We start from the raw sequence: 57,671 nt of genomic DNA, 5'->3' as shown, positions 1-57,671 counted from the left end.
GGACCGCTGGTTATCCAGCGATATGACCTCATAGCCCTGCTGCTGCAGCGTTTGAATGAGCTTAGTTCCCAGCTTGCCGCTGCCGCCTGTTACTGCGATCGTCTTCATCTTAAGAAATACCTCCATTTGAATGTCATTATGGGCGTACTAATGTCCCGTCAGCCTTGCGATCAAGGTGATAAGGATTGTGATAAGCGGATCGATTCCAATTTTCTCCAACCAACAGCTGTGCTTTCAGTTCATCAAGCTCGATGCCTAGGCCCGGCTTATTAGAGGGATACAGATAGCCGCCCTTTCGAACGATATGCCCTTCAAAGGCATCAAGCTCCTCCGGACGGAAGTGATTCACCTCTTGTATGCCAAAATTCCATATCGCCATATCCAAATGGACCGCCGCCGCCTGGTTTACGGGATCATTTTCCCCGCCCTCCTGCCATGCGGTGCGCACCCCAAAGGCTTCGCAAAGCGCCGCTATTTTGCGGCATGCACTTATTCCGCCTGCCTTGGAAACGCGAACACGAATGAAATCAATCAGCCGCTCCTTAACAAGCTCTGTCCACTCCTGCGGATTAACGAACAGCTCACCAACGGCTTGCGGCGTAGCGCTTTGCTGGCGCAGCTGGCGATACCAGCCAATCTGCTCCGGCGCAAGCGCATCCTCCAAGAAAAACAGCCCATAAGGCTCGACGCGCTTTGCAAGCTGGATCGCATGGATGGGCGAGAGATGCTCATGCACATCATGCGTGAACTGTATGCCCATGCCAAAGGCTACCCGCAGCTTCTCGAACATATCCGGAATAGCGTTCAAATACGCATGCTCGTCGAACACAGGCCCCTTCGTCCACGCCTGCTCAGGGAGGTTGGCTTTGTCGCTATTAATGAAGCCGCCTCCGCCGTAGCCCCCCATTTGTACACGAATGACGGTATAGCCCTCCTCTATAAACCGCTGCACATCCTCCTTCAGCTCACCAATATCCGCCCCGCCAGCATGTCCATAACAAGGCACGGCCGCACGGCTAGCTCCGCCAAGCAGCTGATAGATAGGCAAGCCTGCCTCCTTGCCCTTGATGTCCCATAAAGCCATGTCGATCCCGCCGATTGCCGTATGCAAAATAGCCCCATTTCTCCAATAGCCGCTCATATACATCGTCTGCCAGAGATCTTCTATATTCGCAGCATCCTTGCCAATCAGCAGCGGCGCCAGTAATTGCTCGATCACTTGAACAACGGCCTCAGGATTATAAATATCTGAAGCGGAGCCGAGTCCATACAGACCATCTTGGTCTGTTAGTACCTTTACGATCGTCCATGTCCCGTTTTTACGTGTGCGTATACATTTGATACCAGTAATTTTTGCCATGCTCTCACCATCCCTTAAGTTGTATCACGAATAGTGTAATCTTAATTCGGGCTATTCTATATGAGCCATCCTTAGCTTTTCTATCCTAGAATTAGCCTCTTTCCCCTTCAGAGGCTTTAACTCGTGCAGCAGCTCGCTATGGCAAGGACAGCTTATGCAGAAAAAAGAAGGGACTGCTTCCGGCCGCGTAACTCCGCTGCTGGAAACAATCCCTTCAAGATGCCAAGCCTTACTCTATTGGTTGCGTAATTGAGACAGCTAGGCTAATTACCTTTCAGCTAACTGACCCCAAACAAATTTCTTGAATTCGTCCACATCACTAAACATTTGCTCCGGCTCAATTTGATAATGCTTATCCTGCACCACAGCCATCCACTGTGCTGCAAAGGTGCGTAAGCCCGCTTCGTCCCCTGCCTGCATATCATCATTGCTGTCACCAACATAGATCGTATGCTCACGCGGCCAGCCCAGCTCGTTCAAAATCTGATCTATGCCTTCTGCCGATGGCTTGCGCTTCTTCACATCGTCGCCGGTTACGATTTTATCGAAGCTAATTTCCCAGCCCAGCTTGTTCAGTGAAATATCCAGTGTCCGCCTTGATTTCCCCGTAAACAAAGCCATTCCAACGCCTGCTTGCCGCAGCGAGCCCAGCAGGTCAGCAATTGCAGCATTTCGTTCAACGAGCTCCTCATGATGCTGCTCGTAATCGAACAAAAACTCGTTTACAGCTATTTCAACACTTTCGCGATTGACCAAATGCTGCTCAATAATTTGGGGCTCTGTCGGTCCTGCCATCGCATAGAGATCCTCTATCGACACCTTGCGATTATCATGCTTCTGAAATACAGCTGCACATGCAAGGTACATCACCGGCCATGTATCCGCTAGCGTTCCATCAAAATCAAAAATAATATGCTTTATTTCTCTCATTAGTATCTCTCCTCCTTTGCGGTATATACCCTCTATTATATAAGTCAAAAAGGCGATCCCGCTAGGGGAACGCCTTTTTATAGACTTTTGTCTCTTTGAAGCAGCTTCGCTTCTACAAGCGCAATGATTCATCTTGTATTATTTTTGCGTAGCAAGGAATTCATCGATTTGTCTTTGTGTTTCAGAAATGATAACATCGAGACCGTTTTTCTTCTGTACTTCGATATAATCTGCTACAGCTTTCTCAACGTCTTTCACGACGCCGAATTCAATTGGTCTGTTCAACTCATCGTTTGCAGTATCACGTTTTGCGATTTCATTTTTCATATTATCTTCTGCGATAAACAAGCCATCAATTGGAGAGTTTACGTTATTAGGCTTGCTGGCAAATTCAGCTTCCTGCACCCAGAAATCAGGTCCGTAAGTCATCGTCGGACGCATGAATTGCGGCTTCCAGAATGCCCATTGGCCGCCCCACTCCATGTAATTGCTCGTCGTCGTTTCCATGCCTTCTGGATATTCAGCCGTTTCACCGTTCAGTACATATGTTTTGCCTTCGATACCATATTGAACAAGATCATATAACGTTTTGTCTGTTTCGATCATATCCAGCAAGCGAAGGACACGTTCAGGGTTTTTCGAATTGCGGTTAATAGCTACAACGTTGGCAAGCGCGGTACGGTTAATAAATCTTTTGTCTGGATAAAGCTCCGCCGATTCCATCTTGAACTGAGGATCAGAGAAACCAGGATCTGCGCTTACCCACTCATGAGAAGTTACAGTAAACAGCTTTTTGCCGTTTCTCCACTCCGCTGCTTCATCTGATTTATCAATCATCGCATCTCTGTTAATCAGATTATCGTCATACCAAACCTTTGCCAGCTTGGCAGCTTCCAGATAGAAAGGCTGCTGCTCAACCGCTTGCACCGTAATTTTATCATCAGCCAAATAGAAACCAAGGCCATGGAAGTTAAGATCTACCCATTCATCACGAATCATAATGAGGGAAACGGGTGGTGTCCGGGAAATTCGTTCGTTTGGAAACGCTTTTTTCAGCTCCCGAAGCAAGCGATCAACGTCCTCAATCGTTTTGATTGAGCCAGCTGGAATATCAAGACCCGCTTTTTCAACTAGGTCGGAGCGCCAGCCAGTAAATTTACGCTCATTCATTTTCATCGTCCAAGGAAGGCCCACGATGTTGCCGTTTATTGTTGCAGCAGCTAGCGTGCCTTGCTCTTCATATTTCTTGTAAAGATTAGGCGCATATTCCGGCAGCAAATCATTTAGTGCCATATAAGAGCCTTTGGCAGCCATCTGCTTGTAGGATAGCCAGTCGCCGTCGAAGTTCATGTCCCAGCTATCGCCAGAAGCGGCCATTACGAGCATTTTTTCTTTGAAATCGCCGAACGGTATAAAGTTGATATCAAATTTTACGTTAAGTCCTTTTGCTTTTACATATTCGCTAACCTTAGACCATACTTCATCCGTAGCCGCTTTTTTGTCTCCGCCAAAATAAAACTTAAGTGTAACCTCGTCCTCCAGCTTTTCTCCTGATCCACCGGAAGGTGCATTGGTTGCTTTGCCATTGCTTGGCGTGTTTCCGTTGTTTGAGCTGCAAGCAGCTAGAATAACGCCGAAGAGCATAATGACAGCGATCAATAACGGCAATTTTGCCTTTCTTTTTTGCATGTGAACCTCTCCCCTAATTATGTGATTTATATACTACACGGCCGAAGCCGAGATAGTCATCCCTTTACTGCGCCAACCATTAAGCCTTTAACGAAAAACCGCTGAACGAATGGATACAAAAATATGATCGGGCCTATTGTAACGACCGTCAGTGCCATCTTTATCGATTCGGAAGGAATTTGTGCTGATATGCGCTGCATGGCAGACGCATTGCTGGAGCTCTTCAGAAATTCAACATTCGATATCAGTGTTCGCAGCAGCAATTGCAGCGGCTGCAGCTCCTGCTTGTCAACGAACATTAGCCCCAAGAACCAATCGTTCCAGTAGCTTAGTGCTACGAACAAGCCTACAGTAGCTAGTACGGGTACAGAGAGCGGTACAATCAGGCGATAAAAGATTTTAAAGTCGCCAGCACCGTCTATTTTAGCCGATTCATTCATATCCTCGGGAATAGAGAGCATGAAATTTCGAATGAGAAACATGTTGAACGCATTGGCGAGCATCGGCAAAATAAGTGCCCACAACGTGTCCTTCAAATCCAAGTATCTCACGCAAATGATATACCAAGGCACTAAACCGCCATTGAACAGCATCGTGATGATGACATAAATAGATAGTATGTTCCTATACTTAAACGATCTTCTCGCCATAACGTATGCGCCCATGCTCGTTACGAATAAAGAAAGAATCGTTCCTACTACTGTTACCAAGATGCTAACGCCATAAGCGTCAAATATACGGCTAGAGCCAAGAAACAGAATACGATAGGAATCGAAGGTGATGCTCTTTGGCCACAACGTATACCCATAATCCATGATGTCCTTCTCCGTACTAAGCGAGCCCGATATAACCATAATGAACGGAAACAAGCAGGCTAGGCTGAACAAGGATATCCCTATAATAATAATAAACTGCGAAATTGAGAATTTTTTGGCAACCATAATGCTGCTCCTCCTTGATGTGAAATGACGTTTAGAAAATAGCTGAGTCCCTGTCTATTTTGCGTGCCGCATAATTGCTTCCGATAATAAGAATGAATGCAACAATCGACTGCATGAAGCCCGCTGCAGATGCCATGCCGATATCTCCCGACTTGCGCAAGCTGCGATAAACAAAGGTATCAATAACGTCTGTTGTAGGAAACAAGAGAGAGGCATCGCCAACCATTGCATAAAACATGCCGAAATCCGCATTCATGATTCGCCCTACTGCCAGCAAGGTGAGGATAATAATCGTTGGCTGGAGCATCGGTAGGCTGATGTAGCGTATTTGCTGCCATCTCGTAGCTCCGTCTATAGAAGCTGCCTCATAATACGAATTATCAATTGACGTTAATGCCGCCAAATAAATAATGGTCCCATAACCGGTTACTTTCCACCGAATCGCAATCGTGAGGATAAATGGCCACAACCCAGCTTCACTGTAAAAATCAATCGGTTGGAGACCTATCGTTTCCAAAACTCGATTAATAGCGCCGCTCTCGAAATTCATGAGATTGTAAGCGAAAACCCCTACGACAATCCATGAAATAAAAAATGGCAGGAAGGTCAGCGATTGCGTCACCCGTTTGAAATATTTGTTTCTAATCTCATTGAGCAGCAATGCAAAGCCTACTTCAAATAATAGCCCTACCACAATAAATAACGCATTTAACAGTATCGTGTTTCTCATCGCCCGGAAGGCTGTCGACGAGGAGAATAAATACTCAAAGTTATCCAGCAGCGGATCCATCCAATCGCTTCCGAAAATTCCTTTAGCAAAGTCAAAGTCTTTAAAAGCGATGACAAGTCCTGCTAGCGGCAGGTAGTTAAAGAGAAATAGGAGCGTCGCCACGGGCAGGAACATGAGCAGTAAAGTGCGATTTCTAAGTAACTCCCGAATGACTCCATTTGATTTCATATCGATTTCCCTTTCCCAAATGTGATACTTTTATTCTAATAGAGTACCACCGGGCTTACTATGAGCCATTCTTATACTTTGTTGTTTCGTATTATCCTCCATTTGCAAATCGGCCACTCGCCTATCAAAAAAAAGCCGTCCCATTGCCGGACGGCTTTCCTACTATTTCATTTTACGCTTCCATTGCTTGCGCAATTCCAACGTTTTTTTGTTCCATGCTTCCGTCTCCGGAATGATTCGATTAATGTCAGCTCCTTGAAAAACAATATCATTAACGACATTAAACCAATTATATTCTGAGAAGGCTGGTATCGTTGCTCCCGGCAGCACGAGCACATTGTCCTTTGTCATTTTTACCGCTTCTATATTTTTTCCTTCCCATAGCTGAACCTGATCTATATAAGCCGACAACTCAGGGTCAATGACCGACGCGCTGGCCCCCTTCTCAATTTTCCATTTCTGCGCTTCCATCTCAAACTGAAAGCTGATCCATTTGTAGGCTTCCTCTTTATGCTTGGAGCCGCTTAACAAGGCAAGCGGTCCATAGATATGAAAAGAATATTGATTAGTCTCGCCTCTAGGAAACGGAAGAATGTCCCATTCGAACGTTGCTTCTTCCTGCAGCTTAGGGAGCAGCCAGTCTCCACCGACCTCGAAGGCGGTTTTACCATTGAGGAATTGTTTTACTACATCGCCTCCCTCGGCCGATTGTACCCAAGAAAGCATGGAGCCATCCACGGAGACGAATTCGGATAGCCAGCGCACATCCTCCATCACTTCTGCCGAGCTGAGCATGCTTTGTGTCAAACTATCATTTAAGTAAGCCAGATTTGACACATGCCCGTCAGAAGCAGCCTTCAATGGAAGCAGGCGCATAACAAATTCTCCGCTCGTTGTCAGGCCATACTCTCCTGCTGCAGGGTCCGTTGCCTGCTTGGCAATAGCACGAAAATCGTCGAAGCTCCAATCATTCTGAGGCATCTCCAACTCATGCTTGGCTAGCAAATCCTTATTGACAACAATCCACATCGGAACATCAACAAAGGGTACAGCAAGTCTGCGGCCATTGAAGGCCATCGTGTCAAAGAAGCCATCCGGCAGCACCTTCTCTTGGAAAGAAGCATCTGCATCCATATAAGGCTTCAAATTTTCCAGCAGCCCATTCTTCTCGTAACGCAGAAGATCACCAGCGACCCATGTCAGATCTGCTGGTGTTCCTGCAGCCTCCAGCTCCAATATTTTAGCGAATATAGCATCATCTCCACCCTCTTTAATAAGAATGGGCTCAATCGTAATCCATGGATACTTCTTATTGAATTTGTCATACAATTCCTGATAGGTATCATCTCTCCAGGTCAGCAGCTTAAGCGATACCGGTCGTTGATTAGAAATCTGCTCCTCATTCGCAAAGCGTTCTCTCTTTTCTCCGTTCCTGTCGCCCCACTTATTAAACGAGCAAGCGTTAAGGGCGGGAATACACATCAGAAGCATACTTATAACAAATATGTTCGTACATTTGCTCTTCAAGATAACGCCTCCCTTGATACCTGCGCTTCACCCATCACCATTCGAATCCAACTGCTGGCCTTCCTTCAAAATAGGATGCCTTATCGTAATCTTTGTCCCTCGTTCAGCACTTGTGTCGATATCCAGCTTATAGCCCTCGCCAAAATAGAGCTTGAGCCGATCGTTCACATTTCGCAGTCCTACACCTCTGCGGGTGTAGGAAAACGTCTCGCTAGGCTCTTCCTCCTGCTCCAGCTGCTTCAATACTGCTTCAGGTATGCCCTTTCCATTATCTGCAAGCACAATAACGATATCGTCCGTCTCTTTCTTTGCAGTAATCATAATCTTGCCTTTATCGAAGTCGCTGCGCACGCTGTGCTGAATGGCGTTTTCCACAAGCGGCTGCAGCAAAAGCCGGATAAACGGCAAATCGAGCACCTCTTCATCGCAGGAATACAAAATACGAACGGGCTGACCCATTCTGGCTTGTTCAATTAATACATACGCTTTGACTTGCTCGAGCTCGCGACGCAGCGTTGTAATTTCCTTTCCTTGGTTCAAACTCAGCCTAAGCAGATTGCCAAGCGCGGACACCATCTCGCTTATATCGCTGCGACCATGGTTTTCCGCCTTCCATCTAATCGATTCCAACGTATTATATAGAAAATGCGGGTTAATCTGGTGGCTTAGCACTTGAAACTCAAGTGCTTTCTTGTTGCGTTCCGAGCGTCCCGCTTCCTGTATGAGACCTTCAATGCGCTGTACCATGCTGCTGACGCCTCTATACAACCAGCCAACCTCATCCTTTCTGGATGACCACGGCAGCAAATAATGCAGGTTTTCAACTTCTATTCTTCTCATCAAGCGCACCAAATGTGCGATAGGCTGCGTGTAATTAACTGTAATATAAAAGACGACGCTTATGCAGCATACTAGATAAACGATTAGAAAAATAACAAGCATCCGATTAATCTCATCAATAGTGCCCGTAAGCTCGCTAAGAGGAGTTAAACTAACAATTGTCCATGGATAATTGATCATCTTAAGATAAGTAGCTAAATAAGTTACTCCATCAATCATAATCGACTTGGAGCCTTCATCGCCGCTATCCATATAAGAAATAAAGCTGGATGAAGGAAATTCCTTGCCTGTCCACTCATTCACAGATGAATCGTAATGCACAATGCCCTTCTCGTTAACAAGCAGCAGCTTTTGTTCCTTAAGCTGATCAGAGGGCGAAAAATATCTTTTCAAAAAATCCTCTGACAAATCAGTAGCAATGATGCCGCGCAGCTTCTGATCATAAAGCCCCGAGAAGCGTTTGACATACGAGAGAAGCGGCTTTCCGTATTTTCCCGGCTGCGGCATAGTCAAATACCACGTTGGGCTGACCGTTGCTTTGGAACGCTGGAACCAGTACTCGTCGCCAATGCGTACCGACTCGTCAATCGTTCTCATATATGACGGATACAGTGTAGGCTTAATCGGATAAACCTTCACTCGGAAGGCATCGATAGCTGGTGCAGCCTGATATATAACAGTCAGCAAATTAACGGTAAAAGCTGCCTCTTCCACAGGATCTATCGGCTCTTTCTCAAGCAAATCCTGAAGCGCTTTGTTGCCAATAACTGAATTGATTTCATCATTTAATTTATTTAAATAAATTTCGAAGTTTTTTCTCGCCTGCAGCAGGTAGCTCATGGACATTTTTGTATTAGTAACTGTGATGCCCTCTATCGTTTTAATATGGGAATAATAGGCAAATATCAAAAAAGGAACAATTATAATCATAAAAAAAATGAGAATCATCCGATTCCGGAAGGATGAAGCCAATCGAAAAGATACTTTATTCATCTGGTTGAATCTTCCCTTCCCTCATGCAGCTTTCTTGAAAACGCAATCTTTTCTCGATTCTATACTTCTTTCTGTCAAACTTGCAACAAGCATTTTCAGCAAATCCCGTCAGCTCCTCACGTTTTTTGAAATTTTTCCTCAATGCGATAATAATTCCCCTTAAAGTTTGTCTTTCCCTCATTGTGTCGTTTTTGCCGATTCATTACACTTGTTTCGTAATACTTAAACCTTATCATTGAAAAGAGGGACAACGATGACAACATCGAAAAGGGTGGTGCATGTCATCTCTCACACCCATTGGGATAGAGAGTGGTATATGCCTTACGAAGCCCATCATGTGAAGCTGATAGAGACGATGGACACGCTGCTCGATACGTTCGAGGCCGATCCTGATTTCCGCAGCTTTTATCTCGATGGACAAACGATTATTTTAGACGATTATTTGCAGGTCTACCCGGAGAAGCGCGATCAAATCCAAAAGCTTTGCGATGAAGGCAAGCTTTCTCTCGGACCTTGGTATATTTTGCAGGATGAATTTCTTACAAGCAGCGAAGCGAACGTTAGAAATTTGCAGATCGGTCACCGGGATGCAAAAAAGTTCGGCCCCATCTCGAAGCTAGGTTACTTCCCAGATTCATTTGGCAATATGGGGCAAGCTGCTCAGCTTCTTAGACAAGCTGGCATCGACACCGCTGTATTCGGAAGAGGCGTGAAGGCAACGGGCTTCAACAATCGTGTTGAGGACTCGTCCAGCCTTGAATCCCCTTACTCTGAGCTCATTTGGGAGTCACCTGACGGCTCCCGCGTTTTAGGCATCCTATTCGCCAATTGGTACAACAACGGTATGGAGGTTCCCGTAGATCCCGAGAGCGCCAAGTCTTACTGGGAGCACCGCCTTGCACGCGCTGAACAATATGCCTCCACCTCACAGCTGCTCCTTATGAACGGCTGTGATCATCAGCCGATTCAGACGAATTTATCTGAGGCCCTTCGTGTAGCTCGGGAGCTCTTTCCAGACTACAGCTTTGTTCACTCGAACTTTGATGACTACGTTAAGGCAGTTCAAGCTGAACAGTCCGCCAAGCTCAGCTTAACGGTAGGAGAGCTTCGCGGTCAGCAAACAGATGGCTGGTACTCGCTAGTCAATACGGCTTCCGCCCGCGTCTATATTAAACAGCTGAACCAACAAAATCAGACGCTGCTGGAGAAGGTTGCCGAGCCAATTGCTGCGATCGCACATCAGCTTGGCAAGCCATATCCGCATGGTCTCCTGCAATATGCATGGAAAACATTAATGCAAAATCATCCGCATGACAGCATCTGCGGCTGCAGCGTCGATGAGGTTTACCATGAGATGCAATCTCGCTTCGCAAAAAGTATGGAAGTGGGCAAAGCTTTAATAGCCGATAGTACAGCTTTCATTAGCTCTAAAATCAAAACTAGCGGCTTCGCAGCATTCAGTGAATCAGCAGCGCCTTTCGTCGTCTTTAATACGAGCGGCTATGAAGGCTCATCGGTAATCACAACCGATATTGAATGGTCGCATCGCTTCTTCAATCAAAGCGAGGACCCTGTAGAAATAACTGAGATCGTAGCAAAGCGGACTCATGCGAGCGGCTATCTGCTGAGTGCAAATGGAGTTCGCATCGACTGCACCGTTCAGGACTTAGGCGTACGCTTCGGCTATGAGCTCCCTAAGGATAAGTTCCGTCAGCCTTATATGGCGCGTGCTTTGCGCCTTACCTTCGAGACCGGAGCCTTGCCTTCTATGGGCTACAGCACCTTCGCCTGGATTCCAAGCCAAGAAAATGACAATCAGTCAAGCCATAACGAAAATTCCTTAATGTCCGGTGATCTGACAATGGAAAACCGTCATCTCAAATTGACGCTGCAAGAGGATGGAAGCATGGTCCTATTTGATAAGAACAGCGGCCAGCTATTCACTGATCTCGGTCACTATGAGAACGTCGGCGATATTGGCAATGAATATATTTTCAAACAGCCCGAGGGTGACTTGCCGATTTCAACGAAAGGCAGCAGGCCAGAGATTCGGATTGTTGAAAATACCTCTTACCGCGCAGCCTTTGAAATTGTACACCGGCTGATGATTCCAGCTAGCGCAGATGACTTGCTCGCCGAAGAAATAAATACGATGCTTGAGTTCCGGCAGCGAAAAGCTGGCAGAGCAGAGTCCCTTGCTCCGCTGGTCATTGTGACACGGGTCAGCCTTGAGCGCGAGGGTAAAGGCGTACACGTCCATGCACGTATTGAAAACCAGTCCACAGATCATAGACTGCGCGTATTGCTGCCTACTGATGTTGCTGCAGCAACCCACTTTGCCGACTCCATCTTCGAGGTTGCCGAGCGCCAAAACACACCTTCGAATGAATGGAAAAACCCGAGCAATTGTCAGCATATGCAGGCTTTCATCGACGTGCATGCCGAGCACAGAGGCTTAACTGTCGCAGGCAAAGGCTTAAACGAGTACGAAGTGCTGCTTGACGGAAGAAACTCAATAGCAGTTACTCTATTACGCTCAGTAGGCGAGCTCGGCGACTGGGGGGTATTCCACACGCCAGAAGCACAGTGTCTAGGCACGAATGAAGCCGAATGGATGATTATTCCATACAGCGGTACGAAGGATCGCTTCGACGCTTACCGCCAAGCCTATCGCTTCCCGATCCCGTTTACGACTGTCGGCACCAGCTTGCATGATGGAGAGCTCACGCCTTCAAATGATTTTTTGCAATGGAAAGGCAAGCAGCTTGCCTTCTCCAGTCTTAAAGTTAATGAGGAGCGCGGAGACTGTATGGCACGTTGGTACAATTTGTCCGAAGCAGAGACCAGTCTTGCCATTCATCCGAATACGGCTTCACATCCTTATGTAAGCAATATAATGGAGGATCATAGCTCCGAGCATGTCGAAAACACCGTTCACGTCGAAGGCTATAAAATTGTAACGATCGGTTTAACTACTTAATCTAAATCAACAAACCAATAACGAATAACACAAAGAGGCAGCATCCTAAGGTATTCTATGATTACCTTGGAATCTGCCTCTTCCTGCATCGTGCTGGATGATCTGGTTGTTTGCGCGAATAAGCAGCTTACTCCTCTGCAATACCTCGTTGCCTGCGGTATTCCTTAGGCGTGCAGCCCACTTGTTTTTTGAATAGCTTGGAGAAATGCACAGGGTCCTTGTATCCTACCTGAAACGATATTTGATACACCTTGTATTTAATATCACCCAGCATTTCCTTTGCTTTCATAATACGTATTTCTGTTAAATATTCCAAAAAGGTTTTGCGCTTCTCTTTCTTGAACAGCTTGCTTAGCCATACCGGTGTCACATGTACAGCCATCGCTACACTTTGAAGCGTCAAGCTCTCCGCGTAATCCCGCTGCAATATTTTCTCCGCTTCAAATACAATTTGGCTGGGCGTTGCAGACAGCTTACGGAAATCAGCGGCAATCGCATGAAGAAAAATCTCAGTCTGCTCGCGAAGCGACTGCAGTGTATCATATTGCTCTAGCTGCTCCCACACGGCAATCGGATTGCTGCCCCAATTTTTATTCGGAATGCCGGCAGCGGCGGATCTGCGGAATACTTCAAACAGCCATTCAAAAATCTTTTGCTGAATGTCACGCAGCTGACTTAAGCGCCAGCCTTGAACCATCTCCACGAACCGATCCATCGCAGCTGTTATCTCCTCATCCGATCCATATTTGACGAGATCGAGTACCTCCTCCGGCTCTCCAAGCGACAATTCAGTACTATCCCCTTCATAAAAGTGACCCTGCTCTGTAAATAAGCGATTTCCGCCATAAACGGCCTTCTGCTCCAGCACATTGATCGCTTCTGCGAACATCTCATTCAAATTTTCATAGGTACAAGGTGTCGATCTCATTCCCGCACTGGCCTTCACCTTTACAAAATCATTTATTCTCTGTATGCACAGCTGTGCCATGCCGCTGCAAAGCTCCGCCTGATCGGTCTGACCACAGCTCAAAATGACTACCCAGCGGTTGCTGCTGTCCATGCAAAGCGCGTAAGGATAAGGATATTCCTCCTCCAGCGTCTGATTCACAACATTGCCAATGCCAAACAGCACCAGATCCCTTTCTCTAATGTTCCGATTCTCAATCGCCTTCAGGTCATCAGCTTCAACCACCACTAACACCATATGCTGATCAGCTATCCATTCCAAATTCAACGTCTGAAGACGGTGGCGCCTTCTCGCTTCACGGTAGGGATCATATTCCTGCTCAACCATTTCGCGAAGCAGCTCCTCGCGCATTTTCGGTATCGCAAATCTTACTTGATTAATAAGCTGCTGTTCATTATGCTCGTCCATTCTTTTTTTGTGAATATGGTCTACTGTTTTACGAACGATTTGATTCAGCTCTTCCAAATTAATCGGCTTCAAAATATAATCCAATACGCCAATTTGCATAGCCTGCTTGACCAATTCAAAATCATCATAGCCGCTAACCACGATAGACTCTGGCTTGTAATCCTCTACAGCAAGCAAAGAACGCAAAAATTCGAGCCCTGACATTCGATTCATTTTAATATCCGTTACAATAAGGTCCGGTCGTTGATCAAGCGCAATCTTTAAGGCCGTATCTCCGTCATCAGCTACCAGCACCTCGTTAATTCCATAGGTGTCCCAAGGAAAGCGGTTACGCAAACCTTCTCGGATTTCAAATTCATCATCCACTATTAGTGCACGCAGCATCCTCTCACCTCACCCCTCTTGCCTATTATGCCATTAGCTTTGTTTCAATCATTTGCTTACCTTCATAGTACCTGACTGAATTTTGGATTGCACGGGGGCAAAAGCAAACTTTATGGTTCTATTATAAATTAAGGTGAACGGCTATCGCCGTCCTTATGGTAGGGGCGCGTTTCATTCCGGAGAAATATAGAGAAAGCCTTCACCATTAGCAATGCTAATGTGTGAAGGCCATTTGCTACAGTAAATTCAAGATCGGTTCGTATACCCCGTATAATAAAAGGTAGAAGGCTGCGCCGAGTGCAGCACCGATGTAGGCTCCATTCAACCGAATGCGCTGTAGATCGGTCTCGACCTTGCTTTCTATGAAATGCACCAGCTTCTGCTCGGTAAAGCTCTCGAGCGTCTTTCGGACGATGACTCCAATGATCGCATGCTCTGTCTCGATCATTTTGCGAACAAATTTCTGGGCATACTGCTCCAGCCAGCCCTTCGTTTCCTCATTGCTTTTGAACCATTCCCAATAAGACATGACAAATTGATTGATGAGCTGCTTAATATCCGCTTTATTCACGGAATGCTGACCTTGCACAGCAAGCTCCAAGCCTGTATCCTTCGTTAATAGCTGCTTTAAGCTGCCCATTAATGCTTCTATGGAAGGCAGCAATGATATTTTCTCAACCATCTCATCACGCCACTCATTCACGGTCGCAATGACGTCCTCGCGATATTCCAAATGATCAGCAAGCTGATACACCATGTCCTCCAGCAGTACACGAAGCTCATGCTTAGGGTTTCGCAAATCGTTAATCAACGATTGCAAATCGTGAAACAACGCTTCTGCTGCATCGTCAAGATTAAGTGAATTCGTTGATTCCGCAATTTCTACGGCCACCTTTTTGAGCCACTTGGAGAAAACACTCCCCTCACTGACGAACTTCTCTTTTTCTTTCCCCAGCAAATCCCGAATGACGACCTTCATCTGCTCATCCGAGGCGCGAACAGCCGCAAATTCGACTACCATGTCAAGCCAGCTTTGAAAGCTGCCCTTATCCATCACCCATCTAAGCCCCTTGCCAGCGTAAGGAGAGAAGTTCACCTTGCCAAGTCCTCTGCGAGCCTGTTCATCTAAAGTAACCGATAGTCCTTTAATATCCAGCTTGGCGAGCAGACCCGAAATCAACGTCCAGCCTTGCTCTGCAAGCATGCCGCCGGGACGACGATCAACCCAGGAAATCGCTACTTCTACAAGGGAAATCCGCTTCACCTTTTCCTTTAACAAATCCTGGCTGAGCAGCTGCTGCTCCACCATGCTAGCAACACCTTCGATCAGCTTATCCCGATTTTTCGGAACAATCGCGGTATGTGGAATCCATTTCCAGCCGAACGGATGTCGAAACAGCACCGTTACAGCAAATAAATCAGCGAGTGCGCCTACCAGCCCCGCCTCAGTCGTGTAGAGCAGCATTCTGGTCCACCATTGGTCCGGAAAAACATAGACGCAGCAGGCGGCGACAACGAACAAAACAGCTAACAATATTAAGCTGCGGTTTGCTTTTTTTCTCATTGCCATTTATGCTTGCCCCCCGATCCAGAAGGTCGCCAGATGCAGTACAACTCCGATAAGCGCTCCAACTCCGATACCGTTTATTCGAATATACTGCAGGTCACGTCCTGCTTTCTCTTTCACCAGCTCAGTAAGCTCCTCCACAGAGAAGCTGGTAAGCTTCTCTGATACCATATTGCCTATATAGGAATGCTTTTGCTCCAGCCATTTCAGCAACGTCGTTTTCACATATTGATCCAGCTTAGAGAGCAGCTCTGCATTATCCGCCAGATAGCTTATGCCCTCATGCACCTTTTCTTGGATCCACGGATAGCGCGCAAGCTTTCCTTCAGCATTTGCTGCCGCAGCGCGACGCAATGACTCCAGCCCTCGCTGTATATAAACGTCCAGCCTGATATCCGTCTTTACAGCTGTCAAAAGACTAGTCTTGCCTGCCTCAATTCGGGAACGCAGCTGCTCGTCAGTATGCAGTCTGACAACAAATTCCGTAATAAAAGCTTTGAGCTCCTTTCGCTGCGGATGCTCCTTGGAATGAAATTTTTGCAAATAGGATACGATCCATGTCTGCAATCTGCCGCTAATATTCGCGGACTCTAGACCCGCTGTAAAATCGATTAATTTCCGTCTGAATTTATCCCCCTCATAGGAACGTATCGCAGAATTCACGATTTGTTCAACGACGGTGCCAAATGGCGCAGACTTCACAATTTTAATAAGCTCAGGAATAATAAATTCGATGACTCTGTCATCGTAGCCATTCTTAATGGTCCAATCTCCAACATCTGCTGCAATATCTGCAACGGGAATGGAATCGGCGTGCTCCAGCAAAAAGGTTTGTACGGTTGCAGCAAGCTCCTGCAAATCAATCGTCGTAATCACATCATCCGCCAGCTGCTGCAAAATGTCGTTTACACCGGCTTCGCCGCCATGCTGCTTTAAATAAGCAACTAGAACATCGGCGATATTATATTCATCCAGTCGTTCTTTAATGTTCGGGATGGTCAGCAATTCATTTTGCACCATTTGGACAAGCTCGCCAATCAAGCGCTCCCGATTGCGGGCTATGATGTTCGTTCCCATCCAAACGGGCCATTTGATCTGCAAAGGATTGCCGAACAAAGCGCTTACCGCGAAGGAATCCGCTAGTCCGCCTATTGTCGCTGCACTAAAAAGGGAGAAAAAAAGCCCTCCGACAAAATTCTCGTGAAAAGGAAAGGCAATAAATATTCCAATAGCTGAGAACAGCAGCGCTAAATCCGCTTTTTTCTTGATGCTGAACTTATTCATACTCATGCTCCATTCCTGATGATCATTACTATGCAATTATCCCATAAATAGGGGGTGTGAAACAATGGAGAGGAGTAATTACGGTACAGATAAGAGAAATGGATGCATTTGATTGGAGGAAATGTTATGCAGGCCGATAGAACAAGGGGTTTAATGTCGTTGTTAATATATGTAATTTATGGGATAATGGTCAGTATTCTACCTTAAGAGTGTAAGCGTTGATAATAGAGGATGGAGTGAATATCATGGGAATGATCAAAAGCTTTGCACTTGTAGTCGTGAACTTATTCGGTGATTTATGGCTAGGAATGGGCAGAAAGCCGGAATTTTATGATACACATACGAATACGAAAACAAGAGCAGGTTATGTCTTCTTTGTTGCATTTGCTGCTCTTTTAGCCATAGGGGCGGTTACGCTGCTGTTTTTGAGAATGTATTAAAAAGAAGATAAATACCACCTCTTTACAAAGAGGTCGATTTATATTGTTCTCCTAAGCATTGCTTCGCTATGTAGAAAATCTGCCCCATATGCTCAGAGTAATGAGCCGCACACTGATGCAGCATATCCAAATTTGTTCTTTCGTGATTCCTCACCTGCTGCTTCTGTTCCATCATTTCGTCGGTCATATGTCTAATCGTATCTAGGACAAGCTGCATTCCTGATTCTATAATCATCTGCAGCTCCAGCTTACTCCTATACGTTTGATTAAGCTCAGCCTCACGATTCCGCTGTACCTCCTGATGCAAAATCCCGCTCGCGATTCTTTGCTGAATATTGCCTTCTATATGTTTAATAAGTGTAGAGATGCTGTGACTTGCTTCATTCGGTCTCCAGTTCAGCTGTTCATCATCAAGCTGATCCACCGCTTTAAGTATCCTTCTTCGTATTTCCTCGAACTTATGCAGCAGCCACTCTTTATTAAAGCTTTCATTCATTCTGTAAACTTCCTCCCCCGTATCGATTTAGATTAATTAGAACTAACCCAATACCAATTTTCTCTCATTTTCTTTATTTCATGATAATCCCCATTAAAATAATCATTCGTTGGTTTTTGATCCGTGGGTGAATAAATAAAGCCTGCAAAATGATCAAGGACACCACGATAGGTGAAGAAGAACACTCTATTGTCTGTTGCTTCTATCATTATACCCCCTCCGCCTTTGGAGAGGTGCTGATATTCGTCAGGCAATTGGATCAATGATTCATTATAAGTAACATTTGGATTTATTTTTCCAGATTCAATTAACCGAATGACTTTCTCTCTTTCTTCTAAATGTTTGGAGAAGTCAACCTGTATAACGACTTGATTAAATGGAAAAAAGAAATAAAGCAGCAAGGCAGCAATATGAATGGCGAATGGCTTCCAAGTTTTATTTATGATACGGATAACAAGTGACATTATCATCGTAGCAACAAAAATAACGAATACAACTAGCCAAACCAAGGGCATAAGGAAAGGTGTTACCCAATCAACTAAAGTCCATTGGAAGCAGGCAAGAAATATCAAAAGCAAGCTGCTCATAAGCGGCAGCAGTAAGAAAATCAATGATGATGCTTCACTTTTTCTAACCATAACATGTCTACTTCCCATTCCTATGACTTCTACACTGCACTTTTTGCAATCAAACCTGCTGATGATTACGTTCAATCCGCGCAGAGTGTAGTTATTACAATAGATTCACGCCGTTTGAGCTAAAATAGACCGAAAAGGCTCGAATCTACTGTATCTTGTGCAGCGTAGCCCAGTAATCCCGGCATTTTCACACAATCTATTGTACAAAGTACACTACTTTTTGCTTCCTAGGGATAGAAGGGGCATTATAAATGGCTTTTGCGAGAAGGACTAAGCAGCAATAATCCCATAAGCATACCAATCCATTGAGCAAGGATGGCACTTCATCTTCCATTGACAGCGCAATCGCTCCTCCTTCATATCAACTCGTTTTGGCGATTTTTTTCCCACCTTTTCACAATAGTAGACGCGTTATACATCATAATGGTTTCGTAAGCTGATATGCTTAGCCAAATTTTATTGATCTTTTTTATATGTAATGGGATACTATATAGCGGTAAACAGCGACAATTGCCTGTCTTTAAACAGACTTATGAGTGCTGAAAACGAAAGGAACGACTCCGAACGATGATATCCTTTTTACTAACGTTAAAGCGATTGTTAAGCGGCTTGTGGAAAGCCTTCAAGATGAAAAACTTCCAAGCTATTTTTGTATTAGTATTAGTGATATTGCTGTCCGGCACCATCTTCTATGTCAAGCAGGAAGGGCTGTCCATTATCGATGCTCTGTACTTTTGCGTTACTACCTTAAGTACGGTGGGGCACCCAACCTTTGAACCCCAGACATCGCTTGGAAAAGTATTTACGATGCTCTACATTATCGTCGGCACAGGGCTGTTTCTCGCTATGATTGGGCATATCGCCTACGCACTGATCAAATCGCCAGACAACGATGACAAGAAGTAGACTAATCGGACTCCAAAAATAGAGATGCAATCATACGAGCATGATTGCATCCCTATCTTGAACGACATTATTCTCTAGCAATAAGCACATACTCGCTTCCAGCTGTCACAGACCATACGATCAACCCGTCTATACATTGAACGTCCTGAACTTCAAGTCCATCCTTCAACACATGCAGCGCACAGCTCGTTTGCACCACACAACGATTCGCTGCGCTTACACGAATTCGAGCTTCAACAAGCTTGCCATTTGCCCAGCTCATATCAACCTCATAGCCGCCTCTAGCACGCAGGCCTGTAATTTCTCCCTCAGGCCAAGCAGCAGGCAGCGCTGGCAGCAAATGAATACTTCCCGCATGACACTGCAGCAGCATTTCCGTGATCCCAGCGGCTCCGCCGAAGTTGCCGTCAATTTGGAACGGCGGATGATTATCGAACAAATTGGGCAGTGTGGAATGACTTAGCAATGCCTGTACATTCTCATATGCCTTCTCGCCGTCTTCAAGCCTTGCCCAAAAGTTAATAATCCAAGCTCGGCTCCACCCGGTATGACCGCCGCCATTCGCCAGCCTGCGCTCAAGCGTTACTCTCGAAGCAGCCGCCCACTCTGGCGTTCCTCTTACCGTAAATCGCTTCCCTGGATGCAGAGCGAACAAATGCGAAATATGGCGATGTCCTGGCTCCGCTTCCTCATAATCGTCCATCCATTCCTGAATTTGACCGTGCTTGCCGATCGCAGGCTCTGGCAAACGATCTCTTAGCTGTTCCCATTGCTGGTACTCCGAATCATCGAGACTGAGCGCTTTCGCAGCCTCCGCACAGGCAGTGAACAATTCGTACAATATTTGGCTGTCCATGGAAGCACCGATACATAGCGTACCTGACTCGCCATTTGGCAGGATATACGTATTTTCAGGTGATACGGAAGGATTTGCGACGAGCAAGCCCTCCTTAGTCTCCGTCAGGAAATCGACAAAAAATTGAGCTGACTCCTTTAAGGTTGGATATACCCGTTCAAGAAAAGCGAGATCAAGCCCATATTCATAGTGCTCCCAGAGGTGCAGGCACAGCCATGCAGCACCCATTGTCCAATAGGTGGCAGGCAAATAAAGATCCTGAGGAGCTGTATCGCCCCAAATATCCGTATTATGATGAGCGACAAAACCTCCGCAATCGTACATCGCTTTGGCAGTTGCTCTTCCCGGCTCACGCATGCGCTCAATGAGTTCAAATAAGGGCTCGTGGCATTCAGCTAGATTCCCTGACTCTGCTGGCCAATAGTTCATTTGCGTATTAATATTTATCGTATATTTGCTATCCCATGGCGGCAGCATCTGCTCATTCCATATCCCCTGAAGATTAGCTGGCAGCGAGCCGGGACGACTGCTCGATAGGAGTAAGTAACGGCCATACTGATAATATAACGCCATCAGCCCAGCATCCTCTTGCCCCTCCTTAACAAGCTTCAGTCGCTCGTCTGTAGGCAATTTAGCAACAGATGAGCCAACCGCAGCGGACAAGCGAAGCACCACCCTTTCCGAATATGCAGTAAAGTCTTTAAGATGACGAGTTTTCAGCAGCTCGTAATCCATTAAGGCTGACTCAGCGCCCATTCGAACGGCATACGCCTCTGGATCACGATGACGGAATGAAGTAGCAGCTGTCATCAAAAGAGTTACACTGTCTGCTCCCTCCACTACGAGATGCTCGCCGATAATCGTTACTGATCCGCCATCTACTGCTGCTCGCAGAGCCATTCGAAAATCGGAGCCTCCCGAGCCGCCGCATACTCCGCGCATGACAATCGTACAATCATCCGCTTTCACCAGCTCATCATAGTAACGATTTCGTCCACGCTGCAAACGTGCTGTAAAGCTAATGCTTCCAGGCTTACTAGCAGTCAATCGCGTAACCAGCACCTCATCAGGAAAGCTCGCAAACGACTCGCGGCGATAAGCAATATCCCCTTTGCTGTAGGAAACGGCTGCGATTCCACTGCTCACATCGAGCTCGCGGGAATATGATTCAATCGTGTCATTATCCGCATAGCGAAAAACAAGCTGCAAATCGCCAAGCGGCATATAATGGCGCTGGGTCTCTGGCACACCGGACAATGCCATCACTGACAAGTCATGCGCTTCCTTCAGACGCCCCTCGCTTAAGAGGCTGCGAATTTCTCCGAGGTTCGCCAATGCATCCGGATTGTTGCGATCACGCGGACCACCATACCATACACTGTCCTCATTCAATGCAATACGCTCTTGCTGCGTATCTCCGAATACCATCGCGCCGAGCTTGCCGTTGCCAAGCGGAAGTGCCTCCTCCCATACCGAGGCTGGCTGTTTATACCACAAACGATTTTCAACAGGCAAAGTCATCTCTGAATCTCCTTTTTTATCATCATCAAAGCTATGATTTGTTCAAATAATCTATTACTATAGTAATGATCTACTTTCCTATATTTCAAAAAAACATCGGACGGCGGTGCCCGCAGGTGATTAGAAACAACGAACATAATGCGTTATCCGATTTGCTTCAAACGCTGCAGCTGCAATTGCTCATCGCGCATAAAACGCAAGTTCTACCTACTTGGGGAGAACAAAATTCAGTACCAGAGTATAATAAGCTGTACTTTATTTGTGAGGGCGAAGGTTGGATTCGGATTGGATCTAGCGATTATTATCCGAAACCTGGTCAGCTCTTTCTTACGCCAGCACATACCAAAGTATCCTTCTCCACCATAAATAATCGACCATACTTAAAATACTGGTGCCATTTCAGCATAATGGCTGGTCCCTTAGATCTGTTTCAATGGATAGGGGTTCCGCTATGCCTCAATATTGAAGATTCCCATCGCATGACATGCTTGTTTCAAGAGCTAATCGAATGGCATGAACAGGATTCTATCGTCGCTCGGCTTCGCGAGAAGTCTGTGCTGCTGGAGATCGTCAGCCATTTTCTCGAATCCGTTCCGATCCAAGTGCTTCAGCACCGGACAGAGGAAATGAGCCGCTTAAGCATCATCCAGCAATTCGTGGACAGCCGTCTCCATACGAGCATTAACGTCGAACAAATCGCCGAGGCTGTCCATCTTCATCCCAACTATTTCAGCACCTATTTCAAAAAACATTTCGGCATACCGCCGCTGAAATATGTCAGTCGCAAACGAACAGAGCGTGCCAAACAGCTCTTAACGACAACCTCGCTCAGCATCAAAGAGATTGCCGATCAAGCCGGCTTTAAAGAGACGAATCATTTCACAAAATTTTTTCGAAAAGAAGCCGGCCTTGCTCCGACTGAATATCGTGCTGCCTATACCGAGCAGCATCCTCTTCCAGCTTCTCATTTGATTATAAAAGCGCATTCAACAAATGACGATGGAAGAAACTAAGGTATATGGGTAAAAAACTAAGAGCCTCGAAATATCGAGGCTCTTAATTTTCATCCATATGAACATGCACACGCAAGTCTACTTATTATAAGTTGAAATCATCGCCCAATCTTCATCCGTCAGCTGATTGATCTGCCATACTGCCACGCCGCGCAGACCAAGCTCCTTCGCCAATCGCATTTTGGCCTCAATGCTCTTCGTATTCTCATACCAAAGCAAATGTGTACCCCTATCATCCGAAAAGGTAAGTTTATTCAAAAAATACGGAAGCTGCATAACTGAAGTCGTCTCGGAAGCAGCTGCCCGGGTTTCAACTGCTGCAATTGCCGGAGACCGAAAGAACTCTACCGTACCGTCTGCTTTGGTCGTCCATTGATTAGCCTGCTTAGATATTCCTAACAACAGCTTGTTCGCTGGGATATCGGTCAGCGCAGCTCGCACAGAGTCTCCTACCAATGTGAGCGGTGCAGAAGGAAGCCCGCTCGCTTCATGCGTGAATTCATACGCCATCAGCACGACCTGATCAGCCAACTCCCCGATTTGCTTGTAATCATAACCCGCATAATAATAAGCAGGCGGGACAACAACCGTAAGCGACGTTTCACTATTTAGTTCAGCCTTAACCTCACGAATGAGTGCAGTGAACGACTCCTTATGAGACTCGGGTACAAGACCCTCGAAATCGATAGCAACTCTATCAAAACCATATTGTGGATTTGCGAGAACCGTGTTAAGTGATGCAACAAATGCTTTGCGAGCTTCTGCATCCATCACAAATTCTCCAAGCTTTTGGAATGTTGTATTCCCAAAAACCATCAGCGTTTTCGTCGATCCGCTTGCTTCTGCCGCTGCAATGGTCTGCTGCCAGTCGATAGGCAGCGAGAGCACAGCAGATGCCTTCCCAGCACCTAGATACTCCAGCTTTGCCCAGTCGAAAATAATTTCATCAGCAGCTGCAAAGCGCTCCTGCTTCTTGTAAGGACCGCCTGCTGCATAAAATGCAGAAATCTCCAGCGCATGGTCTTTGCTTCGGAAACCAATCATCCGATCAATAATTAAGGCTGCCTCCCGGCGTGTTAAAGACTTCTTCGGTAGAAATAGTCCCTTATCATTTCCTTGCATAATAGCGTCCGCGGATGTCCTAAGCACATAAGGAGCAAGCCGTTGATCTACTTGATCGATATCCCCATACTCCACCTGCTCGCGTGCCTCTAGCCAGCCCGCTTCCAGCCAACGCTTTCGTTCCTCGGCAGTACTTCCCTGCAGCAGCGCATAGGCCGTTAATGCGGCAACTTCCTCACGTTTAATGCTTTGGGTAGGATTAAATTTGCCATCCTTCATCAGCAAATCCAACCATCCAGCGTCATAAGCAGCCTTTATCGTAGAATAAGACCAGCGATCCTTCGACACGTCAGCGATTGCCGATGGTTTCACCTCTGCTGCCGCAGGCTGAACGGATTCTACCAGCAGCTTAACAAACGCCTCTCTAGTAAGCTCAGTACTAGGACGATACGTACCATCTTCATAGCCAGAAACGACGCCAAGAGCAACAAGCCGATAAATAGATTCAGCTCCCCAGTCCGACTCCGGCACATCACGATACAGCTTTAATTGCGCATCATACGCAAATGCCTGCAGTGATGCTCCAAACATAAGCACCGTCACAATTCCAATCATCGTCATCATTTTCGCTCGCAGCTTCAATACGTCCTCTCCCTTTAAAAGTAAATCTAATACTCTATCAAATTATCTGATAGAATCATATACAATTTACCATAAAAAAGCTAATCCTCCTATATGATAGGGGAAAAAGCGAGGTTTTTATTGTAAGAAGTACAGTGTACGTTTCTGAGCATCAGTCATGCTGGTGCTAGTCCGGACGCAAGCTGCCTATACCGCTAATTGAGACGTACTACAAATTCTTTTTCGTTTCCTGCCGGTAATCGTTTGGCAGCTTGCCGTACATTTTTTTGAACATATCACTGAAATGGCGGGCATTATTGTAGCCGACCTTCTCTGCGATCTCGTAGACCATCAAGTCGGTTAAGCTGAGCATGTCTGTGGCATGCTTCATCCGAACCTCGGTTACGTACTGCTTAAAGTTTTGCTTCGTGTGCTTCTTAAAGAAGCTGCTGAAATAATAGGGATTCATAAAAGCCATGCTTGCCATCGATTCGAGCGTAATTTCCTCACTATAATGCTCGTCGATGTATTGCTTGATTCTAGCTAATATCATTTTGTCCTTATTGCCGGAATCATTGTCCATTTCTTTGTACGTCATCTCAAACGTACTAATAATATCGCAGCTCATACGCTCGAAGGTCTCGAAGGAAGCCATCTGCTGCTGCAACTCGCGTTTATCGAGTGCTCGCTCTGAGAGATTCACACCTGATTTCGACAGCTCCTGAATAATAAACGATACTGATGAAAAACAGGTAGAAACAGCCAGCGTACGATCACTATAGGTCTCATTTTTGATCATTTCCAACCATACCGTCAGCGCATTCTGCACCTGGGGCCAACCCTTCGCCGTCATTGCGCGAATAACCCCCCATTGCAGATCGTACAGCTCCTTATCAAAGGAATGAGGCCGTTCAGGCGGCGTATAGCTGAGTACCCGGTTCAAGCCTAAAAAATATTTCATCTCCATCGCATGCTCAGCCTCACGATAAGCAGCCTCCAACTCGATCAGCTCACTTGCGGCATTGCTAAGCGCAATCGAAACCTTTAGCTTAAGGAAGGTTTCGATCTTTTCCTTCAAATCATCCGCTAGAAGCAAAGGCTCTTCTGACTCCACATGACTAACGACGATAACATGCTGGTCCCGTTTCATAAAAACATAGCCGATGCCGGAATCAATAATAACTTCCTGCAGTACATTGCCAATGGCAAACTCAATCAGCTTCTTTTCTTTTTCCGTCCAGCGATCGGTTTCATCCTTTAAGCTTTCTACCGCTACGATCAGTACGGAATAGAACGGACCGCTAAGCTGTGCATCCTTGTCCAACAGTATTTTAGCGCTTGCGGACAAATTGCCGTCCGTCAATTGAATCAACGCTTCCTGCAGCTCCTCATGCCGACTCTTTCGCTCTAGCAGCTGCAGCTTCCCTTTTCTCTTCTGCTCCTCATGATGCTCGCTTATGAGTGAAATCGCTTTGTCCAGCACGCTCTCCAGCTGCTGCTTGACGACTGGCTTTACTAAATAATCGATCGCCCCGAATGCAACCGCATCCCTCGCATAAGAAAACTCCTGATAAGCGCTAATAAAAATGACATGGACGGGCATTGCTCTTTGTTTGATTTCTTTAATAATATCGATGCCCGTTCGATGCGGCATGCTTATATCGCTAATAACAAGCTCGGGAGACAGCTCTTCAATGAGCTGCATCAGCTCAAGTCCATCATAGGCTTGCCCGACAATTTCCATCCCAAACGATTCCCAATCGATCAGCTTGCGCAAACCTTTAATAATGATCGGTTCATCATCTGCTAGTATGATTCGTATCATGCGGCAGCCCCTCCTTCACTGGAAATAGCATTAATACTGACGTTCCGACATGCTTTCGACTGCTTATCGAGATGCCGTAGCCTTCACCACAAACTGATTTAATGCGTTCATGCACATTTTTTACGCCGACATTTTTGGATGGAGCGGCTGCGTCCTCCAGCATCCGATTAAGCCGATCAAGCTCTTCTTTCTCCATCCCTACACCGTCATCATAGACCGTAACAGCAAGCTTATCCTCCATTACCTCAATCCATACTTTAACGGTTCCCTTCCCTTTAGGCCGAAGTCCATGCTGAATCGCGTTTTCCACGATTGGCTGCAGCGACAGCTTTAAGATCGACCATTCCATTTGGATGTCATCCGATATGTCATATTGGAGCTCAAACCTATTCTCAAACCGCACCTCGATAATATAAAAATAATCTTTCAAATGCTCCAGCTCCTGCCCGATCGTCACCCAATCCTCACCGTAATCAATCACATATTTTAATTGATTGGAGAGCGAGAGTATCATATCTGCGACCTCATCGGCATCGCTGTGGACCGCATTCATTCGAATAACCTCAAGCGTATTATATAAATAATGAGGTCGGATTTGGCTTTTCAATGCATTAAGCTCTGTTTGCTTTTGCTTTATCTCGGCTACATAAGCCTCATTAATGAATTCCTTGAGCCGATCTACCATGCGGTTGAAGCCATGGGCTAATCTGCCCATCTCATCATTGCTTTTTACCTCGATCTGAATTTCCAAATTTCCCGATTCGACCTTCGACATCTGCTTGATGAGAGCGCGAATTGGCGCTGCCAGCCGGCGGGAAAACCAAGTGCCCATAATAATAAGCACCAATGTGCTTATTCCGATGGCAATATATACGGCTGTGCTGGTGGTGCCAAGCTGCTTGTAGATTTCTTTGTTTTCAAATTTAACGAGCAATTGCCCTTTAATAACCGGTATTTCCTCGCTGAGAATCAGCTTGCTGTCATCTGTCTCATGATGAAAGGGAGTCTGAATCGCGGCAAGCTCCTTATTGCTGAAATAAGGCCGCTCCTGATCATCGAGCACATACAGCTCATCCTGATCTCCTAAATTAAGCTCCCGCAAAAACTGATCTGCAACCTTGGCATCAACGTCAAAGAACAAGGTGCCTACGATTTTAGGGGTCTTTGTCAATGTACCTGAAGTATCAATCAAGTTTCTGCCGATCGTAATTACTTTATCAACAGAATTAAATATATAATAATCATCGTGTGTTGGATAAATCATAAGCTCGTTCGGTTGATCCTTCATCGTATCAAGCCATTCTTTCAGTGGCAGCTTTTCCGAAATCACTACTTTATTTTCTTTCGTCTGATAATACAGCTTGCTATCCTTCGTTCTCACAAAATAAGCGCTGCTAATATAACGATCGCTGAACATAATCATTTTGAGAAAAGCGTCTATCGGGACTGAATTGATTTGCTCCAGCTCATTGACATTTCGAGTCTGATTATCATCGAAGCTGTTAAGCATCCCTTCATAGCGGCCCGTGTACATGAGCATAGAAATTTCATTATAGTTATTAAACGCTGAATTCAGATTATAGCTAATATACAGCACCATCTGGCGCAAATTATCGGTAGTATAGCGCTGAACATGTCCCGTAAAGGTTTGTACAGAAAAATAGCTGAGTGCAAATAAAGGGATAAGTCCTACTAATATAAAAGAAACCGAAAATTTCACAAAGACGCTATTCCATTTTTGCCGCCAAGTTTTCATCTGAATAATCCTCCCAAGCTGCCACGATCCTTCATCCATCTTATCACAATGCCGAGCGAATACGGGCAAAGCCGGAAACCCCTCAATAGGAATTTCCGGCTTAATCCGAAGCTAATTATGAATTAACCTTTGGTCGCTCCAGAAGAAACGCCTTTAACAAAATATTTCTGCAAGGATAAGAATGCAATCAATACCGGAACGAGCGACATCGTCGTACCCGCAAAAATCATATCCCAGCGCGATGAAAACTCACCCACGTAATAGAATAGCTCAACGATCATCGTTTTCGCTTGGCCTGCTGGAAGCACCATCATCGGCATTAAGAAGTCATTCCAAATGCCTAGACCCTGCAATACAACCATACTTGCCGTTACTGGACCAAGCAATGGGAATACAATTTTCCAGAAAATACCTGTTCTTGAGCAGCCGTCAATTTCTGCAGCCTCCTCAATTTCCCTTGGAATCCCTTTAAGAAAGCTGGTATAAAGCAATACACCAAACCCGATTGAACCGGAAATGTAAACGAGAATTGGACCTGTCAGCGTACCGAACAATCCGATCATTTTCAACTGCTTGAATAGAGGAATCATATAGACCTGGAAAGGAATCATCATCCCGAATAAAAAATAAGTAAAGATACTATTGGTCCACTTAGAGTTTGTCCGCTCAATGGCATACGCAGCCATTGGAATGACTAGAACCATAAATACAATCGATACAAAGGTCAGGATCGCACTGTTAAGCATTGCTGCAGGATATTGCGTCTCCGTCAATAAATACTTGAAGCTGTCAAGGTAGAATCCCTTCGGAAAAGCGATCGCATCCCGCATAATCTCACCATTGCTCTTGAAGGCAGACATGATGTTGAAATAAATAGGAAAGGCGAACACAATTGCAATAACAGTTGTGACAACAAACATGATGATGTCATTAGCCTTTATCGTTTTTTTCATCTTACATCTGCACCTCTCTTTGGCGAAGAAGCTTCATTTGAATAAGCGAGATGACCAAAGTTAACACGAACAGTACCATCGCAAGAGCCGTACCGAAGCCTTGTCTCAGTTCACCAAAGCCGACCTTATAAATAATATAAGTTAATGTTTCTGTCGCAAAGCCGGGACCGCCATCGGTCATCACTGCGATTTGATCAAATATTTTGAGCGAGCCGATCATCGAGAGCATGACACATACCGTCATCGCACCTGCAAGCAGCGGAAACGTAATGCTGCGGAATTTCTGCCAGCTGTTCGCACCGTCGATGCTTGCAGCTTCATTTAGTTCTACCGGAATTCCTTGAAGCCCTGCCAAATAAATGACCATATAGTAACCGGCTGCCTTCCAAACGGTTGAGAGAATAATCGCGATTAGCGCGAAATCAGGATCTCCCAGCCAGTCTGCCTTGAGGAAACCGAGACCTGTCATATCCAACAATTGATTGAGTACACCAAAGTTATAATTCATAATAATCATCCAAATAAAACCCATAATGATACCACTCATTAGTACCGGAAAATAGAAGATACTGCGGAAAAAGTTTTTGAACCAACGTACCTGATCCACTAAGATTGCAAGCAATAGGGCAAGAACATTTTCCAATATGACGAGAGAGAAAGCAAAGATTAATGTATTTTTCAAAGCATTATGAACTCTGGGGCTTTTTATAATTTCTACAAAGTTGTCAAAACCGATAAACCGAACATTGCTGCTTAGCCCGTCCCATGAGGTAAAGCTTAAATATACGCTGCTTAATGTCGGGACGATGACGAAAGCCGTATACAGTAGAAATGCAGGCAATATAAACCATATGGCATAATTTGTCCATTTCTTTTTCTTTAGTTGGGCAATCATGGCTCTCCTACCTCCTAAGATCTTGATAAAAAGAGAACCTCCGCGTAAGCAGAGGCTGCTCTTCTATTGCTGACAAACGTAATGCTGCAAATTACTGTTGGTTTGCTTTCACATTGCTATCGTATTCTGTATCTGCTTTTTTCATATACTCCGTTACGTCGCCTTTAGTCAAAACAAGCTCCTGCAACAGTTTGTAGTACCAGTTGCGGAATTGCGAAGGAATTGCGTTATCGCCAAACCAGTTAGCAAGACCCAAGTACTTTTTAACGGAAGGATCAGCGATTAATCTAAGCACCTCTTCCATTTGCTCGCCTGTTTCATACGTAATTTCAGCTTTAGTTGTCGGAATTCCGTTAACTGTAGCTAGATAAGGACCGTATTGCTCTTGCTCGTAGAAGAATTTAATAAATGCTGACATCGCTTCAACTTTGTCTGCATCTTTAGCTCCTTCAGTGGATAGAGACCAGCCTGCAAGGCTTGGCAATGCATTGATGTTGATTTCACCGCTGCGATCAGGAATAGCGTAGAAACCAAACTCAAAGCTTGGGTCAGCTTCTTCAATTTGCCCGAACATCCAAGGACCGGAGTAAAGCTGAGCTGCTTTGCCGCTGATTAGAATGGAAGCCGTTTGGTTGTCAGCTGTACTGAGCCAGCCTTTATCTACATACTTGCTGAATAGCTCTTTGTAATCTGTAACCGCTTGAACCATGCCAGCATCCGTGAAGCTTGCAGTTTTAGCTGTACGCTTAGAGTTCCAGTCAGCATCCTTCGCATATACTTCGTTAATGAAGAAGAAGTTCGTCCAGAAGCCCATGTGGAAAATATCTTTACCGCCAACTACAATTGGTGAAATGCCTGTTGCAGCGATTTTTTCTTGAATTGCCAAAAACTCATCGTATGTTTTAGGAAGCTCAGTTACGCCTGCATCAGCATAAGCTTTCTTGCTGTAAATGATCCCTTGAGGAGCTGTACCTGTAATTGGCGCGTTATACACTTTTCCTTCGTATTCCGGCAAAAGTGAGAACAGGCTTTTCAGGTCTTCTGGCAGCTCTACAATTTTGCCTGCGTCAACGAATACTTTCGTATCGCGCATTTCGACTAGATCAGGAAATTGGCCTACTGCATCTTTCGTTTTTAGCCAGTCTAAGTAAGAAGAAGAAGTCGTTTCACTGTAGTTTACAATTTTGATATGAGGATTTTTTGCTGTAAAAGCATCAATCGTCGTTTCAATCGCTTTTTTCGTTGAAGGATCGCCTGTTGCATAAGCCATTGTGAAGCTTACATCTTTCTTAGGCGCTTCCGTCGGCGTCTCCGCCGTGTTCGTAGTGCTGTTAGTTGCTCCACCCGTGTTGTTATTATTTCCATTATTTCCGCCGCAAGCGGTCATAATTACTGACAATGCCACCATGATTGAAACTAATTGAATGGATGATTTTTTAGCCATATTCATTTGACCTCCCTTTAATTTCCGCTGTTTAGAGGAAGCTTCGCTTAAGATGTGCGCATCATCTTGTTCAAGTCCGTTTCCTTGTACTAAGATTAACATCAAAATACGACATCTTAAATGAAGTTTTTTAAGGCCGGTATGTCGATTATTTAAGATCATTACGTTTATTCAGGTCCTATATCTAGAATATTACGTATTAGGCGCTGCGCGAGAAGATCGTTCTTACGATCGCGGTTGCAGCCAGATTCTTTGATTTCCTTAGACATTTAAGGTAAGAATATGGCTGCAAAGGCGAACACTTCGTTTCTCCAGAACGATCTTCTCGCTTCGCTAAATCTTCATTTTTTAAGTTCAAGTTATATAGATCTAAAATTTAGATCTATAACCGCGGGATAGCTCAAATTCGTAGAAATAGATCTAGAAACTAGATCTAATGCGCCGCAAGCTCCGCCAAAACCCGCCAGCAGTACACTTTTCCACATAATAGATCTAAAAACTCGATCTAAAACCGCGGGATAGCTCAAATTCGCAGAAATAGATCTAGAAACTAGATCTATTTCGTCGCAAGCCTCGTCAAAACCCGCCAGCCGAAACAAGCTTTGCCTTTAAAGGACGACGGCAGCGGTTTACGCTTAAGTTCAACTAATATAGATCTAGTACTGCTCTTGTCACGTATTAATTAATCGATCTGATAGGAGAAATAATCAAAATCAGCCTGTTTCTTCGTTCCATTAATGTCCTGTGCACATAAGCCGATCATTGTGCCAGTGAAGCCAAGCTTACCGCCATATTCATCCGACAGCACGCCCATATCAAGCACCTCGCCTACAGCCTTCCACTGCTCGCCATCCGGCGAAGCATAGAACTGAAGCGCCCGCTTCCTAACCGTTGCCTTCAAATAATAAGCAGCCCAGTCTTCAACATGAAGCTCACTGGCAAGGTCCTCCTGATATTTACCGCTCATTGAGGACACGACACCCAGCTTAAGGCCATTTTCATCGTCACGAGTCACTCTCAGATAGAAATAATCAAGCTCATCATAATAAAATACAAGTCCAGCCATTTGCATAAAATGTTCCGGCGCGTACTCCATACATGTTTCAACTGTGCAGTTGAAATGCTGTAGTCTGCGAGCAACCATACTTTGCTGATGCCAGGAATGAAGCGATTCCCGGCCTCGGAGACGCAGGAAGCCTGGACGCTCGCTGAGGCTGAGCCATAACTCCTCCGCAGGAGCGCGCAGCGTCTGGTATTGATGCCCAAGCACCGGTGCATCAAATTCATCCTTCACTGGTGTTTCAGGGAAAGGATGCTTTGCTAGATCTGGTGCTGGCACGGTTAGCGCCGGAAGTCTGCCTTCATGCGCCAACCTCAGCCAACCATCCTCAGTCCATACGCAGCGTTGAATCGATGTTTCTCTGCCAAGTGGATTAAGCTTCGTCCCTGCAAAAGGACGACTGCAAATATGCGTCATATACCATTCTCCCGTTTGCGTCTCGATAATCATCCCATGACCTGCATTTTGCAGCGGATAATCAGGAGCGCCTCGCGTCGTCAGAATCGGATAGGAAGGATCTGTCTCGTATGGCCCGTCTAGGCTGCGCGACCTTGCCAAGGTTGCTGCATGATTGATGCCTGTACCGCCCTCAGCAACAAGCAAATAATAATAGCCGCCGCGTTTAAATACCTGCGGACCTTCGGTTACGCCGATATCGGTGCCTTCATATATTTTTTTAATAGGTCCAACGAGCCTTTGTTCCTTCGAATCGTATTGCTGCAGCAAAATGCCGCCAAATCTAGCGTGATGGTCTCGGAAATCCCATTGCATATTAAGGACCCATTTTGTACCATCTGTATCATGGAACAAGTACGGATCAAAGCCGCTGCCATTTAAGTAAATAGGCTCGGACCAAGGTCCGCTCATGCTTTCTGCGGTAACCAAATAATTGTGCAAATCCTTATAAACTCCTTTGCGTCCTTTAACATCGGTAAATAATAAATAATACAAGCCGTTGTCATAGGATAACGCAGGGGCCCAAATCCCCCCGGAGCTCGGGTTGCCGCGCAAATCGAGCTGCGATGTACGTGTCAGCGCGTGAGGCAGAAGCTCCCAATTCGCTAGGTCTTTGGAATGATACAGCTGAACACCGGGAAACCATTCAAACGTTGATGTCGCAATATAATAATCCTCGCCTACGCGCAGGAAGGATGCGTCCGGATTAAAGCCGGGTAAAATCGGATTGTTAATCGTCATGAATAATGCCCCCTATTGTATTCATTGCATTTACCAATAAAGCTTCCAATTGGCAGAGATTCTAACTAAAGCTTCAAAGTAATAATAGTCGCCCCAAATATTGCACTCATCAATACCCATGCCTCGCGGCTTATTATAGACGCCATGCAATAAAATGCCGTTAGATTCCGGCGTATCTGCCGATGTATAACGCTCGCTGAGCGATTTTAAAGTATGAAGTGCTGCGTTCTCGTAAATCCGTTTAGATGGGTCCAGCACGGGCAAATGCTTCGCGAGCTCAAGCAGTCCACATGCGGCTACTGCCCCGGTAGAGGTATCTCGCTCTTGCTCCGTCCCGTCCTGAAAGATGAGATCCCAGTAGGCGACCAGATCATCCGGCAGACGATTCAAATAATAATTGGACACCTTCTTAGTCAGCTCAAGCAAAGCCTCGTCTCCTGTGTAAATATAGCTAAGCGGAAAACCGTAAATGCCCCATGCTTGACCCCGCGCCCAGCAGGAATCGTCGGCATAGCCCTGATGGGTGCTGCCATGCTTCGGCTTGCCAGTCGTAACATCCATATAAAACGTATGATAGGTCGAACCGTCGTCTCGCACAATATATTGCGCAGCCTGCTTAATATGCGCTCCTGCAGCAGCAGCGTATTTCGAGTCTCCGCTTACTTCAGAGGCCCAATAGAGCAGCGGTAAATTCAAGTTGCAATCAATAATCATGCGGCCCTGCTGCTCCGGATCATCAAGCGCTCCCCATGCCTGTACGATGCCCGCTTTCTCAAAGTAACGCTCCATAAGCAGATCAGCTGCCAGCAGCGCGACACGCTTCGCCTCTTCATTACCTGTCAATTTATAGGCAGCTACACAAGATAGACTATAGAGAAAGCCTAGATCATGCGTATCTGTATACAGCCGCTGCTCCGCACGCTCGCGGTAGCTGGCAAGCTGCACCTCTGCTGTAAGGCGATACTTCTCGTCCCCCGTTACTTCGTATGCCAGCCATAGCATGCCTGTCCAAAACCCTGATGTCCATTCTATATTCCCAATAGCAGGGTATACATTTCCCGTGCTTGACGCATCAGGAAATTGCTCCGTAAACCTATCCAGATTTCGGTCGATTTGGTTCAGAACAAATTGAATCGCAGCTTTCACATCCGCTTGCTCCCACTCGGGAGGCTGATTAAACAGTGCTAAATTACGAATCGGTTCTAAATTAACGTTTGACATGATACACTCTCCTTTTCTTACCTGCGCCATGGACCTTTCAGCTTGTTAAAGCTCTCTTACGAACACGATGCTCCAATGATTAGCTATAAAAATCGTTTTTTATTGTAGTTGGATAATAAAGATTTCATCAAATATTAACTATTGTAGCATCCAGAAAAATAAGCCGTATGTAAGTTTCTTTAGAACAAAGTACAGTTATTTTATCTATTTTGAAAAATAGCTGCGATAACGTAATTTTGATATCCCCCTTCACGACGATCGTGCTGCAGTATGCCTTCTTAACATAGAACATATTTTCCTCCGTTATCAAAGCTACATTGTACTTTGTGCAGTGTATTCTTCTTTTGGGCTCCTACTCTTAAGCTACACTGCACTTTGTGCAATCAAAATAGCTAATTAGGCTACTTTGGGCCATTTCGAGGCGGTTTTTATTGCATTTCTGCAACGTAGCTCCTTATTTGAGCTTCCATGTCAGGTTTCTATTGCACTTTCTGCAGGCTGAGTTATGAGTTAATAAGCAGATTCTGTACCTCATGCAAAATAAAGAGGACCTCTTCATGAGAGGTCCTCTTTGTCTATACATGCAAATCCAAGTCGAGCCTATTGCTGGCTGCTGTTAGGACTTTGATTCTCGGAACGATTGCCGCCTTTGCTTTGGTTGCCTGATTGGCCGCCTGGAGCTTGATTTCCGGATTGTCCACCACCTATGCTGCCATTGCCGCCATTACCTTGGTTCCCGCTTTGGCCTCCGCCAATATTTCCACCTTTGCCTTGGTTCCCGCTTTGGCCTCCGCCGATATTTCCGCCTTTGCCTTGGTTCTCTCCTTGGCCTTCACCAAAACCTCTGCCTTTGCCGCGGTTTTCATCTTGGCTTTCACCAAAACCTCTGCCTTTACCTTGCTTTTCACCTTGGCTTTCACCAAAACCTTTTCCTTGGCCGCCACCTGCGCCACCACCAGCTCCGCCGCCTGCGCCATTACCAGCTCCGCCACCAGCTCCGCCGCCTGCACCACCACCAGCTCCGCCGCCTGCGCCACCACCAGCTCCGCCGCCTGCGCCACCACCAGCTCCGCCGCCTGCACCTTCACCTGCACCGCCGCCTGCGCCACCACCAGCTCCGCCGCCTGCGCCACCACCAGCTCCGCCGCCTGCGCCACCACCAGCTCCGCCGCCTGCACCGCCACCAGCTCCGCCGCCTGCACCGCCACCAGCTCCGCCGCCTGCTCCAGCGCCGTTACCGATTCCTTTTGCTTTGATCTTCGCCTTTGCTTGACTGCGGGCCTTCATGGAAGCCTTTAGGTCAGAATATGAATATGAAATCGATTGAAGTGTTTTAGCGTCCACCGCACCGGTTGCCGGTATACCATGCTTTTTCTGATAATATTTCACACCGCGTACAGTGGAAGGACCGTAGTAGCCATCAATTGGCCCCGAATAGCTGCCAAGCGACTTCAGCATTCCTTGAATAACATAAACATCAGGTCCCTTCGCATTTTTACCAATGGCATGTCCCGTATGAGGCATACTAAACATTAAAGTAATAACCAATAACGCTGCGCCTATGTACCTTGCAGCAACCTTACTAAACTTATTACTTTTTTCATTTAACACCCTAAAATCCTTATCCTGTTGCATACAAAATACACCATCCTTTTTTGATTTAAGTTGCCAGCTCCCCACTTACTATCCCCAACTTTTTGATTTCATCCCAAAAAAAATTCAAAAAAAATTTTCCGGTTCGCATACTGCTCCTCCTTAACTATTCGTATTACCGCAATATGACATACTTAAAGTTTGCTGAATTCCCATTTAAACAGATGCATCTTTTGCTAAAAACACCGATAATAGACTGACATAGACCGAAAGGAGACTCAACATGACATCCTTTAAAGGGATTAAAATATTGCTTGTAGACGATGAACCAAATATTGTTCAATTTCTGGAACTAGGCTTAATCAATGAAGGCTTTGATATTCGAGTGGCTTACGATGGAGAAGCTGCCCTTATGGAAGCAGCTGACTTCCAGCCTCATGTTGTCATCTTGGACGTCATGATGCCCGGCATGAACGGATTTGAAGTATGCTCTGCTCTGCGAGCAACAGGCAACAATATCGCTGTCATCATGCTCACGGCCAAAGACGAGATTGAAGATCGGGTCAAAGGCTTAACGCTTGGCGCAGACGACTATTTGGTAAAGCCCTTTAGCTTCAGCGAGCTGCTTGCACGAATTGGCGCTAGACTTCGCAACCAGTTCCCTAATTTGCTTGGCGAGGTTTCCTATGGTCCCTTCCGGCTGGATGATCGACGCAAAGAGCTTATTTACATGGATCAGGTGCTCGAGCTCTCGCCAACCGAATATGAGCTATTGCGGTACATCATTATGAATAACGGCGTCGTACTGAGCAAATCGCTTATTTTGGACAAGGTGTGGGGCTATAACTTTGGCGGGGAGGAAAACATCGTGGAGGTATATATCCGCTCTCTTCGAGATAAATTAAATGACAAAGAACATAGATTAATTCGAACACTAAGAGGGTCGGGCTATCGGATGGACTTGCCATGAGCAGGCTGCGCTTAGGTGCTCTTATTCGGCTAATTGCTCCTCGTTCGCTGCGCTATCAGCTGTTAAATCGTTCTTTGCTCATTTTAGCTGTTTTATTAATGCTCATCGGTGTGCTTCAGTACGTCATTATGAAGGATTTTGTTTTTCAAAATAAAGCCGAAGCCTTAAACGCACAAATAATGTCTATGCCAATGGAATGGTTTACAGGCATTGCAAACCCCGAGATGGACAATAATCGTCCTGAGCTTAACGACCCGAGCGCTCCTTCGCCTGCCGATCGGCCGCAAAGAGATCATCGGGATTCGTCTTTTTTTTACCAGCCAGGCTTGTCTATTCTTATTATTGATGAAGCCGGTGCGATCACCGATATTTCGAAAAATACCGAGTCCAGCGCACCTCTTCTATCTACTGAACAGTACGCAAGTATTCTAGATCAACTGCAAAAGCATAAACAAATCGACTATCAAATTATGAATAATGCACAAGGCACTGAGCAGCTTGTCGTATACCGGCTTGCTGGTCCACCAGGCACTGCCCAGGCTCTCATCCAAGTAGGAACAGAAACGGAATCGCTGAAGCAGCAGCTCATAACACAGCTCGCAATTTTTGCTGCACTATCCGCTCTAGCGCTTGCTGCTGGACTTGCACTCTATTTGCCGCTGCTGCGCCGTACACTCAGACCGCTGTCACGCGTCGTATTAGCCGCTCAGCAAACGGACGTAGGCAGCTTAACGAAACGTATCCCAGCCAGTCAAGGACAAGAGGAGATCGATCGCTTGTCGGATGCTTTTAATGGAATGCTTGAGCGATTAGATTCATCCTTCGAGGCAGAGCGCAAAACAACCGAGAAAATGCGCCGTTTCGTTGCCGATGCCTCGCATGAGCTTCGAACGCCGCTTACTTCCATTCATGGGTTTTTGGAGGTATTGCTGCGCGGGGCGGCTGCAAATCCTGAGCAGCTTAACCGCGCATTAAACAGCATGCAGCTGGAATCGATGCGTATAAACAAGCTGGTAGAGGATCTGCTTTCCCTAGCGAAGCTTGATCAGGATCCACAGCTTCAGCTAACAGAAACGCGTTTGGAAGAGCTGCTGCTAGAGATGGAGCCGCAATTGCAGCTGCTTGCCGGCAACCGCAGCGTGAGGCTTGCCATTGCAGCTCCTGTGACCGGTCTGTTCCATGCGGACAAACTGAAACAGGTGCTGCTCAATTTATTTCTCAATGCGGTGCAGCATACCGATGCCGAAGCAGGAGAAATCCGTATATCGCTTGCTAAGCAGGAAGGACAAGCTGTTCTGAGCATTTCCGATAATGGCTCCGGTATCGAGTCCGAGCATCTGCCGTACTTGTTCGAGCGGTTCTACCGCAGCGAGTCCTCCCGAACCCGCAAAAATGGAGGCGCAGGCCTCGGACTAGCGATTTCGAAATCAATTGTAGATGCGCACAAAGGGATTATTGACGTCCATAGCGAGCCCGGCGAAGGAACAACCTTTCAAATCTCACTTCCAATTCAACCTTCTCTGAAACTAGCCAACGATTAAACAAAAAAAGCAGCCATAAACCATCTCGCTAAGGATGATTATGCCTGCTTTTTCATATTGCATACTTTTCAAGGCTACTAGTGCTGCAAAACAAATTCATCCAGCTTCTTCCCATCGACATCGTAAGCCTGATAGGTCATCGTATTGCCTGCAACCGTAATGCCTGCAAACATTTGTTTCCCATTTTGAAAATGGACCTTGTGATAGAACTGGTCATCCTTCTTCTCATTAAACTTCTGTCCCGACGTATTCGTCACGACATAGACCGTACCTTCACGGTTTTGAACAGGAGATTCACCGTCCCCAACAATTTCACCAGAGCGCAGCGGGTAAGAGCGCGAATATTCATGGTTATGTCCTTGCAGCACCAAATCAACCTCGAATTCATCAAATACGTCTATCCATTTTTTCACCTTTTTGTTCGTATTTCCTCCGTAAGGACCTTCATGAACGGCTACTACCTTCCAAGGCTTATCCGTGCTTTCCAGATCAGCTTCAAGCCACTTTGTTTGCTCTTTAATGTTGGACTCCGTATTTAGAAACACAAAATGAACCGTGCCGTAATCAAATGAATAATTGGTACCTGTAATGGAGCCTTCTGCACCATTCTCAGGCAGATTGAAGTGGGCAGCGAAGCGCTCTGCTTGTCCATCCACCTCATCATGGTTGCCCGTAACAGGCATAAACGGAACCTGTGTGATCCATTTGCTAGCTTTGGCGAATAAATGCGTCCAAGCCTGCTCATCCGACGGCTCCTCTGTTAAATCACCATTGTGAACAATAAACGCTGAATCTGGAAATGCGCCAAATGCTTTATCAAGCGTGTTGCCCCATAGCTCAAAATCCTGCTCCGTTACCCCTTGCGAGTCTGTAACATTAATAAAGCTGAACGTATCGGTATCCGCTGCCTCTGTCTTAAAGATTGCCGAAGCACTCCATCCCTTCTCCTCTCCACTGCCCACTCGGTAGCTATACGTCATTCCAGGCTCCAGCCCGGTTGCCTCGACTTTGTGAACGGCCTGCTTCTTTCCTTCTTCTATTTCAATCGTAGTTGTCGTGCCTGTAAAGGTCATCGTATTCGTGTCATCGTCCCAGCTCTTCCCCGTCTCTTCTTCCATAACCTGAACGACCGCCGCCTCCTCCAAATGGATACTATGCCAAGTGAAAGCACGGCTTGTCTTGGGATCGCTTTTAAACGTAGTTACAATCGCTTGGGGACCCTTCAGCTTCTCTGACTTCAACCATTCCGCACCGACTACTCCCGCGATTAACAATATGCAGCATACGAGCACTATTAGTAAGTCTTTACGCAATCTCATGCTTGTCACGCTCCTTTCCCTTCATAATAGCTTAACAAAAAATCGTATTCAGTACATTCAGCAATCTTTCAGCCAGCCTTAAGTTAAGAATAAGTAAATGCCAGTAGAATAAATTCAGTAAGCAACAAGGGGCGCTGAACTAGAAAAGAGGTGTGAAATGAACAACAAACTAAATTATCGCAACGAGCTGAAGTTTTATATTAATTTCCATCAATACTTCATTATACGCCAGAGACTGAAGGACCTGATGGAGCAGGACAAGCATGTTGGTCCAACGGGCGAGTATCATATTCGAAGCTTATATTTTGATGATATTAACAACAAAGCACTTCATGAGAAGCTGGGCGGCGTTCGAGATCGGGTCAAATATCGCATTCGTATTTATAACGGCCAAGATCATGTCATTCACTTTGAGAAAAAAATAAAATTCAAAGACTATATTGCCAAAGTGAAAGAGCCGCTTACTAGAGAAATGTATGACAAGCTGCTTGCTGGCGATTATGACGTGCTCTTAAAACCTAACACACCGCTGCTAAATGAAATTCATAATGAAATGAAGCACAATTTGCTGCGGCCGAAGGTTATCGTCGATTATGTCCGCGAGCCTTATACTTGCGAAAATGGAAATGTACGCATTACCTTCGACAAAGAGCTCCGAACCGGATTACATGCGGTTGATATTTTTGACAAAGCGTTGAAGCCTGTCCGTGCTCTCGATAATGATCTGATCATTTTGGAGGTCAAATACGACGAATACATTCCTGCTTATATCAAAATAGCGCTGCAGCTGGAAGGGCTGCATCGACAATCCGCTTCAAAATATGTGATTTGCCGAAAGCATCTGAAATTCAACACTTGGGAGGATTATTAAAATGGAAACCACAACGACCGCTGCCGCGACGACGGAGACGACGACAAGCTTTACCGATCTTTTGAAAAATTCGGTGACGGAGAACTTCACTTCAGACATAAGCATTTCGAAAATATTGATTACGCTAGGTGTCGCTTTTCTACTGGGTATGTTTATCTACTTACTTTACAAACGGATATTTAGCGGTGTGCTCTACTCCAAAAGCTTTAACGTATCCCTCATTGGGATGACGATGATTACTGCAGTAGTTATTATTGCCATTAATTCCAACCTCGTACTCTCACTCGGTATGGTCGGCGCATTGTCCATCGTACGGTTCAGAACACCGATTAAGGACCCAACTGATCTCATCTTCTTATTTTGGGCAGCAGTCGCAGGTATCGTTACCGGTGCTGGATTCTATACACTTGCCGTTATCGGCTCTGTTGTAGTAGGACTTATTCTTTTCTTCTTCGTTAAAGGCGGCTCTGTGGAGTCACCCTACCTGCTTGTCGTGAACTGCGACAACGATGCTTCCGAGCAGCTTGTTCACAAGCATATTGGGACACTCGTAAAACGTTACAACGTGAAGCAAAAAACAGTAACACAGGGCAATATTGAAATGACGCTTGAGGTTCGTCTGCGTGACGAAACGGGACGCTTTGTGAATCAATTGACAGAGCTTGCCGGTGTGCGCAATGCAGTACTCATTAGCTACAGTGGAGATTATGTATCTTAATACGCAGGAGGTGCTCAAATGAAAGCAAAGCCAAATACAATTTTGCTTTGCTTTTGCTCCATTCTCCTGATCATCGGATTGACAGGATGTTCCATAGGCGGCACATCCTTCGGCCTTGCAGGCTCGGGTAAAACCACGAGCGCAGGCGAGAAATCAGCGAATGAGCAAAAGCTCGATGAAACGGTTTTTCCCAAGGATAAAATTGTTGATGTCAAAATAACGATCGACGAAGGCGAATTCCAGGATATGCTGGACAACGCCAGCGCCGAGGAGCTCAAAGAAGCTTCAGTCGAATACAACGGTCAAAAATTTGATCATATCGGTATTCGCACGAAAGGCAACCTTAGCTTGAACAGTGTCGTCAATATGACCGATTCGGATCGGTACAGCTTGAAAATTTCTTTTGATGAATATGTAAATCAGACACTTCAAGGCATTAGCAAAATTAATTTGAATAATAATTACAGCGATGCCTCCTACATGCGTGAGTTTCTATCGTATGAGCTGGCAGAGCAAATGGGCCTTCCAACGCCAAAATATTCCTATGTCAACGTTTATATCAATGATAAGCTCTGGGGCTTTTATTTGGCAGTTGAACAAATTGGCGATGCTTATCTAGAGCGTAATTTTGGCAATGCTTACGGTGCGCTGTATAAAGCAAATGGCGGCAACGGCAGCGAGCTGAATTGGCTTGAAACGATTGATGCCTATACCGGACTTGATTTGAAATCCGAGAAATCGAACGATGATATTTTGCTCACGATGCTCGATGAGCTGAACAACGGCACCGATTACGAGAGCGTGCTAGATGTGGAAGAAGCGTTGAAATTCATCGCTCTAAATGCGGTGGCAGGCAACTTTGACAGCTATCTCTCCGAGAAGAAGCATAACTATTATATTTATGAGAACGATGGTATTTTCAACATTTTGCCATGGGATTATAATATGTCCTTTGGCGGCTTTGGCGGATCAAGCGTGCTCATAGACGAGCCTACGACGGGCACATTAGCTGATCGGCCATTGATTGACAAGCTTCTCAAGGTAGATGCATACAAAGAAAAGTATCATGAAATCGTTACTGAAATGCTCGAAGGTTATTTGGCTGGAGAAACATTTCAAGCTCGTGTAGCTGAAATTCAAACGATGATTTCGCCTTATGTTAAGGCTGATCCCTCCTCCTTCTATACCTACGAGCAGTATGAGCAGGGTATAACGCAGGTCGTTTCGTTTAATTCGCAGCAAACGAGCAGCATCGCTCAGCAGCTTGCCGGTACGATTCCTTCCTCCGGCGATGGATCAGGCAGCGGAAGCAGCGGCTTCGGCGGCGGTGGTATGGGCGGTATGGGAGGCGGCGGGCGGCAGATGGGCGGCAATCGTCAAAATACTCAGCAGAGCACCGGACAAACGAACGCTCCTGGTACAGCTGCTACTCCATCCTCAGCGCAATCAAGTGATTCGCCAGCTATTGAAACCATAGCGCAAGTAGGAACTGAAACAGCCATACCTGAACAAGGGACACAGGTTGATGCTGGAACTGCCGCTCCTAATGGGCAAGCTCCCCAAGGCCAGGCTGGCACTACTGCACCTAACGGGCAAGCTCCTCAAGGCGAGGCTGGCACTACTGCACCTAACGGGCAAGTTCCTCAAGGCGAGGCTGGCATGACGCCACCTGACGGGCAATTCCCTCAAGGCGAGGCTGGCATGACGCCACCTGACGGGCAATTCCCTCAAGGCGAGGCTGGCATGGCTCCACCTGACGGGCAGATGCCCGGCATGCAAGGCGGATTTGGCGGCCAGCGGCCAGATGGGCAAGGCGGTATGGGCGGAGGCATGGGAGGCGGCTTCGGCGGTCCGGGTACGCAGCAGGCGCAGGCTCAAGGAAGCCCTGAGGAAGCTGCGGCAACCGGCATCGCTTTAATTGTTCTACTGCTTTCCTGCGCATTCATTGTCTTCTACAAACGCAAACGATTGTAGGCTTGTCTAATGAATATCCATCTCCATAACGATTGGACTTATTCCAAAATAACTATACCCAGCACTTCTCCAAACAACCTATCATCTACTTATTTTGACGAAGACTGCCTAATGATCACTACGATGTGACGGGTGGTTAGCACTCAACCAGCCGCTATCCTGCACTTTCGCAGGATAGCGGCTGGTTTTTTTGAGCTCCGCATGTCTATGTTGCACCGCTGCACTATAGACAGCCTAACAGGTGCCTCTTGAGCCGAAATTAGTCCATTCTGATGCATAGGTGCAGGATAGGCAGCTCAGAGAGGCTAAAAAGAGCGAAGTTACTGCAAATGTGCAGGATAGCCTGCGTGCGGAGGAAGCGGCGTTCGTGCTCGGAGTTAAAGTTGCGACTATTCTAGAACTAATCCTCCAACAGTTCTCCAAAGGGCTCTCCAACTAACCAACTACGATGCTATCCTGCACTTTCGCAGGATAGCGGCTGGTTTTTTCGAGCTCCACATGTCTATGTTGCACCGCTGCACTATAGACAGCATAACAAGTGCCTCTTGAGCCGAAATTAGTCCATTCTAATGCATAGGTGCAGGATAGGCAGCTCAGAGAGGCTAAAAAGAGCGAAGTTACTGCAAATGTGCAGGATAGCCTGCGTGCGGAGGAAGCGGGGCTTGTGCTCGGAGTGAACGTACGACAATGCTTGACTAACCCTCCAACTGGCTCTCAAACAGTTCTCCAAAGGGCTCTCCAACTAACCAACTACGGTGCTATCCTGCACTTTTGCAGGATAGCACCCTGTTTTTCGAGCTCCCGCTTGTCTATGTTGCACCGCTGCACTATAGACAGCCTAACAGGTGCCTCCTGAGCCGAAATTAGTCCATTCTGATGCATAGGTGCAGGATAGCCAGCTCAGAGAGGCTAAAAAGAGCGAAGTTACTGCAAATGTGCAGGATAGCCTGCGTGCGGAGGAAGCGGGGCTTGTGCTCGGAGTGAATGTGACACTGGCGCATAACCTTGCATCATACTCATATCCTAAGTGATTACTGCTGCAATTGCATGATGAAGCCTCCTTATTATTTTAAACCCACCCTTATCTCACAAAATCCGATTAGAAATTTTTCTAAACAGCTGAGTAGTAAGCGCTTTCTTAATGAAGCGGCATTTCACTATATTAGAGGCACGCTAAAGCAAGATGAAGAGCAATAAGTGCATCTATGCTCTTATTGCGGCTCATCTTGCTTTCCAGCTGCTCACCTAATCAGCTATGTCATCACCCGCTAGAGCTCTGATCTCCTCAAGCGTCGGCATTGAAGGAATCGCGCCTTTGCCGGTCGCGGCAAGGGCGCCCATGGCATTGGCGAAGGCCAGCATCGACCTTAGCTCCTGCACCGTCCACTCCTTCTGAGCATGTCCACGCTTACCCAGCAATGTATATAGAATGCCTGCAAAAAAAGCGTCGCCTGCACCTGTCGTATCCTGAACCTCGACGCGGTATCCTTCATGCGAAGCGGTTATACCGCCTGCCCGGCAATAGCTTCCGGCTGGACCTAACGTGACAAGCAGCAGGCCTATCGATGGATATTGCTCAGTCAGCTGCTTCGTTCCCAGTTCAAGCTCGCTCGTTCCGGTCAGGAACAACAGCTCCTCCTCCGAGAGCTTCACTACGTCCGCATACTCAAGCCCCTCTTTCATCCGATCCTTCGCCGTCTGATCATTTTCCCATAGCGACAAGCGCAGGTTTGGATCGTATGAAATCAGCAGCCCTCGGCTTTTAGCATAAGCAGCCGCGCTTAATGTTGCTGTACGTGAGGGCTCATGCGTCATCGAAATTGAGCCATAGTGAAAAATGCTCGCCGAGCAGATTAGCTCGAGGTTTACATCTTCTTCACGGAGCATGTAATCGGCACCCGGCTGTCGGTAGAAAGAAAAGGAACGGTCGCCATCCGCAGCTAGATGGACGAACGCAAGCGTTGTTCCCGCCTCTTTCGTAAAGACCAGCCCCTCGGTACCGATCTTGCTCTGCGTCAATACGTCTTTCAAATAATAGCCGAACGCATCCGCGCCAACCGCGCCAATAAAGGAGGTCCGACATTGCAGCTTAGCCAAGGCAGCCAGCACATTCGCCGGAGCCCCGCCTGGATTGCGTTCAAAGAGCGGCTGTCCCTGATCGGATACGCCATGGGGCGTAAAATCAATAAGCAGCTCTCCGAGCGCTACAACATCTCGTATGCATTCGTTGTCAGCTTGACCATCCGCTACCATATCGAGCTCAGCTCCCAAGCATCCAAGCTTTCGATTCTAGCGTCGCCGCCTCGCGCGAAGAAAGAAATTCCCGTATCCTGCAGCTTCGGATAAATACGATTCGTCATTGCAATGCGTCCTTCTCCTGCAAACAGCTCGACAGATGAACGGTCGAGAAACAGCCTCAAACGCAAGCGGCCACCAGCTGCCAGCTGCAGCGGCGCCTCGCTGATTCCGCCGTCTCCCTCGCCGCTCAATTGACGATCCGTATACAGCTTCTGCTCAGGAATGGAATAACCGATCTCCGTGAACGCAGTCCCATCCTCCGAGCAGCGTACTCGTATGCCAACCTCTGATGCATCCGAGGCTGTCAGGTCAAACACGATTTCGAGCTCGAGCGAATCGCCATGAACACCGTCAATGGATACATACGATTGGTCAGCTACAACAACGGCTACAGCTGCAATATGCGATCCTCGAAGCGCGGCGAGCTCTGGCACCGGATGACTCAGAAGCTTGCCATCCTCTGCTATTGTCAGCTCACGCGGCAGCGTCATGCCGCCTAGCCAGCCATGCGCCGTCTCCGGCATCGTCGCTCCCCATATGTTCATCCATGCGATCATAATTCTTCTGCCCCGGTCATCGAGCAAGGTCTGCGGCGCATAGAAATCGAAGCCGTAGTCGATTTGCGCAGCATGCCGCTGCTCGAAGCGACAGCTCGCATAATCAAAGCTGCCTGCCACATATAAATTTTTGATCGGCGCAATGTTCATCGGTGAAATAAGCAGGACATGCTGATCTCCCGCCCCTAATGGGAATAAGTCGGGACACTCCCACATATCACCCATCGTGCCGTCGCTCTCTACCGCAGTGCCTTTATATTCCCAGCTGTACAGATCCTTGGAAACATACATAATCGCTTTGCCGAGTCCGTCCTTGCCATAACCGACGACCATGTACCAGCTGTCGCCGTTCTTCCAAACTTTCGGATCGCGGAATCCGAAGCGTTCAGCATCCGGCGAGTCTGCAATTATCGGATTCGCAGCATGCTTGTGGAAGGTTACGCCGTCGTTGCTCGTTGCCAGACATTGCACCTCTTCCGGTTTCTTCCCGTCTACATGTCCCGTATAGATAAGCGTGAACACGCCATCATTGTCCACAGCACTTCCGGACCAGCAGCCCTGTCCTTTATCCCCGCCCTTGTCATAATCCTCCGAAGGAGCAAGCGCTACCGGCAGATGCTCCCAGTGGACAAGATCCTTGCTTCTCGCATGTCCCCAGTGCATCGGTCCCTGCTTAGCTTGATACGGATCATGCTGATAAAACAAATGATAATAGCCATCAAAATAAATCATCCCGTTCGGGTCGTTCATCCAGCCCGCTGGGGGCATCATATGATACTGAAGGCGGTACGTTGTGTCCAGCTTGCCGCTATTTTCTCTCCATGCGTTTTCGGCTTGCGCGATTAAAGCTTGATGTCCATCATGCTTGCTTACCATATGTTTCATCCCTCTCACCTTTTCTTGCTTGCTATTTTTAATTGTGCCAAATGGATTTCAGTTTGTATACTTCAACGTTTTTAAATATGGCTGCACCGCCGCACGCAAACAGCTCAAGTCCTTGACTATCAGCCTGCGGATATGCCAATACAGTAAAAACCTTCTCCCCATTGCCGACGAACAGCTCGATAATCGATTCGTCGACGAAGGCATGCAGCGTTATTCGATTATTCTCCATCTTGAAAGGAGCGGTAAACCGTTTGCCGAAATGAAACGGAACGCCCTCCCGATTGATAAACTCGTTCTGGCCCGCAACCGTTCGGTCCACAAAGACTGTTCCGTTTACCGCGTCATATCCAATCTGCGCTGCCTCTGAACCGTCTGCCGAACAGAAGATGCGCAGTCCAAACGACTCAGCATGCTTCCATTCGATATCCGCAATCAGCTCGTAAGAGGCGCTGTTGAAATCCAGCTTCACCACCTGATCCTCCGCTTCGACAGAAGCAATTCTAAATGCTTCCGTCCTCAGCCGCTTCAGCTCGTCAATGGGTCTTTGGCACAGCGAGATTACGCCGCCTGCATCCTCCCGAAGCGAAAGCGTGCGGGGAATCGACATGCCGCCCTTCCACGGCGCAGTCGGCCCAGCGAACGGATATTTCCAATTGGAGGTCCACCCCAGCCAAATGCTGCACCCGCCCTCCGGCGGAAGATCGGAATAAGTAACGCCCGCATAGAAATCCTGACCGTAATCGGTCCAATGAATTTGCTTACCCGTAACGTCGTCGTTCGTGAAGCGGCGTCCATCGAATTCACCGATAAAATATTGCGCGGTCGAGCCGTCCGTTTCCCTGTTGTCGCCAATGCTGACATGCAGCACCCACTTCTGGCGCGACACATCGCCTTCAACCGGCAGACAGAAGAGGTCGGGACATTCCCAAACCGCTGCCTGCGATCCCTGAGCCTTGCCGAATTCGCTCTCAAACTGCCATGCTGTCAAATTGTGCGACGAATAAAAATGGACGCTTTTGTCCACGGACACCACCATAATCCACTTGCCGCTTGGCTCATGCCACAGCACTTTCGGATCGCGGAAGTCGCGAATGCCCGGATTGGGAATAACGGGATTGCCAGCATATTTCGTCCAGCTTGCTCCGCCGTCTGCACTGTAAGCCAAGCTCTGCGACTGCAAGCCTTCTTTAAAATGGGTAAATAAAGCAACCAGCCCCGCTTTGCCGCCGAACAATCCGCTCGTATCTGCTCTGTCCACGACGCAGCAGCCCGACCAGATGTCGCCAAGCTCATCAGACACAAGCGCAAGCGGCCGGTGTTCCCAGTGAATAAGATCTTGGCTCGTCGCATGCCCCCAGCGTCCGGTGAACTGGTAAAACTGATGGTATACGCCTTCAAAATAGACCATACCGTTCGGATCGCTCATCGGCCCCCTCGGAGGCGTCAGATGATACTGCGGCCGGAACCGCTCCTTATACAGCTCGCTCATCTTTTTCCCTCCTGATTATGCCTCTCTAGTCAGCTCTAACGGCTACGGCAAGCTTCGAGAGTGTCGTCTTCCCGCCTCTTGAATACCAGCCCCAAGCCCCGTCAGGCATTTTATAAATACGAGTCGTCAACGCAGAATCGCCGATATAGAAGACGGCAACGTCATTCTCGACAATAATGGTGAACGGATATTCCACATTCGACTCGAATGCAATCGGCACCTGCACATCAGGCTCCAGCGTGGACAGATTGTCGCCGCCAGCCGCATCGTAACGAATTCGATCCTTTCCAGGCTCCAGCTGAATGCCGTACGCCTTCTCCGGATCCTCGCCAACGCCCGTCACAAGGCCGCTATACGTTACGTTCTCATCAAAGCTTACACTGCCGGTAATCTTTGCCGTTTGGGGCATTTGATCGAAAATAATGCCGCTGACGCCTGTTGAGCCGTCCAGCACGCGCGCTCCGTCATCGCCTTCTACAGTCCCCAGCTTGCGGGCTTCGCCAAGCGCCGCAGGCGTTGCAACCAATCGGTCGATCTCATCCGGAACCTTTACACCAAGAGAGCCGTCCTTGCCTACGGTCATTTCGTGGGCAACCATATTGCCCGCCCAGTCCCACTTCATATAATCCTTCTCAAGCTGGCGCGTCGGCACCCAGCCGAACAGAAACCTGCGGTCGCCAAGGCTTCCTGTCTTGGCCGCATAGAAGGCTCTGCCGTCGAAAACATCCTTCTCAGGCTTCATCCAAGGCCCATCAAGCGAATCGCTCACGCGGTAGTGCGTTGATTTCTGATCGCTGAACTCCGAGAACACGAGTACCCACTTTCCATTCATACGGAAAATGTCCGGGCATTCCAGCATAAAGAGCGAGGACGATTCCTCGACAGATAGAGGCTCTCGCACCTCCCATTTGCTCAGATCCTTGGAAGCAAACAAAGCAATTACGCCAGCACCATCCTTGCGTGCGCTGAGCAGCAGCCAGTATTCGCCTTTCTCCTCGTTATACAGCAGGAACGGATCGCGGAAATCATCCTTCTCGTACCCATCAGGCGCATAGAACGTATCCGCAGGCACCTTCGTCCAGCTTTTCAAATCCTTGCTGACCGCATGCATAACCGATTCCTTTGGCTTTCCCTCCTGCGGGAATTTCCAATTGTGTCCGGTATAGAAGGCGTGGTACGTATCGCCGGCTTTAATGACGCTGCCTGTCCCAAGCGCTAGATCTTGATCAGCCTCTTGACCAAACGGGATGGATTCCCCTTCATAGGCATATTCGGTTAGATTAGCTGTCGATGCCTGATGCCAGGGATGAAAGCCGGGTGCGCCGTCTCGCCAATCCTGCAAATAGAACAAATGAATTTGTCCGTTATCGCTAAACGGCATCACATCGCCTACCCAGCCTTCCGGGGGCTTCCAGAACAGCCGATCTTCCGCCTGCTTAACCGGCTCTGCTGTTGCAGCAAGCTCTGCCGTCGCGGATGCGCTTGGAACCGCCGTCTCCGCGGAGTTCTGCGTGTTCCCATTGCTGCAAGCACCTGCCAGCGCTGCCGCGGTAAGAGCAATCGCAGCCATCCGAACCGTTCTCGATAGCTTTTTATTCATCGTCCTCTCCTCCTCTTCAGGTGTTTATAACTATACCCGCCGCCATGCATGCATGGCGGCGGATAGATGACCAGCTATTTATTGCGTCAACGTAATCTTAATGCCTTCCTCCAGCAGTGCTTTCGCGGTAGCCGCAAACGTGCCTACCGGCGTACCATCCTTAATGCCTGTTAGCGCAGCCGTATTGGCATCCCAATACTTCTCGACACCGATCGGAGCAAACAGGATTTTAGTGCCCAAATCATTCATATGGTCGACCTTCTCTTGGCCGAATTGCTTCACATTGTTGTCTGTAGCCACTTTAAGCTCGTTCTCCGACATCATTTTGATGAATACCGCTGCGCCCTGCGGGTTTTTCGACACCGTCGGGATCGACCAGCCGGACATGCCGCCAGGACCAACGTCTTTCGTTCCTTTGGGACCTGTCGGTACGGGTACGAAATCCAGCTCGTAATCACTCTTGAATACAGTGAAGCCGCCGAAGCCGTATTCTGCCGTCATAGCCAGCTTGCCATTTTTGAATTCCGCGTTGAAATAGTCGCCTTCTTTGTCTTTATCGATGTATTTATCCTTCAGAAGAGCATCCTGCGTGAATTGCATCGCTTCTTTCATGTTATCCGACTCGTAATTGGTCGTAATCGAGCCATCTTCGTTATAGGACAGATTAGTAACGCCATTTGAAGCTACCATTAACGCATAACCAGCATCCCACCAGCCGAAGCCGAACTGGTCGCTCTTGCCGTCGCCATCTGTATCCTGCGTAAGCTCAAGTGCAGTCGAACGGAACGTATCCCATGTCCAATTGCCTTCGCTATATAGCTCGCCAGGTGTTTTTACGCCATTGTTGTCGAACAGCGTTTTGTTGTAGTAGATGACGATTGGAGCTGCTCCAACGCCAGCTGCATAAGGTTTCCCTGCGAACGTAAACGCTTTCGATACAGAGGAGTTCCAGAACGGATCAGACAAATCCATGTACTGGTCAAGCGGCTGAACGATCTTCTTGAGCGGATAGACCGGGAAGTTTTGGTCATTGGCCTGCGCGACGTCAACTTGGTCGCCTGCATTGACCATCGAGATCAGCGTTGACTTTTGATCGCCCCATGGCACGGCGATGACATTAACCTTGCCGCCATAAGCTTGCTCAAACTGCGAGACCGTTTCCCAGACGGCATCAAAGGCTGCCGGATTTGCCGCTTTATTCTGGTCGTACTGTTCTTTCGAGGTATGATAAAGAATCGTAATATTGCCATCGTCGAGCTTCGGAGCTTCTGCCGCTGCCTCTTCCGTTGCTGCCGGCTTGTTTCCATTGCTGTTTGCGCTGCCTTCAGTCTTATTATTGCCGCCGTTGTTGCTGCCTGAACAACCGGCCATGACACTAACGAGCATGACAACGCCAGCCAGCATGATCGCGAATGATTTCTTGTTTTGGACCATTTTAATTGCCTCCCCTAATTTACGTTCATTTGTGGACATGCCTGACACCCTTTGTTTATATATGGATTGTGCTGCTTTACGCTGATCGTTCCGGGCCTCGCCTCCTTTCATTATTCAATGGGCGACTCATTAGCTACTTAATCGCGCCATGCTCGATGCTGTCTGTGAAATAACGCTGCGTCACCAAATATAGAACGAACAGCGGCAGAATCGTGAGCAAAGCCCCTGCCTGTATCCGTGTCACAACGACGAGCGGGTCGCTGATCGTCTGCACATTGACAACGGATTGAAGGTCTACCCGCAGGGAAGACAATGCGATCGCGAAATTTTTCTTCAAGTTGCCGAGCAGCAGATTCGACATATAAAATTCGTTCCAATGCCAGACGAAGGAGAAAAGAAATACGGTAATAATCGCGTTTTTGGCATTCGGAAGCATGACCGTAAAGAAGGTTTTGAACGGTCCGCAGCCGTCCATATAAGCTGCGTCCTCCAGTTCATTCGGCATGCCTTTGAAAAACTGTCTAAATATAAAAATGTACAAGCCCGAGCGCAGCCCCATCCCAAACATAGACGGGAGGAAGAACGCCCAGAAGCTGCCGACAAGACTGATGGAATCGGGACCACCGGTCACGAGCGAGGTAAGCTTCATAATGCCAAACGCGTCAAAGTATTTCATATCCGCATACAAAGGCAGGATGATCGTCTGCACTGGCACGACCAGTGTCAGGATGACGAGCATGAACAGCGTGCCCGAGAAGCGAAACTTGAACCTCGCGAAGCCATAAGCGACGAAGGCGCAGGACAATACATCCAGAAGCCCACAGCCAATCCCTATAATTAAGCTGTTCTGCAGCGCGTCCCAGAAATCCATAACACGCAGCGCATCCGTGAAGTTGCTCAGCGTGAGGGTCTTGGGTATCCAGATGACGCTCGGGTCCATCGCCTCCTCTGGGCGGCGCAGCGCCATGCTCAGCATGTACAAGAGCGGATAGAGCAGCTGGTACGCCAGCGCCGCAAGAAGCGAGAAACGAATGATGGAGGTCAAGGTTTTCCTTGCCCGGTTCAGCTGTTTTTTTGGAAGGATTGCATTCAAATGGGGTTCCCCGCTTTCTGTTTAATCCTGCATGTAGACGATACGTTTCTTCAGCAGCATGTAGACAGCGCCGAGGAACACGGCAATCAATAAGCAATATAGCCACGCCAGCGCGCTGCTGTACCCGAATCTGACCTGCGAGAATGCCGTATTGTAAATCATTAGAATGACGCTGTTGCCGTAATCCGTGAACGTATCAATAATCGTATAGACGATATTTAACATCATCATCGGCGTAAGCATCGGCAGCGTTATTTTCCAAAACTGCTCCCAAGGCCTCGCCCCTTCGATTGATGATGCTTCATACAAATAACCGGGTATTGCATGAAGACCTGCCAGGAACAGCAGCACCTGAACGCCTGAACGCCATGTTAAATCAAAGATGCGCGAGATCACATTATTGAATATTTCAATAAGCTGCGCGCCTAGGCCAAGCTCCTGCAGGATGCCGTTGATGCCAGCTCCAGTAAACAGGTAGACGCTCTCCGCTCCTCCGCGCATCCCTTGCGAGAATACGTCCTCCTTCAGAATCTGCATCAGCACACCCGAAGCGATAATGACCGGAAGGAACGATACGGCGCGCATGAAGCCTCTGCCTCGGAACTTGTTTTTGAGAAGCACGGCCACGAACAAGCTGTACACCAGAATAAGCGGAACGCCGTAGAGCATGTTCACGAAGGAATTGGTTGCTTCCCTAATGAAGGCAGGATCTTTGAATAACGCGTATTCAAAATTGTCCCAGCCGATAAATACGCCGCGCAGCCCTTCGGGCGTCATCTCCATGTTCTGAAACGAGAAGACGAGCGAAGTGAGCAGCGGCTTCCCAAAAAATAATATAAAACCGAGTATCCAAGGCAGTACGAACAAAAATCCGTAAAGCTCTTTTTTCTTCGTGTAAGGCAAAGCTCTTAATTTTCTAATCATGCGTTCACCCCCTAACGGATGAGGTAGCCCAGCGCCGGAATGCTCTCAGCGCCAACGGCAGCCATCTCATTGTTGTAATTGACGACGGCTGACTTGCCGTTCTCGAACGTTGTGCGGTATACCCCGTCCTGCAGCTTCACGTGATTCGTAATCGCAACGCCTGCAACCTCGCCCAGTGCTTCGTTCAGATACTCGTACTGCTCTTTCATATCGTCATAGAGCTGCTTGAAATCTGCGCTGTATAGGAAGTCATATTCCGTATGGCTAAGCAGCGTGGAATCTCTTGCAATGAACTTATAAGCTGGGAAAGTTCCGGTTTCAATCAATTTCAGCATATAGCGCTGCGGCATGCTTGAGAGATTTATCGGCTCGCTGTATGCAGGCAGCAGTCCGCTTAGTGCGATGCTATAGAACGGCACCTCCTCATCCTCCACATCGAAGCCGCTTGAGAACAATGGAACGTCCGACAGACTGTCCGCATAAGGAAACGTATAGGCGTTCGGCTTATCGAACATCATTCCGCCTAGATTGCTTTGCCCTTGCTTCAGTCCGCTCTCCCAAGTCATGCCCGTCACGTTTTTCGGCTGGCTACCGCGTTTAAAGTCTGAATAAAGCATGGTACCTACCGTTTGCAAGGAAACATGCTCAAGGCCACCCTTTGCCGCGGCAACGGTGAAACGATTGATAGCCTCGTTTACTGAGCTTGGCTTCAGCAAATACCAGCGCTTCAAGTCCTTGTTTTTCATTTGATCGCTGAGGCGGTAATTATATTTCAGCACCGGCGCGCGGCTGATGCCTTTGGCCGTATCCGCAAACTTGCTGAAGCCGTTCCCGCCCTCGTACAATTTCACGGGATCAACGGCGGGATAGAAGGCTACGCCCTTCGCTGCCAGCTCCTTCGCCAGCTTCTTGAAGCCTTTGTCGCCCCCAAGCTTTCCTTCCGCGTCAAGCGATACAGGCACTTCTCCCTTCGCTCCGCCTGATGCCCACCCCTCAAGTCGCAGCGACAAGTTCGTCATGCCGTCTTCCTGCATTCGGCTTGCAGCTTGCTCCGCATCCTTGAAGGAGGTAAGCACTTCTACCGTGTTGTAAGGAATGCCAAAGAAGGTAGCTTTTTTCTTCACGCCTCCAACAAAGTCAACGAGCAGCGGAAGCATCTTGCCTGCTGCAGCCGAGTTGCCCGACGCAGGCTTCACGCCCAGCTCCTCTTGCAGGTAAGTGCGATACCGCTGTGCCATTCCGTTGTAATTCGCGTCCACTTCATGAAGGAAAAAATATTTCACTTCATAGTCAATGCCGCCTGTCATGGATGTCGACCCTCGCGTCACCTGCTTCTCGTTTAACGTGCCTTCCAGAAGGACGTTGGTTTCAAACTCAATGAGATTCAAGTAGCTGAATATATTGTTGTACGAATTGTTTTTGCCGCTTATTTCCGCCGTGATGCCCGCCTGATAGGCGCCTTTATGGATAATGGCAACAAATGCCGATGCATTCTTCTTCAATCCGAATACCGGGAGCCGAACCGTTTCCTTCTGGTCGACTTTGCTTGAATAATCGAGCGCCCCGTCGCCTCCGTATACCCGCTCGTTAAAGCTCTTATAGCTGCTTTTCATATTGTTGAAGTTAATCAATGCACCGCTGCCGTCCGGGACGAACAAATATCCTTCGTCCGCGCTGCCAGCCGCTCCGAAAAAAGGCAGCAGGCTGATATTGACCAGCTTGAATTTATCCTGCTGCTTGATGCCTTCGGACACAATCACTGCCGACAACGCATCCCCGCTGATCGTATAGCGGACAGGTACCGTAAAGCCGGCCTTCGGAAACACATAGATAACCTCTACCCCGCCATCAACCTTGCTCCACTGCGGCTGCTTCTCCTTCACGCTGCCCGTGAAGCTGTTAAGCTGGAACGGCTTATTCTGATCATCCACGTAATCCAGCAACAGCTGCGAAGACAAATCCATCTTTTTGGCGCCCTTGGCAAGCTTGTCGTCTGCCAGGTCGACCGGGTTGCTTCGCCAAACGGCGCCTGAGGCCGTATCCGTTACGATCAGCTCGGCAGCAGCAGGATGATAGTCAAGCGTTAGTCTGCCGCTGTCCGCCACACGCTGGAAGCCGCTGCTCGGCGCTGCCACCGTGCCTGCTGCGAAGCTCGTCACTAGCCCGCCCGATGAGGCGATAATGAGCAGCATTGCCGTCATGAAAGCTATCATTATTCGTAATTTCAAGCTGCTCTCCCCTTTCCGATCCATGCTCTGCCTCATAAGCGGAACAGCATTTCGTTATAAATGGTATAAACAAACACGTACACCTGTTGGAACAGCGTGTAGAACAGCATCGCCAAGAAAACGACGATTGCCATTGCCGCAAACGTTAGCATTACGGATTGCAGCGTCTTGACTGCACCGTAGTCATGAATGGTCAGCAAGCCGATGAACATAAGCAGCGCGCTCCAAGCCATCGCGATCGTTGTAATATAGCCAAGAAACATGCCCTCCTCCTGCACAAGCACTCTGCTGAGCAGCGTTGTAAGGATGACCGCAGCCACATAGGGTATGCTTGCATATGCGCTGACAATGGCAATCTGCTTCGCCTTTCCCTCGCCATCCATCCATGTGGCTACCGCCCAGTTCCCGGCGACCCAAAGCGCGTACAGCACGATCGTCTTCGCCGCAATCAGCCAGATGTTGAGGGCGCTGAGATCAGCCAGATTGAAGGTGTAGCCTGTGCTTTGACGCTTGAAGATCGTAGCGACAAAAAACACAAGAACAATAAGCGCCGATGCAAGAAGCGAGCCTTTCCCTTCCTCCTTGACAGCATAAAAGCTGTCAAACGGATGCAGCAGCGAGCGAAAAGGATTTAGCCGCTTCAAGGTGTTTGGTGCTGAAGATACGCTCACCTGGAAACCTCCCTTCGTCTCTTGTTCCTCGTTGCCCGAATGACTTTATAGCCGTAATAGCCAGCTATAGCGAGAATAAACACGGTCATTATCATAGGCAGGTTATTCCGTACGGTCTGCATGCGGATTTGACTAAAGGTGTCGGAATAGCCGGACCGATCCGTCCCTTGCCGGTAATAGGCGAGCGCCTCGTCGAAGCTGCCTTCCTTCTCCAGCGCCTTCGCAATGCCGACGTAAGCGATGCTGTTGTTCGCATTCCGCTTGGCAACCGATCGCCAGATAACCGCAGCCTCCTCGTACAGGCCTTGGTTGTAAAGCACCGTCGCTTGGCGAACGAGCCCGCCGTATTCCGAAAGCGCAAACCTAGTCACATTCCGCTTCGCCGCATCCAGCACGAGCAGCTCGCCCTTCCAATAGGCAACTGCCGATGGCTGGAGGAAGGTTCCCTTCTGATTGCCGAGCGACCCGAATACCGCTATCGGGTTGCCCTCCGAATCGTATTCGAATACTCGTCCTCTCGTTCGGTCGAGCCCTGCGATAAAACCGTCCGCGTCAATGCTCAGGTCAATGAAGGAGGTATCCTGCTTCACGCCCTGCTTAATGGTAAACTCCTTATCGCCAAAGTCCGCGCCTCCCTGCTGGCCCATCAGTACGTTGTTGCCGAGCGGGTTCAGCTTTTTCATTTCCTCGCGTGAGTTTTTGGAAATAATCGTCGTCGTATAAACGAAATTGTCCGCTCCAATATCAAGGTTCGAATATTCGATCGGAAGCAGC

The 57,671-nt window shown here is 47.5% G+C and carries 43 protein-coding genes (2 of these 43 running past the window's edge); 9 read left to right on the top strand and 34 right to left on the bottom strand.

Annotation, left to right across the window (positions count from 1 at the left end):
- From MHI37_RS09790 to MHI37_RS09755, 8 genes are all read right to left on the bottom strand, one after another.
- Positions 1 to 108: the 5' portion of an NAD(P)-dependent oxidoreductase gene (locus tag MHI37_RS09790; RefSeq protein ID WP_076337777.1), read on the bottom strand. The gene continues 741 nt to the left of window position 1, outside the view; 108 of the gene's 849 nt are visible here — the first part of the coding sequence; its start codon is at positions 106 to 108; the stop codon falls past the left edge of the window.
- A gap of 28 nt (positions 109 to 136) precedes the next feature.
- Complete coding sequence (locus MHI37_RS09785) at positions 137 to 1,360, bottom strand: enolase C-terminal domain-like protein (RefSeq protein ID WP_076337778.1); 1,224 nt, start codon at positions 1,358 to 1,360, stop codon at positions 137 to 139.
- 267 nt (positions 1,361 to 1,627) lie between these two features.
- A complete protein-coding gene (locus MHI37_RS09780) occupies positions 1,628 to 2,290 on the bottom strand; it encodes an HAD family hydrolase (protein ID WP_076337779.1) in 663 nt (220 codons plus the stop codon).
- Between the two features lie 138 nt (positions 2,291 to 2,428).
- Entirely contained in the window at positions 2,429 to 3,979 is a 1,551-nt protein-coding gene (locus MHI37_RS09775) for an extracellular solute-binding protein (protein WP_076337780.1), read from the bottom strand.
- Positions 3,980 to 4,035: 56 nt separating this feature from the next.
- A complete protein-coding gene (locus MHI37_RS09770; protein WP_076337781.1) occupies positions 4,036 to 4,920 on the bottom strand; it encodes a carbohydrate ABC transporter permease in 885 nt (294 codons plus the stop codon).
- Positions 4,921 to 4,951: 31 nt separating this feature from the next.
- Positions 4,952 to 5,878: an ABC transporter permease subunit gene (locus MHI37_RS09765; RefSeq protein ID WP_076337782.1), complete on the bottom strand. Its 927-nt coding sequence runs from the start codon at positions 5,876 to 5,878 to the stop codon at positions 4,952 to 4,954.
- A 162-nt stretch (positions 5,879 to 6,040) separates the two neighbouring features.
- A complete protein-coding gene (locus MHI37_RS09760; RefSeq protein WP_076337783.1) occupies positions 6,041 to 7,405 on the bottom strand; it encodes an extracellular solute-binding protein in 1,365 nt (454 codons plus the stop codon).
- Positions 7,406 to 7,432: 27 nt separating this feature from the next.
- Complete coding sequence (locus MHI37_RS09755; RefSeq protein ID WP_076337784.1) at positions 7,433 to 9,238, bottom strand: sensor histidine kinase; 1,806 nt, start codon at positions 9,236 to 9,238, stop codon at positions 7,433 to 7,435.
- A gap of 253 nt (positions 9,239 to 9,491) precedes the next feature.
- On the opposite strand from MHI37_RS09755, the gene MHI37_RS09750 reads away from it, so the two are divergent.
- Entirely contained in the window at positions 9,492 to 12,218 is a 2,727-nt protein-coding gene (locus MHI37_RS09750; protein WP_076337785.1) for an alpha-mannosidase, read from the top strand.
- Positions 12,219 to 12,345: 127 nt separating this feature from the next.
- On the opposite strand, the gene MHI37_RS09745 is transcribed toward MHI37_RS09750, so the two are convergent.
- From MHI37_RS09745 to MHI37_RS09735, 3 genes are all read right to left on the bottom strand, one after another.
- Positions 12,346 to 13,977 (bottom strand): response regulator, encoded by a 1,632-nt coding sequence (locus MHI37_RS09745; RefSeq protein ID WP_076337786.1) that lies wholly within the window; start codon positions 13,975 to 13,977, stop codon positions 12,346 to 12,348.
- A gap of 235 nt (positions 13,978 to 14,212) precedes the next feature.
- The gene (locus MHI37_RS09740) at positions 14,213 to 15,547 is read right to left on the bottom strand and encodes a DUF445 domain-containing protein (protein ID WP_076337787.1); all 1,335 of its coding nucleotides are present in this window, start codon (positions 15,545 to 15,547) and stop codon (positions 14,213 to 14,215) included.
- A complete protein-coding gene (locus tag MHI37_RS09735) occupies positions 15,548 to 16,828 on the bottom strand; it encodes a DUF445 domain-containing protein (protein WP_076337788.1) in 1,281 nt (426 codons plus the stop codon).
- A 245-nt stretch (positions 16,829 to 17,073) separates the two neighbouring features.
- On the opposite strand from MHI37_RS09735, the gene MHI37_RS09730 reads away from it, so the two are divergent.
- Positions 17,074 to 17,268 (top strand): hypothetical protein, encoded by a 195-nt coding sequence (locus tag MHI37_RS09730; protein WP_076337789.1) that lies wholly within the window; start codon positions 17,074 to 17,076, stop codon positions 17,266 to 17,268.
- A 22-nt stretch (positions 17,269 to 17,290) separates the two neighbouring features.
- Here the strand turns inward: MHI37_RS09730 and MHI37_RS09725 are convergent, their stop codons facing one another.
- Together MHI37_RS09725 and MHI37_RS09720 are read right to left on the bottom strand one after the other, a co-directional pair.
- Complete coding sequence (locus tag MHI37_RS09725; protein WP_076337790.1) at positions 17,291 to 17,764, bottom strand: DinB family protein; 474 nt, start codon at positions 17,762 to 17,764, stop codon at positions 17,291 to 17,293.
- Positions 17,765 to 17,796: 32 nt separating this feature from the next.
- Entirely contained in the window at positions 17,797 to 18,402 is a 606-nt protein-coding gene (locus MHI37_RS09720) for a hypothetical protein (protein ID WP_076337791.1), read from the bottom strand.
- 567 nt (positions 18,403 to 18,969) lie between these two features.
- Between MHI37_RS09720 and MHI37_RS09715 the strand changes: the two genes are divergently transcribed.
- Positions 18,970 to 19,308 carry a potassium channel family protein gene (locus tag MHI37_RS09715; RefSeq protein ID WP_076337792.1) on the top strand — a complete coding sequence of 113 codons (339 nt, stop codon included), beginning with the start codon at positions 18,970 to 18,972 and terminating at the stop codon, positions 19,306 to 19,308.
- Positions 19,309 to 19,375: 67 nt separating this feature from the next.
- Here the strand turns inward: MHI37_RS09715 and MHI37_RS09710 are convergent, their stop codons facing one another.
- Complete coding sequence (locus tag MHI37_RS09710; RefSeq protein ID WP_076337793.1) at positions 19,376 to 21,685, bottom strand: glycoside hydrolase family 95 protein; 2,310 nt, start codon at positions 21,683 to 21,685, stop codon at positions 19,376 to 19,378.
- 116 nt (positions 21,686 to 21,801) lie between these two features.
- On the opposite strand from MHI37_RS09710, the gene MHI37_RS09705 reads away from it, so the two are divergent.
- Entirely contained in the window at positions 21,802 to 22,698 is an 897-nt protein-coding gene (locus MHI37_RS09705) for an AraC family transcriptional regulator (protein ID WP_076337794.1), read from the top strand.
- 78 nt (positions 22,699 to 22,776) lie between these two features.
- Here the strand turns inward: MHI37_RS09705 and MHI37_RS09700 are convergent, their stop codons facing one another.
- From MHI37_RS09700 to MHI37_RS09660, 9 genes are all read right to left on the bottom strand, one after another.
- The gene (locus MHI37_RS09700) at positions 22,777 to 24,402 is read right to left on the bottom strand and encodes a glycosyl hydrolase family 18 protein (RefSeq protein WP_083676353.1); all 1,626 of its coding nucleotides are present in this window, start codon (positions 24,400 to 24,402) and stop codon (positions 22,777 to 22,779) included.
- Between the two features lie 208 nt (positions 24,403 to 24,610).
- Positions 24,611 to 26,206, bottom strand: coding sequence for a response regulator (locus MHI37_RS09695; RefSeq protein ID WP_076337795.1), 1,596 nt, complete (start codon positions 26,204 to 26,206; stop codon positions 24,611 to 24,613).
- The gene (locus tag MHI37_RS09690; protein WP_076337796.1) at positions 26,181 to 27,962 is read right to left on the bottom strand and encodes a sensor histidine kinase; all 1,782 of its coding nucleotides are present in this window, start codon (positions 27,960 to 27,962) and stop codon (positions 26,181 to 26,183) included. The genes MHI37_RS09695 and MHI37_RS09690 overlap by 26 nt, the downstream gene beginning before the upstream one ends.
- A gap of 122 nt (positions 27,963 to 28,084) precedes the next feature.
- Positions 28,085 to 28,915 carry a carbohydrate ABC transporter permease gene (locus MHI37_RS09685; protein WP_076337797.1) on the bottom strand — a complete coding sequence of 277 codons (831 nt, stop codon included), beginning with the start codon at positions 28,913 to 28,915 and terminating at the stop codon, positions 28,085 to 28,087.
- A gap of 1 nt (position 28,916) precedes the next feature.
- A complete protein-coding gene (locus MHI37_RS09680) occupies positions 28,917 to 29,810 on the bottom strand; it encodes a sugar ABC transporter permease (RefSeq protein ID WP_076337798.1) in 894 nt (297 codons plus the stop codon).
- A 91-nt stretch (positions 29,811 to 29,901) separates the two neighbouring features.
- Positions 29,902 to 31,254 (bottom strand): extracellular solute-binding protein, encoded by a 1,353-nt coding sequence (locus MHI37_RS09675; protein WP_076337799.1) that lies wholly within the window; start codon positions 31,252 to 31,254, stop codon positions 29,902 to 29,904.
- A gap of 682 nt (positions 31,255 to 31,936) precedes the next feature.
- Entirely contained in the window at positions 31,937 to 33,511 is a 1,575-nt protein-coding gene (locus MHI37_RS09670; RefSeq protein WP_076337800.1) for a glycoside hydrolase family 43 protein, read from the bottom strand.
- 30 nt (positions 33,512 to 33,541) lie between these two features.
- On the bottom strand, positions 33,542 to 34,732 hold the full coding sequence (locus tag MHI37_RS09665) for a glycoside hydrolase family 88 protein (RefSeq protein ID WP_076337801.1): 1,191 nt from the start codon (positions 34,730 to 34,732) through the stop codon (positions 33,542 to 33,544).
- 600 nt (positions 34,733 to 35,332) lie between these two features.
- Positions 35,333 to 36,367, bottom strand: a complete 1,035-nt coding sequence (locus MHI37_RS09660; RefSeq protein WP_144023718.1) for a peptidoglycan-binding domain-containing protein — start codon at positions 36,365 to 36,367, stop codon at positions 35,333 to 35,335.
- A 241-nt stretch (positions 36,368 to 36,608) separates the two neighbouring features.
- On the opposite strand from MHI37_RS09660, the gene MHI37_RS09655 reads away from it, so the two are divergent.
- Positions 36,609 to 37,295 (top strand): response regulator transcription factor, encoded by a 687-nt coding sequence (locus MHI37_RS09655; protein WP_076337802.1) that lies wholly within the window; start codon positions 36,609 to 36,611, stop codon positions 37,293 to 37,295.
- Positions 37,292 to 38,836 carry a HAMP domain-containing sensor histidine kinase gene (locus MHI37_RS09650; RefSeq protein WP_076337803.1) on the top strand — a complete coding sequence of 515 codons (1,545 nt, stop codon included), beginning with the start codon at positions 37,292 to 37,294 and terminating at the stop codon, positions 38,834 to 38,836. Before MHI37_RS09655 ends, MHI37_RS09650 begins: the two co-directional genes overlap by 4 nt.
- 77 nt (positions 38,837 to 38,913) lie before the next feature.
- On the opposite strand, the gene MHI37_RS09645 is transcribed toward MHI37_RS09650, so the two are convergent.
- On the bottom strand, positions 38,914 to 40,155 hold the full coding sequence (locus tag MHI37_RS09645) for a metallophosphoesterase family protein (RefSeq protein WP_076337804.1): 1,242 nt from the start codon (positions 40,153 to 40,155) through the stop codon (positions 38,914 to 38,916).
- Between the two features lie 157 nt (positions 40,156 to 40,312).
- Between MHI37_RS09645 and MHI37_RS09640 the strand changes: the two genes are divergently transcribed.
- From MHI37_RS09640 to MHI37_RS09630, 3 genes are read left to right on the top strand one after another with little or no spacing between them, the layout of a single operon-like run.
- Positions 40,313 to 41,026, top strand: a complete 714-nt coding sequence (locus MHI37_RS09640; protein WP_076337805.1) for a polyphosphate polymerase domain-containing protein — start codon at positions 40,313 to 40,315, stop codon at positions 41,024 to 41,026.
- Position 41,027: 1 nt separating this feature from the next.
- Positions 41,028 to 41,744, top strand: coding sequence for a DUF4956 domain-containing protein (locus tag MHI37_RS09635; RefSeq protein WP_076337806.1), 717 nt, complete (start codon positions 41,028 to 41,030; stop codon positions 41,742 to 41,744).
- An 18-nt stretch (positions 41,745 to 41,762) separates the two neighbouring features.
- The gene (locus tag MHI37_RS09630) at positions 41,763 to 43,718 is read left to right on the top strand and encodes a CotH kinase family protein (protein WP_076337807.1); all 1,956 of its coding nucleotides are present in this window, start codon (positions 41,763 to 41,765) and stop codon (positions 43,716 to 43,718) included.
- Between the two features lie 1,245 nt (positions 43,719 to 44,963).
- Here the strand turns inward: MHI37_RS09630 and MHI37_RS09625 are convergent.
- The 10 genes from MHI37_RS09625 to MHI37_RS09580 form a co-directional block, all read right to left on the bottom strand.
- Complete coding sequence (locus MHI37_RS09625; RefSeq protein ID WP_256710705.1) at positions 44,964 to 45,971, bottom strand: PfkB family carbohydrate kinase; 1,008 nt, start codon at positions 45,969 to 45,971, stop codon at positions 44,964 to 44,966.
- The gene (locus MHI37_RS09620; RefSeq protein WP_144023808.1) at positions 45,965 to 47,458 is read right to left on the bottom strand and encodes a glycoside hydrolase family 32 protein; all 1,494 of its coding nucleotides are present in this window, start codon (positions 47,456 to 47,458) and stop codon (positions 45,965 to 45,967) included. Before MHI37_RS09620 ends, MHI37_RS09625 begins: the two co-directional genes overlap by 7 nt.
- Positions 47,459 to 47,486: 28 nt before the next feature.
- The gene (locus MHI37_RS09615) at positions 47,487 to 48,947 is read right to left on the bottom strand and encodes a glycoside hydrolase family 32 protein (RefSeq protein ID WP_076339630.1); all 1,461 of its coding nucleotides are present in this window, start codon (positions 48,945 to 48,947) and stop codon (positions 47,487 to 47,489) included.
- A 25-nt stretch (positions 48,948 to 48,972) separates the two neighbouring features.
- Entirely contained in the window at positions 48,973 to 50,547 is a 1,575-nt protein-coding gene (locus tag MHI37_RS09610; protein WP_076339629.1) for a glycoside hydrolase family 32 protein, read from the bottom strand.
- Between the two features lie 78 nt (positions 50,548 to 50,625).
- A complete protein-coding gene (locus tag MHI37_RS09605) occupies positions 50,626 to 51,981 on the bottom strand; it encodes an extracellular solute-binding protein (RefSeq protein ID WP_076339628.1) in 1,356 nt (451 codons plus the stop codon).
- Positions 51,982 to 52,114: 133 nt separating this feature from the next.
- A complete protein-coding gene (locus MHI37_RS09600; RefSeq protein ID WP_076339627.1) occupies positions 52,115 to 53,074 on the bottom strand; it encodes a carbohydrate ABC transporter permease in 960 nt (319 codons plus the stop codon).
- 21 nt (positions 53,075 to 53,095) lie between these two features.
- A complete protein-coding gene (locus tag MHI37_RS09595) occupies positions 53,096 to 53,998 on the bottom strand; it encodes a sugar ABC transporter permease (RefSeq protein WP_076339626.1) in 903 nt (300 codons plus the stop codon).
- 11 nt (positions 53,999 to 54,009) lie between these two features.
- Positions 54,010 to 56,226: a DUF5696 domain-containing protein gene (locus MHI37_RS09590; RefSeq protein WP_144023807.1), complete on the bottom strand. Its 2,217-nt coding sequence runs from the start codon at positions 56,224 to 56,226 to the stop codon at positions 54,010 to 54,012.
- 32 nt (positions 56,227 to 56,258) lie between these two features.
- Positions 56,259 to 56,897 (bottom strand): Yip1 family protein, encoded by a 639-nt coding sequence (locus MHI37_RS09585; RefSeq protein WP_083676550.1) that lies wholly within the window; start codon positions 56,895 to 56,897, stop codon positions 56,259 to 56,261.
- Positions 56,894 to 57,671: the 3' portion of a hypothetical protein gene (locus MHI37_RS09580; protein WP_144023806.1), read on the bottom strand. Its footprint extends 692 nt past the window's final position; 778 of the gene's 1,470 nt are visible here — the last part of the coding sequence; the start codon falls outside the window, past its right edge; the stop codon is at positions 56,894 to 56,896. Before MHI37_RS09580 ends, MHI37_RS09585 begins: the two co-directional genes overlap by 4 nt.

This window comes from Paenibacillus sp. FSL H8-0548 (assembly GCF_038630985.1).
Classification (GTDB): Bacteria; Bacillota; Bacilli; order Paenibacillales; family Paenibacillaceae; genus Pristimantibacillus.
Note: the sequence above shows the minus strand (reverse complement) of the source record. Positions and strands in the feature narration are given on the sequence as shown.

What these genes read in the sequence shown, in the direction of transcription:
- MHI37_RS09715 (WP_076337792.1), top strand. Translation starts at nt 18,970, where the DNA reads ATGATATCCTTTTTACTAACGTTAAAGCGATTGTTAAGCGGCTTGTGG.
- MHI37_RS09720 (WP_076337791.1), bottom strand. Translation starts at nt 18,402, where the DNA reads ATGGTTAGAAAAAGTGAAGCATCATCATTGATTTTCTTACTGCTGCCG.
- MHI37_RS09640 (WP_076337805.1), top strand. Translation starts at nt 40,313, where the DNA reads ATGAACAACAAACTAAATTATCGCAACGAGCTGAAGTTTTATATTAAT.
- MHI37_RS09775 (WP_076337780.1), bottom strand. Translation starts at nt 3,979, where the DNA reads ATGCAAAAAAGAAAGGCAAAATTGCCGTTATTGATCGCTGTCATTATG.
- MHI37_RS09750 (WP_076337785.1), top strand. Translation starts at nt 9,492, where the DNA reads ATGACAACATCGAAAAGGGTGGTGCATGTCATCTCTCACACCCATTGG.
- MHI37_RS09630 (WP_076337807.1), top strand. Translation starts at nt 41,763, where the DNA reads ATGAAAGCAAAGCCAAATACAATTTTGCTTTGCTTTTGCTCCATTCTC.
- MHI37_RS09690 (WP_076337796.1), bottom strand. Translation starts at nt 27,962, where the DNA reads ATGAAAACTTGGCGGCAAAAATGGAATAGCGTCTTTGTGAAATTTTCG.
- MHI37_RS09605 (WP_076339628.1), bottom strand. Translation starts at nt 51,981, where the DNA reads ATGGTCCAAAACAAGAAATCATTCGCGATCATGCTGGCTGGCGTTGTC.
- MHI37_RS09765 (WP_076337782.1), bottom strand. Translation starts at nt 5,878, where the DNA reads ATGAAATCAAATGGAGTCATTCGGGAGTTACTTAGAAATCGCACTTTA.
- MHI37_RS09680 (WP_076337798.1), bottom strand. Translation starts at nt 29,810, where the DNA reads ATGATTGCCCAACTAAAGAAAAAGAAATGGACAAATTATGCCATATGG.
- MHI37_RS09685 (WP_076337797.1), bottom strand. Translation starts at nt 28,915, where the DNA reads ATGAAAAAAACGATAAAGGCTAATGACATCATCATGTTTGTTGTCACA.
- MHI37_RS09735 (WP_076337788.1), bottom strand. Translation starts at nt 16,828, where the DNA reads ATGAATAAGTTCAGCATCAAGAAAAAAGCGGATTTAGCGCTGCTGTTC.
- MHI37_RS09635 (WP_076337806.1), top strand. Translation starts at nt 41,028, where the DNA reads ATGGAAACCACAACGACCGCTGCCGCGACGACGGAGACGACGACAAGC.
- MHI37_RS09595 (WP_076339626.1), bottom strand. Translation starts at nt 53,998, where the DNA reads ATGATTAGAAAATTAAGAGCTTTGCCTTACACGAAGAAAAAAGAGCTT.
- MHI37_RS09740 (WP_076337787.1), bottom strand. Translation starts at nt 15,547, where the DNA reads ATGGCAATGAGAAAAAAAGCAAACCGCAGCTTAATATTGTTAGCTGTT.
- MHI37_RS09645 (WP_076337804.1), bottom strand. Translation starts at nt 40,155, where the DNA reads ATGAGATTGCGTAAAGACTTACTAATAGTGCTCGTATGCTGCATATTG.
- MHI37_RS09625 (WP_256710705.1), bottom strand. Translation starts at nt 45,971, where the DNA reads ATGGTAGCGGATGGTCAAGCTGACAACGAATGCATACGAGATGTTGTA.
- MHI37_RS09710 (WP_076337793.1), bottom strand. Translation starts at nt 21,685, where the DNA reads ATGACTTTGCCTGTTGAAAATCGTTTGTGGTATAAACAGCCAGCCTCG.
- MHI37_RS09615 (WP_076339630.1), bottom strand. Translation starts at nt 48,947, where the DNA reads ATGAGCGAGCTGTATAAGGAGCGGTTCCGGCCGCAGTATCATCTGACG.
- MHI37_RS09695 (WP_076337795.1), bottom strand. Translation starts at nt 26,206, where the DNA reads ATGATACGAATCATACTAGCAGATGATGAACCGATCATTATTAAAGGT.
- MHI37_RS09745 (WP_076337786.1), bottom strand. Translation starts at nt 13,977, where the DNA reads ATGCTGCGTGCACTAATAGTGGATGATGAATTTGAAATCCGAGAAGGT.
- MHI37_RS09610 (WP_076339629.1), bottom strand. Translation starts at nt 50,547, where the DNA reads ATGAATAAAAAGCTATCGAGAACGGTTCGGATGGCTGCGATTGCTCTT.
- MHI37_RS09730 (WP_076337789.1), top strand. Translation starts at nt 17,074, where the DNA reads ATGGGAATGATCAAAAGCTTTGCACTTGTAGTCGTGAACTTATTCGGT.
- MHI37_RS09755 (WP_076337784.1), bottom strand. Translation starts at nt 9,238, where the DNA reads ATGAATAAAGTATCTTTTCGATTGGCTTCATCCTTCCGGAATCGGATG.
- MHI37_RS09665 (WP_076337801.1), bottom strand. Translation starts at nt 34,732, where the DNA reads ATGTCAAACGTTAATTTAGAACCGATTCGTAATTTAGCACTGTTTAAT.
- MHI37_RS09770 (WP_076337781.1), bottom strand. Translation starts at nt 4,920, where the DNA reads ATGGTTGCCAAAAAATTCTCAATTTCGCAGTTTATTATTATTATAGGG.
- MHI37_RS09675 (WP_076337799.1), bottom strand. Translation starts at nt 31,254, where the DNA reads ATGGCTAAAAAATCATCCATTCAATTAGTTTCAATCATGGTGGCATTG.
- MHI37_RS09620 (WP_144023808.1), bottom strand. Translation starts at nt 47,458, where the DNA reads ATGAAACATATGGTAAGCAAGCATGATGGACATCAAGCTTTAATCGCG.
- MHI37_RS09650 (WP_076337803.1), top strand. Translation starts at nt 37,292, where the DNA reads ATGAGCAGGCTGCGCTTAGGTGCTCTTATTCGGCTAATTGCTCCTCGT.
- MHI37_RS09785 (WP_076337778.1), bottom strand. Translation starts at nt 1,360, where the DNA reads ATGGCAAAAATTACTGGTATCAAATGTATACGCACACGTAAAAACGGG.
- MHI37_RS09670 (WP_076337800.1), bottom strand. Translation starts at nt 33,511, where the DNA reads ATGACGATTAACAATCCGATTTTACCCGGCTTTAATCCGGACGCATCC.
- MHI37_RS09780 (WP_076337779.1), bottom strand. Translation starts at nt 2,290, where the DNA reads ATGAGAGAAATAAAGCATATTATTTTTGATTTTGATGGAACGCTAGCG.
- MHI37_RS09725 (WP_076337790.1), bottom strand. Translation starts at nt 17,764, where the DNA reads ATGAATGAAAGCTTTAATAAAGAGTGGCTGCTGCATAAGTTCGAGGAA.
- MHI37_RS09660 (WP_144023718.1), bottom strand. Translation starts at nt 36,367, where the DNA reads ATGCAACAGGATAAGGATTTTAGGGTGTTAAATGAAAAAAGTAATAAG.
- MHI37_RS09655 (WP_076337802.1), top strand. Translation starts at nt 36,609, where the DNA reads ATGACATCCTTTAAAGGGATTAAAATATTGCTTGTAGACGATGAACCA.